A 57,255-nucleotide genomic window follows, 5' to 3' on the forward strand; every position below is an offset into this window, starting at 1 on the left:
ACCCGAAGTCGATGTCGAGTTCGTCGTGCAGGACGATCAGGTCCTCGGGGCCCACGGAGTAGAACTTGGCGAGCGGTCCGATCTGACGGCCGGACTCATTCATGTAGCAGCGCGGCTTGGCGACGAGGCCATCGGCGACCATCGCGCCGATGTTGTGCCTCGTCTTCTCGTACTTCGGACCCGGGTTACCCAGTCCGACAATCAATTTCACTGGTCGTGTGACCCGTGTTCACTCGGCCGATTCGTCGGTGGCTTCTTCTTCGGCGCCCGGGGTCTCGGCACCGGCCTCCTCGGCCTCTTCCTCGAGCTCGGAGGTGGTCGGGGCCTCGTTGATCGCGACGATCAGGGTGTCCGGATCGCTGATCAGGGTGACACCCTCGGGCAGGGCCAGATCCGAGGCGTGCACGGCGTTGCCGGCCTCCACGCCCTCGACGTCGACGGTGATCTGCTCCGGGATCGACAGCGCGTCGGCCTCGATCTCGACGGTGCTGGCGTCCTGGGTGACCAGGGTGCCGGGTGCGGCCTCGCCCTCGACGACGACGTAGACCTCGACGGTGACTTTCTCGCCGCGGCGGATGACGAGCAGGTCGGCGTGCTCGATGTAGTTGCGGATCGGGTGGACGTCGACCTGCTTGGTCAGCGCGAGCTGGCTGGAGCCGTCGATGTCGAGATCGATGACGGCGTTGACGCCGTTGGCGCGCAGGATGGCGGCGAACTCGAGGGCCGGCAGGTTGAGGTGCTGCGGGTCGGTGCCGTGGCCGTACAGGACGGCGGGAACCTTGCCCTCGCGACGGGCGCGGCGGGCAGCGCCCTTGCCCTTCTCGGTGCGGGTGGTGACAGACAGCTTCGCGGTCTGGTTGGCCATTGATCTTCTCCTCTTCGGGCGGTTCGAGCTGAACCGCGGTGGTTCTCATCGGTCACGTCGAAGGCGGCAACCGTGAACCACAGCGCAGGAGAACCCTGCGGAGGAGTCCGCGATGGTCGCGCCGATTACGGTGACTTCTCACCCTCGCCGTGACAACGATGGTCAGGATAGCCCACGGCCTGGGCCGATGTCACATCGCCGCTGGTCGGTGTTCGGGCGGTGGCAACGGCCGCGTTCTCTCGGGCCAATCCGTGAGCCACCGTCACGGCATACTGTCGGACATGACCTCACAGACACCCACAGGGATCGTCACCCGGCTGCTCGACGGGTTCGCGCGCGACGACGTGTCCGGTGCGCTCGAGTCCATCTCCGACGGCATCGAGTACACGAACGTGTCGATGCCGACCGTTCACGGGAAACGGGCGGTGGCCAAGATCTTTCGGCGTGTGGAGAAGGCCTCCTGGATGGGCTTCAACTACCGGATGATCAACGTCGCCGAGGAAGGTTCGGTGGTGCTGACCGAACGCATCGACGAACTACGCCTGGGCCCGATCGTGCTGCAGTTCTGGGTGTGCGGCCGGTTCGAGGTCCGCGACGCGCAGATCGTGGTATGGCGCGACTATTTCGACTACTTCGACATGGCAAAGGGCCTCGCCAAGGGCGTGGCGGCCCTCATCGTGCCGCGTCTGGTGACCCCGTTGCCGGGTCCTGCCGTCACGACCTAGACGGCGCGGGTCAGAGGATCTCGTCGAGTTTGTCCAGCGGGCGACCGAGACGTGTTCCCTTGGGCGTCACCACGAATGGACGTTCGACGAGAACGGGATTGGCGACCATCGCGTCGAGGATCTCCTCCTCGCCGGCCGAGGCGAGATCGAGCTCCTTGTAGAGGGCCTCTCGTTTGCGAGCCGCCTGTGCAGCGGTCAGGCCGGCGTCGGCGAACAGTCGGGTCAGTTGCTCGCGGGTGTAGGGCTGATCGAGGTATTTGACGACCGTCGGGTCGATTCCGGCATCGCGCAGCTTCTCCAGTGCTTTGCGCGAGGTCGAGCACCGGGGGTTGTGATAGATCGTCGCGTCCACGTCTGACACCCTACCGTCTCCGCGCAGGGCCGGGAGAGCGACTCATCCACGAAATGCTAAGCGCTGCCGTTGAACAGGCTCGTCACCGAGCCGTTCTCGAACACCTCACGGATCGTCTGTGCCAGCAGCGGCGCGATGGACAGGACGGTCAGATTCTCGAAGCGCTTCTCCATCGGGATGGGCAGGGTGTCGGTCGCGATGACCTCCTTGGCTCCGCAGCTCGCCAGCCGCTCGGCGGCCGGGTCGGAGAACACTCCGTGTGTGGTCGCGATGATGACGTCGCCGGCCCCCGCGTCCTTGAGGACCTTGACCGCTCCGGCGATGGTCCCGCCGGTGTCGATCATGTCGTCGATCAGCACACAGGTACGGCCCTCGACCTCACCGACCACACGATTGGACTTGACCTGATTCGGGACCAGCGGGTCGCGGGTCTTGTGGATGAACGCCAGCGGCGCACCGGCGAGCGCATCCGCCCACTTCTCCGCGACGCGCACACGACCGGAGTCGGGCGAGACCACGGTGACGTTGTCGGTGCCGTAGCTGTCGCGGACGTACTCGGCGAGCTGGCCGAGGGCATGCATGTGGTCGACCGGACCGTCGAAGAAGCCCTGGATCTGATCGGTGTGCAGGTCGACGGTGATGATCCGGTCGGCGCCCGCGGCCTTGAGCAGATCGGCGATCAGGCGCGCGGAGATGGGCTCACGGCCACGATGCTTCTTGTCCTGGCGCGCATAGGGATAGAAGGGAAGGATCACGCTGATCCGCTTGGCCGATCCACGCTTGAGCGTGTCGATCATGATCAGTGCCTCCATCACCCACTGGTTGAGCGGGAACGGGCAGCTCTGCAGGACGAACGCGTCGGAACCGCGAACCGACTCCTCGAAGCGGACGAAGATCTCGCCATTGGCGAAGTCCCGCGCGGTCTGCGGGGTCACCTTGATGCCGAGTTCATCGGCGACAGCCTGTGCCAGGTCGGGATGGGCGCGGCCTGAGAACAGCATCAAGTTCTTCTGGTTGTCCGTGGTCCAGGTCATGAAAACTCTTCTGCTAGAGGTGTGCTGCGGTCAGGCGCCGTGCTGCGGGCCTGCCGGGCGGTCGGTCTGTTGGGCATCGAGCGCGGCGCGGGCCGACTCGCTGTCCGGGCGCTTGCGCACCACCCAGTTCTCGATATTCCGTTGTTCTCCTGCCGACACCGCGAGCGCACCGGCCGGGACGTCGTCCCGCAAAACCGTACCCGCTCCGGTGTAGGCGCCGTCCCCGACCTGCACAGGTGCGACAAACATGTTGTCAGAACCGGTGCGGCAATGGGACCCGATCACAGTACGGTGTTTCGTCACGCCGTCATAATTGACGAAGACGCTCGATGCGCCGATGTTGGAGTGCTCGCCGATCGTGGCGTCGCCGACGTACGTGAGGTGCGGGATCTTCGAGCCCGCACCGATGTCGGCTTTCTTCGTCTCCACGAACGTGCCGATCTTGCCGCCCACGCCGAGATGGGTGCCGGGCCGCAGATAGGCGAATGGTCCGACGGTGGCGTTCGCGCCGATCTCGGACTCGCTTCCGTGGGTGCGGATCACCGAAGCGCCGGACCCGACGGTGACGTCACGAAGGGTTGTGTCGGGCCCGATGACCGCGTCGTCGCCGATGTCGGTGGCGCCCTGCAATTGCGTGCCCGGCTCGATCCGGACGTCGACACCCAGGGTCACGTCGACGTCGATCCACGTGCTGGTCGGATCGACGACGGTCACGCCCGCGAGTTGATGCCGGCGGATGATGCGCCGGTTGAGTTCGGCGGCGAGATCGGCGAGTTGGGCGCGGTCGTTACAGCCGGCGACGAGCATCGGGTCGTCGACGGTCAGCGCGTGGATCGAGAGGTCGGCGTCGCGGGCGATCTCGATCACGTCGGTCAGGTAGTACTCACCCTGCGCGTTGTCGGTGGACAGGTGCATGAGTGCCGCGCGGAGGAAGAGGGCGTCGAACGCGTACACCCCGGCGTTGACCTCGGTGATCGCGCGCTGCCGGTCGGTGGCGTCCTTGTGCTCGACGATGGCCTGCACCATTGAATCGTTGGTGCGGATGATCCGCCCGTACCCGGTGGGGTCGGGCGCGCGGAAACTGGTCAGAGTGACCGCGGCGCCGCCGTGGGAGTTGTGGGCGGTGACCAGTGCGTCGAGGGTGGCGCTGTCGAGAAGCGGCAGGTCGGCGGCCATCACCACGATGGTGCCGGCGAAATCGTCGGGCACAGCCGACAGGCCTGCGCGGGCCGCATGGCCGGTGCCGTGCGGCTGATCCTGGATGGCGATCGCGATCTCGCGGTCGAGGTCGTCGGCGATGTCGGCGATCGCGGCGCTCACGCGTTCCCGCTCGTGCCCGACCACGGCGATGAGGTCGGTCGGATCGATGCCCGCAGCACCGTGCAGGGCGTGGCCGACCAACGGTCGCCCGGCGATGCCGTGGAGGATCTTGGGGGTCTTCGACTTCATCCGGGTTCCCGCACCTGCGGCGAGGACGATCACTGCGGTGGGGGGCGTGGACGGCTCCGTCATGTGGCCCGATAGTACGCAGTCGATCCGCCGGCGAGGCCTGCGCCCGTCACGCGATACCGAGCAATTGTTCGGGCCTGATAGAAACAGAGACGACCAGACCTGTCCCAGACCAACGGAGGTACACACCCGATGAGCACTCAGAAAGTCGCGATCGTCACCGGAGCCGCACGCGGTATCGGCGCCGGAGTCGCCAAGCGTTTGGCGTCCGACGGCATGGCTGTCGCCGTTCTGGACCTGAACGAGGACTCCTGCGCCGACACCGTCAAGGCCATCACCGATGCCGGCGGCAAGGCGATCGCCATCGGAGCCGACGTGTCCAGCGAGGAGTCGGTGGCAGCCGCGGTCGCCAAGGTGGTCGACGAACTCGGCGCACCGACGGTGCTGGTGAACAACGCCGGCATCATCCGCGACAACATGCTCTTCAAGATGACCGTCGACGACTGGGACGCGGTCATGGGTGTGCATCTGCGTGGCGCCTTCAACATGAGCAAGGCCTGCCAGAAGCACATGGTCGACGCCGGCTGGGGCCGCATCGTCAACCTGTCGAGCACCTCGGCGCTGGGCAACCGCGGCCAGGCAAACTACTCGGCAGCCAAGGCCGGCATGCAGGGCTTCACCAAGACCCTCGCGATCGAGCTGGGCAAGTTCGGCGTCACCGCCAACGCCATCGCCCCCGGCTTCATCGCCACCGAGATGACCGCCGCGACCGCCGAGCGCATGAAGGTGTCGTTCGACGACTTCAAGGCCGCCGCCGCCAAGGAGATCCCGGTGAACCGTGTCGGCGAGCCGGAGGACATCGCGCATCTCGCGTCGTTCTTCGCCAGCGAGGGCGCCGGCTTCATCTCCGGCCAGGTGGTCTACGCTGCCGGCGGTCCGAAGGACTGATCTGGTTCCGGCCAGAACTGCGCAGCGACGCTGTGGCACAATCGTCTGCGCAGTATTCCCCCATGGTGTAATCGGCAACACTTCTGATTTTGGTTCAGGCATTCCAGGTTCGAGTCCTGGTGGGGGAGCAAACGTCCGGTGCGCTCGCGTCCCACCTGGTCCCTGTGACGCCCCTCGCAAGCTCGGGGCTCCTCAGGGTTCGGTGGTGGAGACTCAGACCTCGGCGACCGCATGCCTCCTCCGCTGCACCACCGGATCCGGATAGGGCACAGCCTCGACCAGCGCTCGCGTGTAGGCATCGGTCGGCGTGGTGAGAACCGTGCGGGCATCACCGGTCTCGACGACCCGGCCACCCCGCAGCACCACCACACGGTCGGCGACCCGTTCGACGACGGCGAGATCGTGACTGATGAAGATCGCCGCGAAGCCGAACTCCTCCTGCAGGTCGGCGAAGAGGTCGAGCACCCGCGCCTGCACCGACACGTCGAGGGCACTGGTCGGTTCGTCGGCGATCAGCAGTTCCGGGTCCGCCGAGAGCGCACGGGCAAGTGCCACCCGCTGGCGTTGACCGCCGGACAGTTCGTGCGGCAACCGGTCGGCGAACGGGCGGGGGAGGGCCACTGCGGACAGGAGATCGGCAACCCGCGCGTCGCGCTCGGTGCGCGTACCGATGTCCTGGATCTCGAGTGGTTCCCGAATGGACTCGGCGACGGTGAATCGCGGATCGAGGGACGCGCTCGGGTCCTGCGGGACGAAGGCGAGCTTGCGGCGGATCGCCCTCAGCTGCCCGCGCGGGAGCGTTGCGATAGTGTCGCCGTCGATCAGGATACGGCCGGCGCGGGCGGGAACGAGGCCGCCGATCGCGCGGCCGAGTGTGGTCTTGCCCGAACCGGATTCACCGACCACGCCCACCACCTCGCCGCGGCGGACGGTGAACGAGACGTCGTCGAGGGCGGTCCGTGGTGCGGCGCCGAACCGTCCGGGGTGAGTGACCGTGATGTTCTCGACGGCGAGGACAGGTCGGTCGTCGGTGCCTGCCGGCACGGAGCCGTCGGATACCGCACCGTCGAGACCGTCATGCAGCCGCGGTACCGCGGCGAGTAGCTGCCGGGTGTACGGCTGGGTCGGATGCGCGAAGATCTCGTGCACGTCACCGCTTTCCACGACCTCACCCAGCTGGACCACCACCACACGGTCGGCGATGTCGGCGACGACACCGAGATTGTGTGTGATCAGCAGGATTCCGGCGCTGGTGCGATCCCGCAACCGGCGGAGCAACCCCAGGATCTCCTGCTGCACCGACACGTCGAGCGCCGTGGTCGGCTCGTCGGCGAGCAGCAACACGGGATTGTTCGCCAATGCCAGCGCGATCACCACCCGTTGCTTCTGCCCGCCGGAGAGCTGATGGGGGTACTGATCGACTCGGACATCGGGTTCGTCGATCTCGACCAGGGTCAGCAACTCGACGGCGCGTCGGCGTGCTTGGGACCGCGACACCCGGCGGTGCGCGCGAAGGGCTTGGCGCAGCTGCCATCCCACGGTCTGCGACGGGTTCAGTGCGGTCTGCGGTTCCTGGAAGACCATCGCGACCCGGTCGCCTCGCAACGATCGCAGTTGGGCTTCGGAGGCGTCGAGCACCTCGACCCCGTCCACGCGCACCGATCCGGACGCGTGCGCGGCGGTCGGCAGCAGCCCGATGGCCGCCTGTGCGGTGATCGTCTTGCCGGAACCGGATTCGCCCACCAGTGCCAGGATCTCACCGCGATCGACGTGCAGACTGATGCCCGACACGGCCGGTCGGGGGTAGTCGAAACGGACACGCAGGTCATCGACGGCGAGTGCCGGCGGACGCGGGTGTGTGTTGTCGGTGGTCATCGGCGAAGCCTCCGGTCATGGGAAATGGATTGTGCGATGAGGTAGAAGCCCAGCACCAGGATCGACACGGCGATCAGCGGTCCGAGCGAGAACCACGGATTGGTCTCCAGGTAGCCGTTGCCCCCAGCCAGGATCGAACCCAACGAGGGGGCAGGTGCGACCACGCCGATACCGAGATAGCTGAGCGCGCCCTCGATGAAGACCGCCAGTGACAGCGACAGCGCGAATTGCACCGACAGCGCCTCCAGCGAGTGCGGAAGCACATGGCGCAGCAGGATGCGCGACGTCGTCGCGCCGCTCACCCGGGCGGCCTCGACGTAGGGGAGTTCCCGCACACGCAGCACCGAGGTGCGGGTGAGCCGGCCGAAGATCGGGATCTCGGCGAGGGCGATGACGACACCCACGGTCACCGCGCCCGGGCCGAGGATCGCGGTGAGCGTGATACCGAGGATGAGTGCGGGGAACGCGAGGATCACGTCGAACACGCGTTGAGCGATGACGTCGGAGGCGGGGTGGGTGACGGTGGCCAGGCCGGCGACCACGCCGAGCGCGGCGCCGATGGGGACCGCGAGGAAGATGATCAGCAGGTCGATACGGATACCGTAGAGGACCCGGGTCGCGATGTCCCGGTTGACGTCATCGGTGCCGAACCAGTGATCGAGGCTCGGCTGCAGGAGATAGGCGCCGTCGATCTGCTGATCGGGTGCATACGGGGTGAACAGGGGACCGATTGTCCCGCAGAGGATCACGGTGATCACGAGGATGCTGCCGACCAATCCGGTGCCGTGCAGCAGGCTGCGCCACAACGGTGTCCGGGGATGACGAGCCTCCCGGTCGCCGGGGCTCTCCGGCAGCAGGCCGGGAACGAGGTCCGGGTCCTCGGCGTTCGGCCCGGCCGCCACCGTGGTGGTTGTGCTGCTCTGATCTGTGGTCATCGGTCACCTGCCAGTCGGATTCGGGGGTCGAGCCAGGCGTGGACGATGTCGGCGAGGAGTTGAATGATGACGAACACCGCGACCGACAACAGGATCAGGACCTGGACAAGGGGATAGTCACGCGCGAAGATGCCTTCCTCGGTCAGTAGGCCCAGACCGGGCCAGCCGAAGATGGATTCCACCAGGACAGCGCCACCGAGCAGCGCGCCGACGGTGATGCCGAGGGCAGTCAGTGTGGGCGGGAGCGCATTTCGTAGCGCGTGCTTGAGGACGATGTCGGTGCGCGATGCACCGAGGGCTCGGGCGGTGAGCACATACGGCTGCTGCAACTCGGTCCGGAGCGACTCGGTGAGGAACCGCGCCAGCATGGCGCCGGCGGGTAGCCCCAGGGTGAGTGCAGGCAGGATGAGGTACTGCGTACTGATCTGCAATGACTCGGTGAATCCGTTCGGCGGTATCCCACCGGCGGGCAACAAGCGCAGCCGCACACCGAAGACGAGGATGAGCACGGTGCCGACCACAAAGGTGGGCAGCGCGATTGCGGCCGCGTTGACAACCGTGAGCAGGCCCGCGACGAAGCGGTTGTCGAACAGCACCGCGGTCAGTGCGAGTGCCAGGGCGAGCAGAATCGCGATGATCAACGCCGCCACGGTCAGGATCAGCGTGTTGATGAGGCCGAACCCGATGAGGTCGGCGATGCTGCCGCCGACCTGGTAACTCGTACCGAGGTCGAGTGCCAGGATGTCGCCGACCCATGCCAGGTACTGGGTGATGAACGCCTGGTCGAGTCCGAGGTCGTGGCGGATCGCCGCCAGTTCGGCGGCAGTCGCGTCTGGGCCTGCGAGGGCGGCTTCGGGTCCGCCGGGTATCAGCCGCAGGACGGCGAAGATGAGGATTGAGGCGACCGCGAGCACGACGATAGCCGTGGGGATGCGGCGCAGAAGGTATCCGGTCATCGCTATTGCTTTCCTTCCGAGGCGAGATAGGTTCCGGCGAAGTGCAATTGGTTGCGACGGTCCCAGTCGATGTTTCCGACCGACGGCGCGGTGGCCACCTGGCGCAGCACCACGCCGATCTCCACGAGAAATAGATCACGCAGCCACGCCTCGTCGAGTTCGCGGTAGGCGGCGAGCGCCTCCGGAGAGGAACTGTCGCGGACGGTCCACGCCGCCTCGGCCGCAGCGGAATACGCCGGATTCGAGTAGTTCGACGAGTTCTTGGCCGCGTTGAACGGGTAGGCGGACACGGCCAGGGTTGACGGGGTGAACTGCGCGAAGGCGTGTTGCAGGAGCCAGAGACCCTCGAACTTCCCGCCGATCAGCTTCGACGACTGTTGGGTCCGGTCGTTGGGCACCAGGCGAACCTCGATACCGACATCGCCGAGGTTCGACTGGACGATCTCGGCGATCACCCGGTCATTGCCTTGCGTCGAATAGTCCAGTGTCAGTGGGGGGATCGGACCGGTCTCGGTGATCAGCGCACGCGCCTTGTCGAGATCTCGGGTGTAGGTGGTGTTCGCCTCCGGGCGATACGCCGGGGACCACTCGGGCCACGGCAGGTTGACCGTGTAGCCGCTGCCGCGGAAGACGTCGTTGATGATGCGGGGCCGATCGATGGCATACGCGATCGCCCGTCGCACACGGACATCGGAGAGTGCCGGGTTGGTGACGTTGATCCCGACATACTCCTGTGACTCGGCGCCGGTCAGGGTGAGCCCGGTGAATCCGTAGCGTTGGGTCACCAGCTGCTGATCGTGGTAGCTGAGACCGTCGGCGACGTCGATCTGCCCGGTGCGGAGTCGGGTGAACAGCGACTGGTCGTCGCGGACCACCACAAACGTCACCGATTCGAGCGCAGGCGCGCCACCCCAATAGTGCTCGTTGCGGACCAGCCGGACCGTGGAATTGGGCTGCCACGAATCGAACCGGAACGGCCCGGTGCCGTTGAACGCGGTGCCGGCCTTCAGCTCCGGCAGAGTGTTCTGGTCGATGACGGGTGCCGAGTCGAGCAGGTCGAAGATGTTGCTCAGCGGGTGGGCGAAGTGCAGGATCACCCGGTGCGGATCGGATGTGTCGAATCGGGTGATCGCCGCGGCGGTGCGCTTGAACTGCGGTGTCCAGGGGCCGCTCAGGTACGCCTTGATGGAGTTCTCCACATCCGACGACACGAACGGTCGGCCGTCGTGGAAGGTGACGTCGGTGCGGAGATCGAGTGCGAGGGATCGGCCGTCGGGCGCGAGTTGCCACGCGGTCGCCAACGACGGTTCGACGGTCAGCGAGTCGCGGGCATATCGGATGAGTGTGTCAAAGGAGTTGGCCACCACCTGGCCGTTCATCGAACCGGTCCCGATCTGCAGGAACGCCTTCGGCGACAGGTCTCCGAGCACGCCGACCCGCAGGTCGCCGCCGCGGGGTGTGGGGCCTCCGGGTGCGGCGGGCGCGGTCGAGTTCTGCTGCTGCGAGACTGCGGACTCGCAGCCGACGGCGGCCAGCGCCAGCAGGATGGCGACGATGACCGCGGCGGCGCGGGCACCTCGATGTCGGGGCATGGTGATCACATCTCTGTCGGGTCGAGGTGATCGGCGACGAGGCCGACCACGCGTGAACCGTGCACCGATCCGAATCGAAAACGTGTGCACGGGCGAAGAATCGACGTCCAGTATGGCGATCGACGGCCTCCGTCGCGTCGTTGGATTTCGCTCGGATCGAACCCTTGACAGGTCGTGAACCTTCGCCGAACGTGCTCGATGCGCGGGCGTGAGACCCGACGAGATGCACAGGAGGCATTCGATGACGCAGACGGATACAACGCGGACGGATACAACGCAGACGGATACAAGGGACCTGCCGGCCGATGCGCGCGGATACGACGACTTCGGCGGAGTGGTCGGCCGCACGAGTTCGGTGTCGGAGCCATGGTGGCCCGACGAGCAGGCCGCGCCGGCGGGTGCACCGAACATCGTCGTCATCCTCGTCGACGACATGGGCTATTCCGACATCTCGCCGTTCGGTGCGGAGATCGACACACCGAACATCGACCGGTTGGCGCGCAACGGGTTCCGGCTGTCCAACTATCACACGACCCCGGTGTGCTCACCGGCACGCGCGGCGCTGCTGACCGGGCTCAACCCGCACCGCGCGGGCTACGGCAGCGTCGCGAACTCGGATCCGGGTTTTCCTGGACTGCGGCTCGAACTCGCCGACGACGTGCTGACGCTGCCGGAGATCCTGCGAGCCGGCGGCTACGCCACCTACGCTGTCGGTAAGTGGCATCTGGTGCGGGATGCGAACATGGGCCCGGGACGCGATCGGAGCTCGTGGCCGGTGCAGCGCGGCTTCGACAGCTACTACGGCTCCCTCGAGGGGCTCAACTCGTTCTTCTACCCGAATCAGCTGATCGCCGACAACACCGTCGTCGACGTCGCCGAGTACCCCGACGATTACTACGTCACCGACGACCTGACCGACCGTGCGATATCTCAGATCACCGCGCTGCGTGCGCAGGAGCCGACCAAACCGTTCTTCCTCTACTTCGCGCACATCGCGATGCACGGACCGCACCAGGTGAAGGAGTCCGATCTCGCGAAGTATCGCGGTCGCTACGGCCAGGGCTGGGATGAGGTCCGGCGGCAACGATTCCAGCGGCAGATCGAGGACGGGCTGTTCGACCCCGACACCCCGATGGCGGAACGCAACACCGAGCCCGGGTTCGACGCGCCGCTGTGGGATGACCTCGACCCGGCCGAGCAGGAGCGCTTCGCGCGCTACCAGGAGGTGTACGCAGCGATGGTGGTCAGCGTCGACCAGAGCGTCGGGCGGGTGATCGACACCCTCGAACAACTCGGCGAACTCGACAACACCATCATCGTGTTCACCTCGGACAACGGCGGTACCGCGGAAGGCGGTCCGGCGGGCACCCGTTCCTACTTCAGCCAGTTCGTGCACGGACCGGTGCCGCCCGACTGGGAACGCGACGTCCCGCATGACGAGAATCTGATCGGCTCGGCAGCGCTCGGCGTGCACTACCCGCGCGGCTGGGGACAGGCCTCCAACACCCCGTTCCGCTTCTACAAGGGCCAGACCTTTGCCGGGGGCGTGCGGGTGCCGTTCGTCGTCTCATGGCCGAAAGGGTTGCCCCGCACGGCCGACGACACCGGCGTGCGCCGACAGTTCTCCTACGTCACCGATCTCGTGCCCACCCTGCTGGAACTCGCCGGGGTGGACACGCCCGCGCAACGTCACGGCCGCCCGGCCCAGCAGCGCGACGGAGTGAGCATCGTCGACGTGTTGCGCGACCGCGACGCCCCGACGCTGCACACCGAGCAATACGCGGAGTTCGGCGGACACCGTGGGTTCTACCGGGACGGGTGGAAACTGGTCTCACTGCACCGGGATCCGGCAACCGTCGATGATCCGGTGTGGGAACTGTACAACGTGGTCACGGACCCGGCCGAGACCACCGATCTCGCCGCCCGACATCCCGACAAGGTTGCCGAGCTGGCCGCCGCGTGGGATGCCGCGGCCTGGCACAACACGGTCTTCCCGCTGTACGACCGTTCCGCCGATCAGATCCGTCGTCGGCCCGCGGAGGCGCGGTTGAGTGATGCCGTCCGCATCGTCGCGGGCACACCGACGCTGGAACGCTATCGCTCGAGCCGCTTGATCGCCTACCGCGACTTCGTGGTGGAGGCCGAGTTCGAGGACTGGACGTCCGCCGACGAAGGGGTGATCGTCGCGCACGGCGACCAGCAGGGCGGCTACCTGTGGTACGTGGAATCGGGTGTGGTTCACCTGGTGTACAACGCCTACGGACGTATTCGTCGGGAGTCCGGGCCGCTGCCGGACGGTACGACCGCGCTGCACCTGCGCGCCTCTGCGACACCGTCGGTGCGCTGGAACCTGACCGTCGAGGCGGTGAGTGACGGCGAGGCGTCGACGATCGTGAAGCTCGACGACCAGGTGCAGCTGGTCGGTATGGCGCCCTGGACGGGTATCTCGGTGGGACTCGACGCACGCGGTCCGGTCGATCCCGAACTGCGCAGCCGTCGTGGCGTTTTCCGATTCGGACCGGCGCTGCGGGCCGTCACGTATCGCCCGGGTCCAGTGCGGGTGGGTGCGGATGTGCGGCGGGGTCTCGACGAGGCGGCCGAACAGTCGGCGGACTGATGGGTGTTGCGATCAGCATGATTGTTACCTCGCACTGTCGGCGTGATCGGTGCTGAGATGAAAGACGTTGACACAAAACAATTCACGAGAGGTTTCTAGGAATGACGCTGGCTCAGATCGACGACCGCACGGAACGTGAGCGCGCGGCGCAGCAGGTGTACGCCGACGGGGGCATCACCGTCGAGAAGCTGGGAGAGCACATCGGTGCTCGGATCGGGCAGGTGAGGCTCGGTGGTGATCTCGCGACCGAGCAGGTCGAGGCGATTCGGCTCGCCCTGGCGGTCAACAAGGCCGTCGTGTTCGAGGGGCAACATCACCTCGACGACGCGGGGCAGTACGCGTTCGCGGGTCTGCTCGGCGAGCAGACCGCGCCCCATCCGACTGTCACGTCGCGGGGGACGCAGTTGCTGACCATCGAGGGTGCCGCCAACAGCTGGCATTCCGATGTCACCTTTGTCGACCGCATCCCCAAGGCGTCGATCCTGCGGGCGGTCACCCTGCCGTCCTACGGTGGTGCGACGACCTGGGCCTCGACGGTCGCCGCCTACGAGCAGCTGCCGAAGCCGCTGCGAGCGTTGGCCGAAGAGCTCTGGGCCACGCATACCAATCTGTACGACTACGTCAATCAGTCCGAGCCGTCGGGTGGCGTCGACATCAGTCGGAAGAGCGAACACTACAAGGAGTTCACCAGCGCCGAGTATCAGACGTTGCACCCGGTGGTGCGTGTGCATCCGGAGACCGGTGAACGCAGCCTGCTGCTCGGGCACTTCGCCAAGGAGTTCCGCGGCCTCAAGTCCGCCGAGTTCGGACAGCTGTACCAGCTGCTTCAGAATCGCATCACCAAGTTGGAGAACACCTTCCGGTGGAACTGGCAGCTGGGTGACGTGGTGATCTGGGACAACCGCGCCACTCAGCACTACGGCATCTCCGACTACGGCAATCAGAAGCGCGAACTCCACCGGATCACCCTCGCCGGTGACGTCCCGGTGGACATCCGAGGCCAGCGGAGCCAGGTGCTGCAGGGCGACGCCTCGCACTACTCCGGGATCGAACAGCCCGCGCGGCTGTCGGTGTTCGCGGCCTGACCGATATTTCGTGCGACGGTGGGCGTTCCGTTCGGGACGCCCACCTTTGCTATGTCTGTGGCCGGGTCGGGTGGGGGATACCTAATGCCTGGTCGCTGAGGAGGTTCGGAGTCTGGCGGGCTCGTGAGCCTGGTCCCTGAGGAGGTTTGGAGCGCTAGCGGAGGACCGTCACGAAGGGCCCCTTCGTGACGCCCCTCGCAGGCTCGGGGCTCCTCAGGGGTCGGGGGTCCTGACGCCCCTCGGGTACTTAATGATCCGTCCCGGTGTTTCCGGAGGTTCGTCTCAAAGGGAGAATGAAACCTATGGCAGCGGGATCGAAGAGGTACTCGGCTGAGCTGAAACGCGACGCGGTGGACATGGTCGGGCAGTTGGTGGCCCAGGGGTCTACCGAATGGGCGGCGATGGGCAAGACCGCGGATTTGCTCGGGGTGGGCTCGGCGGAGACGGTTCGCCAGTGGGTTCGCAAGGCGCCTGTTGCAGGTGATGGGGATGCTGTGGCGGCGAAGGCCGACAGCGAGGAGGTTCGCCGGCTTAAGCAGGAGGTGGCCGAGCTCAAACGGGCTAATGGGATCCTGAAAGCGGCATCGGCTTTCTTCGCGGCCGAAATCGACCGGCCACACCGGTAATCGTGGATTTCATCCGCACCCACCAGGGGCATCGGGTGGGTGCGGATGGTCTTGTCTGGGGTGTCGATTCGATGTGTACCGTGCTCTCTGAGCATGGGTGGCGCATCGCCCCGTCCACGTACTACGACCATGTCAACCGCGGCCCGAGCACCCGTATGCTGCGCGACGCGCATGTCATCGACGCGATCTATTCGCTGCGCAAGCAGCAACCGCTGACGCAGGTCCTGGGTTCACGTAAGACCTGGATAGTGTTGCGTGGCAGAGGTATAGACGTTGCTCGATGCACTGTAGAGCGGGTCATGCGGGAGATGGGATGGCGCGGCGCGACCAAGAAGAAGCGGGTACGCACCACCGTGCCCGACTCGGGTGCGCATCGGCCGGCGGACCTGGTCGACCGGCAGTTCTGTGCCGCGGCACCCAACCGGTTGTGGGTGGCTGATTTCACCTACTGTCGCACCGGATCAGGTTGGGCGTATACGGCATTCGTGATCGACGTGTTTGCCCGCAAGATTGTTGGCTGGAAGGTGGCCACGGAGATGACGGTGAACCTGGTGACAGATGCGATCAACAATGCCATCGATAACAGGAAGCGTTGCGGTGTAGTCGATTTGACGAAACTGGTGCACCACAGCGATGCGGGAGCGCAATATACCGCTATCGTGTTCGGGCAGCGGCTGGCCGAAGAAGGTATCGCGGCCTCGATTGGCAGCGTTGGGGATAGCTACGACAATGCCCTGGCCGAATCGGTGAACGCCGACTACAAGAACGAACTCGTCGACAACCAGCCGCGGTTCCACGGAGCCACCGAGCTGTCACTGGGCACCGCGCAATGGGTGGCGTTCTACAACCGGGAACGACCGCACAGCTACTGCGACGACCTCACCCCCGACCAGGCCGAGCAACTCCACTACCATCACCTCCGCACCCTCAATCCGGAGGAGGCACTCACAACCTGAGCTCTCCGGAAACGCCGGGATGGATCATAATGCCTGGTCGCTGAGGAGGTTCGGAGTCTGGCGGGCTCGTGAGCCTGGTCCCTGAGGAGGTTTGGAGCGCTAGCGGAGGACCGTCACGAAGGGCCCCTTCGTGACGCCCCTCGCAGGCTCGGGGCTCCTCAGGGGTCGGGGGTCCTGACGCCCCTCGGGTACTTAATGCCTGGTCGCTGAGGAGGTTCGGAGTCTGGCGGGCTCGTGAGCCTGGTCCCTGAGGAGGTTTGGAGCGCTAGCGGAGGACCGTCACGAAGGGCCCCTTCGTGACGCCCCTCGCAGGCTCGGGGCTCCTCAGGGGTCGGGGGTCCTGACGCCCCTCGGGTACTTAATGATCCGTCCCGGTGTTTCCGGAGGTTCGTCTCAAAGGGAGAATGAAACCTATGGCAGCGGGATCGAAGAGGTACTCGGCTGAGCTGAAACGCGACGCGGTGGACATGGTCGGGCAGTTGGTGGCCCAGGGGTCTACCGAATGGGCGGCGATGGGCAAGACCGCGGATTTGCTCGGGGTGGGCTCGGCGGAGACGGTTCGCCAGTGGGTTCGCAAGGCGCCTGTTGCAGGTGATGGGGATGCTGTGGCGGCGAAGGCCGACAGCGAGGAGGTTCGCCGGCTTAAGCAGGAGGTGGCCGAGCTCAAACGGGCTAATGGGATCCTGAAAGCGGCATCGGCTTTCTTCGCGGCCGAAATCGACCGGCCACACCGGTAATCGTGGATTTCATCCGCACCCACCAGGGGCATCGGGTGGGTGCGGATGGTCTTGTCTGGGGTGTCGATTCGATGTGTACCGTGCTCTCTGAGCATGGGTGGCGCATCGCCCCGTCCACGTACTACGACCATGTCAACCGCGGCCCGAGCACCCGTATGCTGCGCGACGCGCATGTCATCGACGCGATCTATTCGCTGCGCAAGCAGCAACCGCTGACGCAGGTCCTGGGTTCACGTAAGACCTGGATAGTGTTGCGTGGCAGAGGTATAGACGTTGCTCGATGCACTGTAGAGCGGGTCATGCGGGAGATGGGATGGCGCGGCGCGACCAAGAAGAAGCGGGTACGCACCACCGTGCCCGACTCGGGTGCGCATCGGCCGGCGGACCTGGTCGACCGGCAGTTCTGTGCCGCGGCACCCAACCGGTTGTGGGTGGCTGATTTCACCTACTGTCGCACCGGATCAGGTTGGGCGTATACGGCATTCGTGATCGACGTGTTTGCCCGCAAGATTGTTGGCTGGAAGGTGGCCACGGAGATGACGGTGAACCTGGTGACAGATGCGATCAACAATGCCATCGATAACAGGAAGCGTTGCGGTGTAGTCGATTTGACGAAACTGGTGCACCACAGCGATGCGGGAGCGCAATATACCGCTATCGTGTTCGGGCAGCGGCTGGCCGAAGAAGGTATCGCGGCCTCGATTGGCAGCGTTGGGGATAGCTACGACAATGCCCTGGCCGAATCGGTGAACGCCGACTACAAGAACGAACTCGTCGACAACCAGCCGCGGTTCCACGGAGCCACCGAGCTGTCACTGGGCACCGCGCAATGGGTGGCGTTCTACAACCGGGAACGACCGCACAGCTACTGCGACGACCTCACCCCCGACCAGGCCGAGCAACTCCACTACCATCACCTCCGCACCCTCAATCCGGAGGAGGCACTCACAACCTGAGCTCTCCGGAAACGCCGGGATGGATCATAATGCCTGGTCGCTGAGGAGGTTCGGAGTCTGGCGGGCTCGTGAGCCTGGTCCCTGAGGAGGTTCGGAGCGCTAGCGGAGGACCGTCACGAAGGGCCCCTTCGTGACGCCCCTCGCAGGCTCGGGGCTCCTCAGGGGTCGGGGGTCCTGACGCCCCTCGGGTACTTAATGCCTGGTCGCTGAGGAGGTTCGGAGTCTGGCGGGCTCGTGAGCCTGGTCCCTGAGGAGGTTCGGAGCGCTAGCGGAGAGCCGTCACGAAGGGCCCCTTCGTGACACCCCTCGCAGGCTCGGGGCTCCTCAGGGGTCGGGGGTCGTGACGCCCCTCGCAGGCTCGGGGCTCCTCAGGGGTCGGGGGTCGTGACGCCCCTCGCAGGCTCGGGGCTCCTCAGGGGTCGGGTGGTGACGTCAGTCGCAACCTCAGGTCACCAGGCCTTCACGGACGAGCCAGTCGTACGCGACATCCGAGGGGTCCTCGCCGTCGATGTCGACCAGACCATTGAGATCCTGCATCACCGAGTCATCAAGCCGTTCCGACACGGTCTCCATCAGCGGAGCGATCTCCGGATGTGCATCCAGGGTGTCCTTGCGCACCACGACGGTGCCGCTGTAGGGCAGGAAGAAGTTCCGATCGTCCTCGAGGACAGCGAGATTCAGGTTCTTGATGCGGCCGTCGGTGGTGTAGACCATCCCGAAGTTGCACGGCGAGCTGTTCGCGGTGGAGGTGTAGACCACCCCGGAGTCCATCTGGGTGACATTGCCGGTCGGGACGCCGTTCGGGGTGTTGTAGGGCATGTCGTAGGTCTCCAGCATCGGCAGGAATCCGTCTGGCCGGCTGAAGAACTCGTCGTTGATGCAGAACGTCCGATCCGCCACCGGAAGCCGCGTGATGTCGGACATGGTTCGCACGCCCAGCCGTTCGGCCGTCGGGGTCGACGCCGCGAACGCGTAGGTGTTGTTGAAGTCGGCAGGCGGTAGCCACACCAGGTCGTTCTCGGCGAGTTCGACGTCATACACCTGCTGCCACAACTGCTGTGGGTCCGCGATCACGTCGGTCCGGCCGAGATAGGTGACCCAGGCGGTACCGGTGTACTCCCACGCGAGATCGGCTTCTCCGTTGAGCATCGCCTGCCGCGACGATGCGGAACCCGGTGCATTGGTCATGTCGTCGATGTCGGCGCCGGCAGCCGCGAGGTAGGTCGCGGCGATCTTGCCCAGCAGAACGCTCTCGGTGAAGTTCTTCGATGTCACCGTGATCCGGGGGCCGTCGAGTGGGGTGTCGCCGTCGGGGAGGGACGCTTCACGGAACGTCCCGGACGAGCTCACCAGTCCGCACGCGGCCAGCGTCACGACGGCCAGCACGAGTACGACGAGACTGCGGGCGGTTCGGGTCATGTGTCGTCGGGCGGTCATGCGAGCCCCCTGGGGGTGGCGGCCAGTTCGACCAGTCGGCCCAGCCAGTCGATGGTCAGCGCGAGCAGTCCCACCAGGACGGCGCCGGAGATCAGCAGCTTCGGCAGGAACAGGGTGACGCCGGTGGTGATCAGGGTGCCGAGGCTGGTCGCGCCGATGAATGTGCTCAGGGTCGCGGTGCCGACGAGGATGACCAGCGCGGTACGCACACCGTTGAGGATCACCGGGACGGCCAGCGGCAGCTCCACCTGCACCAGCGTGCGCACACTCGACAATCCGATGCCGCGCGCGGCTTCGACGGTGCGTTGGTCGACCTGGCGCAGACCGACGATGGTGTTCTGCAGGATGGGCAGGACGGCGTACACGACCAGGCCGACGACGGCTGTGCGGAACCCGGTTCCCAGCCAGAACGTGAACAGGACGAGCAGACCGACGGCCGGTGCGGCCTGGCCGATGTTGGCGATGTTCACCGCGATCGGATTGAGCCACTTCATCGACGGCCGGGTCAGCACGATGCCGAGCGGAATGGCGATGGCCACGACGATGACGGTGGCCACCAGTGTCAGGGTGATGTGGTCGCCGATGGTGACCCGCAGGTTGTCCCAGGCGAGCGCTGCCTGCTCGACCTCGGTGAGGGTGGTGACCTGGTACCAGACGATGTAGCCGACCAGGAGTGCGACGATGATGAGTGGCTCGAACCACACATCCATCGGGAGTCGTCTCAGTCGTCTCATGCGTGCTCGCCGGGTTCGTCCTCGGCAGCGACGATGACCGGCATGTCGTCGGTGGCGCTGCCTTCGGGATGTTCGACGTAGCCGAGGTGCTCTTCGTCGGGTCGTGCCTCGGACAGCTGGGATCGGATGACCTCCATGACGGTCCCGATCGAGAGCGACCCGACGACGGCACCGCGGCCGTCGGTGACGAGCACACCGCCCTGGCTGGCCGCCAGCATCGAGTCGAGGGCGTCGTTGAGCGTCGAGGAGCGCGCCACCACCGGCAGCCGGCGATCGATGTAGTCGGAAACCTGTGGTTTGGCGGCCAACTCGTCCAGCGACGGCCAGGCGCGGGGATGGCCGTGTTCGTTCACCACCACCACCCAGGTGTGCCCGGCGGCGTGGGCCCGACCGAGGACTGTCTGGGTGTCCTCGCCGACCCGCGCGGTGGTCACGGGTTCGGCGTCCACGTCGCGCACCCGGGACAGCGTCAGATGCGCCAGGGTCGCACCGGATCCGATGAAATCCTCCACGAATGGCGACGCGGGATTGGCCAGGATGTCCTCGGGCGGCGCGTACTGTTCCACATGGCCGCCCTCGGACAGGATCAGGACCTTGTCGCCGAGTTTGGTGGCCTCTTCGAAGTCGTGGGTGACGACGACGATCGTCTTGCCGAGTTCGTGCTGGATGCCGATCAGACTGTCCTGGAGCCGGACCCGGGTGATCGGGTCGACCGCTCCGAACGGTTCATCCATCAACAGGATCGGCGGGTCGGCGGCCAATGCCCGGGCGACACCCACACGTTGTTGCTGTCCGCCGGACATGTCCTTCGGCAACCTGTCCGCGAACTCGGCGGCGTCGAGCCCGACGAGGTCGAGCAGATACTCGGTGCGTTCCGCGATGCGTTTGCGATCCCAGCCGAGTACGCGCGGGATGGCGCCGATGTTCCGGGACACCGACCAGTGCGGGAACAGGCCCCCGGACTGGATCACGTATCCGATGCCCTGACGCAGTTCGTCGCCGTTCTCGTGGGTCACGTCGCGGCCGTCGATGAGGATGCGACCCTCGGTGGGTTCGATCAGCCGGTTGATCATCTTCAGGGTGGTGGTCTTCCCGCAGCCCGACGGTCCGACGAAGGCGACAATGTCGCCGGCCTCGATCTCCAGATCCAGGCGGGCCACCGCCGGCCTGTCCTGCCCGCGGTAGCGCTTCATCACACCATCGAGGTGAATCGACGCCCCGGTGACCTTCCGGTCCGGATTGGTTGACGCGGTGGACGATTCGGTCATTGGAGTCCTTTGGAGATCGTGAGGCGGCCGAGCAGGACCAGCAGTCCGTCGAACACAAGGGCGATGATGACGATGAGAATCGTTCCGGTGAGCGCCATCTCGAGGGCGTTGGCGCCGCCGAGGCGGGAGAGTCCGCTGAAGATGAGTGATCCCAGTCCTGGACCGAGCACGTACGCGACGATCGCGGCGATGCCGATGATCATCTGCGTCGACACCCGTATGCCGGTGAGGATCACCGGCCAGGCGATCGGCAATTCGACCGAGAGCAGGATTCGCCAGCGAGGCAGCCCGATCCCCCGCGCCGATTCGATCACCGCGGGAGGTACCGAGCGCAATCCGACGATCGCGTTACCGATCACGGGCATCGTCGCGAAGAACGCGAGCATGATGAACGATGGCACCACGCCGAGTCCGAACGGCACGATGAGCAGCGCCAACAGGGCGAGTGAGGGAATGGTCAGGGCGACACGGCTGCTCGTCAGGGTCAACGAGGAGAAGAACGGCATCCGATACACCGCGGCCGCGACGACGACGGCGACGATGGTGCCGACCAGGACGGTCTGAAATGCCAGCGAGGCATGCTGATAGGTGAGGAATGTCAGGTTCGCCGCGTGGTCCTGCACGTAGTCCCACAATTGCACACCGAACCCCCTCGTCATCGGCCCCGACGCGACCGGCCGGTCGGACACCGTCTACTCGATCGGGGAACCGGACCGGTATTTCACCCTATCGCCGAAATCAAACGCTCAGGCGGTTTGTCGCGTTATGTGATCCGGAATCAGCGCGCCCGTTGTTCCGGCAAAGGCCGCCTGAACAGCGCTGATACCGACCAGGTAACGATTCGTCGAAAATGTCAACGATTGTGCCGGGAACGCTCAGATCTTCGCGTCGAAGCATTTCTCCAAGGTGCGCCGCGTTATTCGCCATCCGGCGTCGGTCAGCCGCCACTCGTCGGCGTACCAGAGTCCGAGCAGGAAGGTCGAGTCATCCGGGACCTGCATGGGATTGAGACACATGGTCCGGGTGGTCGCGGTGTCGCCGTCGACCCGGATGTCGTGATTACCGACGAGATGGCAGTACGCGGAGAAAGCCGGAAGCACCTGTGACAGCCAGTCCTTCACCGCGCCGACGTCGCCGGTGATCCCACCCATCGCGGTGTAGTCGATGACGGCGTCGGTGGCGAAGACCGAATCGAGGTCATCGAAGCGGGCGGAATCGACTGCGGTGCAGTAGTCGGTGATCACCTGCTCGATCTCGAGGCGGGCGGAGATCTCTTCGATGGTCAGCATGCCCATTGATTACCCCACCGGGGCGGTCCTCGTTAGGGTTATGGGTATGGCAGTGAGCCGCCCCACCGACAAATCCGAGGAGGTGCAACGAGCGCCCCGGGCCCGGATGACCGGCCCGCAGCGCCGTCTGCAGCTCATCGAGGTGGCCCGTGGCCTGTTCGCCGAGCGTGGGTTCGAGGGCACCTCCGTCGAGGAGATCGCTCAGCGCGCCGGGGTGTCCAAGCCCATCGTCTACGAGCATTTCGGTGGCAAGGAAGGCCTCTACGCAGTGGTCGTCGACCGCGAGATGGAGACCCTTCTCGAGATGGTCACGTCGTCGCTGTCCAAGAACCGGTCGCTCTACCGGATCCAGCAGGTCGCCCTCGCGTTGTTGACGTACATGGAGGAACGTACCGACGGCTTCCGCATCCTGGTCCGCGGCGACCGCACCGACAGCGCCGACACCACCACCTACTCGAGCCTGCTGAACGACGCGATCAGTCAGGTCGAACACATCCTGGCCGGCGACTTCGAGCGTCGGGGCTTCGACCCCGCGTTGGCGCCGCTCTACGCCCAGGCCCTGGTCGGGATGGTGTCGGTGACCGCGCAGTGGTGGCTCGACGTGCGAGAGCCATCCAAGGAGGTCGTCGCCGCGCACCTGGTGAACCTCTGCTGGAACGGTCTGACCCGTCTGGACCCCGCCCCCGAACTGGTCGGCCCCGAGTATGTGGAGGCACGCGACCGCACCACGGCGGACGAACAGGAGTGACGACGGGCCTCAGCCCATCACGACACTGCGCTTCGCGAGGCCCATCCAGAATCCGTCGATCGCCTGATCCGGGCGCTGCTCGACGTCGTCGCTGGCGCCGAGCGCGACGAACAGCGGTGCGAAGTGTTCGATCGTCGGATGCGCGTAGGGCATACCCGGTGCGCGGCTGCGGAAGTCGAGCAGTGCTTCGACGTCTCCCGCCGCGAACCGTTCGTGGGCCCAGGCATCGAACTCGGCCGACCATCCCGGTGGCGTGGCCTCGGGGCGTCGATCGGTGAGGTACGGAAGTCCATGGGTGGTGAAGCCGGAGCCGATGATCAGCACGCCTTCGTCGCGCAGGGGTGCGAGACGACGTCCGAGGTCCAGGAGCCGCTCGGGTTCCAGCGTGGGCAGCGAGATCTGCAGGACCGGGATGTCGGCCTCGGGATACATGACCGTCAGGGGCACGTAGGCGCCGTGATCGAGGCGTCGGTGGTGATCGACGGCAACCGGTTCGCCGTCGGGCATCATCGTCGCGATCCGCGCGGCGAGGTGGCCGGCGCCCGGCGACCAGTACGTCGTCCGATAAAAGCGGTCGGGGAATCCCCAGAAGTCGTAGGTGAGCGGGGTGCTCGGGTCGGTGGACCCGATGGTCAGCGGCGCCGCCTCCCAGTGCGCGGAGACCACGAGGATCGCGGTCGGACGGGTCAGGGCGCGCGACAACTCGGTCAGCTGGTCCACCCACCGGGCACTGTCGACCAGCGGCGGCGCGCCGTGGCTCAGGAACAGGGTCGGCGGACGCTGCGGATCCGCGGTGTCGGTCATGATCTGCTCAACCCGAGCCGTGGCGTGATTGATTCCCACATGTCCGACCGACCGGCTGGTCGCGCGGGTCCGGCATCATCGTCGTCATGGTCACCATTCGTCCTGCGCTCGCCGCAGACTGTGCGGCGATCGCCGACATCTATGGGTACTACGTCGACAACACGGTCGCGACATTCGACTACGAGGCTCCCTCCGTGGCGGCGTGGGAAGCCAAACTCTCGGCCATCGAGGCGGCCCGGCGGCCGTTCCTCGTCGCCGAGGAAACCGATGGCGCGCAGAGTTCCGGCGTGCTCGGGTTCGCGTACCTCGGGCCCTTCCGGGACAAGCGTGCCTATAAACGGACGGTCGAGGACACCATCTATCTCCGTCGTGACGCCGGTGGGCGCGGCATCGGCACGACGCTGCTCGCGGCCCTCGTCGACGCGGCAGATCCCCAGAACGTGCGGCAGATCATCGCGGTGATCGCGGCCACCGGCGGTGAGGCATCGATCGCGCTGCACCGCAAGAACGGATTCGCCGAGGTGGGTCGAACGCCGGCGGTGGGCTACAAGTTCGAGCAGTGGATCGATTGCGTGTACCTACAGCGGTCGGTCGGCTGATCAACAGCGCATTCGGTCGATGGCGGCGCCGTCGTTAGAATCGCAGGAGTGTCGACTACCCCCGCCCTGCACGGGCTCGCCGCGGTCACGTGTGCCGACAAGGCCATCGCGGACCTGCGCAGCCGTCGCGGTCAGGACCGGCTCGACATCACCGCCCCCGACGCCGCCCGACCGTTCGCCGTGGCCTGTCTCGCATCCGATCGGTCCGACGGGAACACCGCCCCGTTGCTCGTGGTCTCGGCGAACGGGCGCGAGGCCGACGACCTGACCGCAGAACTCGCCGAACTCCTCGACGATCCGGCCGCGGTCGCCCAGTTCCCCTCCTGGGAAACGTTGCCGCACGAGCGGCTCTCACCCAGCGCCGACACCGTCGGGCAACGACTGGCCGTGCTGCACCGGTTGGCCAACCCGGAGGACGGGCCGACGCTGCGGGTGGTGGTCACCACCGTGCGTTCTCTTGTCCAGCCGATGGCGCCGGGACTGGGTTCGGTGCGCACGATCCTGTTGCGCGAGGGTATCGAGCTGGATTTCGAGCAGCTGTTGGGCGACCTGGTCGAGATGGCGTACGAGCGGGTCGACATGGTCGGCCGGCGCGGCGAGTTCGCGGTGCGCGGCGGAATCCTGGATGTGTTCCCGACGACCGCGGATTTCCCTGTCCGAGTCGAGTTCTGGGGCGACGAGATCTCGGAGATGCGGGCCTTCTCGGTCGCCGACCAGCGCAGCCAACCCGAGGTCGACGTGTCGTCGGTCCGCATCCACCCCGGCCGTGAACTCATCCTGTCCGCCGCGGTCCGTGACCGCGCGGCCGAACTGGCCGACCGGCACAAGGGCGAGAAGGCACTCGCCGACATGCTCACCAAGCTCGCTGAGGGCATGCCGGTCGAGGGGATGGAAGCGCTCATCCCGATGCTGGTCGACGGGCAGATGCAACTGCTGACCGAGGTGATGCCGGACGGCACCGGCGTGTTGCTGCTGGACCCGGAGAAGATCCGGACCCGCGCAGCGGACCTGGCGCAGACCGGCGCGGAGTTCCTGGAGGCGTCATGGACGGCCGCCGCGATGGGTGCCGACGCACCGATCGATGGTCGCGAGCCGGGTGACACCGGAATCGACCTGCAGGCCAGTGCATACCGCTCGCTCGACGAGGTGGAGAAGGCGACGCTCGCGGCCGGCCGGGCCTGGTGGACGATCAGCCCGCTGGCGACCGGCGCCGACCAGGAACTGGCGCTCGACATCACCGCCGGGCCCGCGCCGCGCGGCAACGACGACGAGATCGCCCAGACCTTCACGAGCCTTCGCGCACATGTCACCACCGGCGGTTCCGCGGCAATCGTGGTGGCGGGCAAGGGAACTGCTCAGCGGGTGGGAGAGCGGCTCGCCGAGGCCGAGGTGCCGGCGGTCATCGCCGAGCCCGGCGCGCGACCGGAGACCGGACAGGTCACCGTGTTCCACGGGACCTTGCGGGCCGGGCTCGTATGTCCTGACGCGCGGCTCGTCGTCGTCACCGAGGCCGACCTGACCGGCAACCGGGTTGCCGGGGTCCGCGATGGGCGTCGACTCCCGGCCAAGCGCCGCAACCAGGTGGATCCGTTGGCGCTGTCCGCCGGCGACCTCGTGGTGCACGACCAGCACGGCATCGGCAAGTTCGTCGAGATGATCGAGCGGACCGTCTCCGGCGCTCGCCGGGAGTACCTCGTCCTGGAGTATGCGGCCGGCAAGCGTGGTCAACCCGGCGATCGTCTGTTCGTGCCGATGGATTCGCTGGACCAGTTGTCGCGCTACGTCGGCGGCGAGCAGCCGTCGCTGTCCAAGCTCGGCGGATCGGACTGGCAGAACACCAAACGCAAGGCGCGCAAGGCGGTTCGTGAGATCGCCGGCGAGCTCGTCCAGCTCTACGCCGCCCGCCACGCCGCTCCCGGCTACGGGTTCAGCCCGGACACACCCTGGCAGCGGGAGATGGAGGACGCCTTCGACTTCACCGAGACCGTCGATCAGCTGACCGTGATCGCCGAGGTGAAGTCCGACATGGAACGACCGGTTCCGATGGACCGGGTCATCGTGGGTGACGTCGGGTACGGCAAGACCGAGATCGCGGTCCGGGCCGCGTTCAAGGCCGTGCAGGACGGCAAGCAGGTTGCCGTCCTGGTGCCGACAACGATTCTGGCGCAACAGCATCTGCAGACGTTCACCGAGCGGATGACGGGCTTCCCGGTGCGGGTCCGAGGGCTGTCGCGGTTCACCGACCCGAAGGAGTCCAAAGAGATCGTCGACGCCATGGCGTCGGGCGAGGCCGATGTGGTCATCGGTACCCACCGCCTGTTGCAGACCGGGGTGACCTGGAAGGACCTCGGCCTCGTCATCGTCGACGAAGAGCAGCGCTTCGGCGTCGAACACAAAGAGCACATCAAATCACTGCGTACCCACGTCGACGTGCTGACGATGTCGGCGACCCCCATCCCGCGGACCCTGGAGATGTCGATGGCAGGCATCCGCGAGATGTCGACCATCCTGACACCGCCCGAGGAACGCCACCCCGTGCTCACCTATGTGGGCGGATATTCCGCCAAGCAGGTCGGCGCGGCCATCCGCCGCGAACTGTTGCGTGACGGCCAGGTGTTCTACGTCCACAACCGGGTGTCCACGATCGACAAGACCGCCCGCGACATCGCGCAGATGGTGCCCGAGGCGCGGGTCGTGGTCGCGCATGGACAGATGAACGAGGACCAACTCGAACGCACCGTCGCGGGGTTCTGGAACCGTGAGTACGACGTGCTGGTGTGCACGACGATCATCGAGACCGGGCTCGACATCTCCAACGCCAACACCCTGATCGTCGACCGCGCCGAGAACTTCGGGCTCTCGCAGCTGCACCAGCTCCGTGGACGCGTGGGACGCAGCCGGGAGCGCGGCTACGCGTATCTGCTCTACAGCCCGGAGCGACCGTTGACCGAGACCGCGTACGACCGGCTCGCCACCATCGCACAGAACAACGAACTCGGCGCCGGAATGGCGGTCGCGCTGAAGGATCTCGAATTGCGAGGCGCCGGAAACGTTTTGGGCGCCGAGCAGTCCGGTCACGTCGCCGGTGTGGGGTTCGACCTCTATGTTCGTCTGGTCGGCGAGGCGGTGGAGGCCTACCGGGCGGCCGCCGACGGCAAACCCGTCTCGACCGGCGAATCGACCGAGGTCCGCATCGACCTGCCGGTGGACGCGCACATCCCGGTCGAGTACGTCGACTCCGACCGGCTGCGCCTGGAGGCCTACCGCAAACTGGCCGCCGCCTCCGACGACGACGCGGTGGACGCGGTGCTCGCCGAACTCACCGACCGCTACGGGGAGCCGCCGGAGGAGACACGCCGGCTCGCCGCGATCGCGCGGTTCCGGCTGCGGTGTCGGGAGCGAGGGGTCGCCGAGGTCGGTCTCGCCGGCACCGGTGTCAAGATCTCCCCGATGACCTTGCTCGACAGCGAGCAGGTGCGGCTCAAGCGGCTGTACCCCTCGGCCGGTTACCGCGCCACGACCTCGGTCATCACGCTGCCGATCCCGCGCACCGGGGGTGTCGGGTCGGCTCGCCTACGCGACGAGGAACTCATCGACTACCTCACGAAGTTCCTGCTGGCCTTGCGGGCAGATCCCGCCTGACCCTTCCGCCGCCCACTCCCTCGAGGTGGCTGACGTTGCCGCGTGTGTCAGCGCAGCCGTTGCCATCCGCCTGGGATACGTTCGTGACACCTGCGCCCGAAGGGAGTGCGATCGCCGATGACCGTGATCCTGCTCGATCCGCTGCGGCCCGACGTCATACCGACGCGCGCACTCCCGTTGCTCTCCGGACCGCTCACGGTCACCGAGGATGTCCACCCGTCCACCCTGTGGGATCTGGGCCTGACCGGAGCGACCTGGGCAGAACGCGACGACCTCGACGCCACCCTGCTCACGAGCGACGCGACCCACCGGTTTGTCCGGGCACGCATCGAGCGCGGGGAAGACGTCATCAGAGCCCGCCCGGTTCCTGGTGACGCCCTGCTCGAGTCGGCCGCCCTGATGGACACCCTGCGACGAACCGGCCCGTGGGAGAGCACCCAGACCCACGTCTCGCTGCGCCGCTATCTGCTCGAGGAGTGCTACGAACTGCTCGACGCGATCGACGACGGCGACCACATCCTCCTGCGTGAGGAACTCGGCGACCTGCTGTTGCAGGTCCTGTTCCATGCACGGATCGCCGCCGACCACCCTGACGAGCCCTTCGACATCGACGACGTGGCGCAGAGTTTCCTCACCAAGGTCCGCGGCCGCACTCCCGGCGTCCTGTCGGGCGCGCACGCGGATCTAGAGACGCAGATCAGGGAATGGGAAGAGCGCAAGGCCGCGGAGAAGGCCCGCGGATCGGTGCTCGACGGTGTGGCCACCACCGCGCCCGCGCTGGCCCTCACCCAGAAGGTCCTCGAGCGACTGTCGGCGGCCGGGTTCCCCATGGACACCATCGACCCGGACATTCTGTCGGTCACTGTTGCGCCGGGCGGCGACAGCGTCGAGGAAGTGGCGCGGCAACGGGTGCGTCAGCTGATGTCGCAGGTCCGGGACGCGGAGAAGCGCGCCGAAGCCGATGGTCTGACGTTGGACCATCGCGAGGCGTGGGAGTCGATGCTGAACCCGGTCGGCGACAACCTGGGCACGGTCGGCGAGGAGCAGGAGCCCACGACGGGCCCGTGACGGCAGGCGACACGCCCACGATCCCAGGCACCAGGGTCCCAGGAATCAAAACCCAGGAACCAAAATTGCTGTCGCAAAGTTGTCATGGAGAATGCTGTGAGCCGCGCGCGGAACCCCGCGGTGTAACTGGGTGTGGAGGAATGAGGATGGGACGGCGCCGAGCCGGGCGACGACTGGTGTTCGCGCCGATGATCATCGGGGCGACGGCGCTGGTCGCGTCGGCGTGTATCGACCTGCCGTCGCTGAATCGGCCGGACATCCCCGAGGGCATCCCGCCCGGTGCGGGTGCCCCGACCCCGTACATCGACATCAATGCGCCCGGACGCACCGCCGAGTTGATGCGGGATTGGGCCCGGCCGATCGCGGAGTCCACCGGCATCCCGCTGATCGCGATGGAGGCCTACGGCAACGCTGCCGAGATCCAGCGGCAGCAGCATCCCGAGTGCGGCCTGGCCTGGACGACGCTTGCCGGTATCGCCGCGGTCGAGAGCAAGCACGGCACGCATCGAGCGACCACCATCGCGCCCAACGGCGACACCGCACCGCCGATCCGCGGGGTCGCGCTCGACGGCACCCGCGGCAACATGGAGATCCGCGACTCCGACGGCGGCACGCTGGACGGCGATTCCGTCCACGACCGCGCGATGGGTCCGTTCCAGTTCATTCCGCAGACCTGGGAACGCTACGGCGTCGACGCGAACGGCGACTGGCGCGCCGATCCCGACAACATCGACGACGCAGCGCTGTCGGCTGCGAGGTATCTGTGTGTGTCCGCCGACGGGGACATGACCACTCCCGAGGGCTGGGAGCGGGCGGTGAAGACCTACAACAACTCGACGCCGTACGTCCTCGACGTGCGTGATCGAGCGAACGCGTACTCGATCAACGTCCGATACTGAACGTTCGGAGAACTAGTCCTCGGCTTGCTGCGTGCGTACTTCGGGCAGCGATTAGGCTTTGTCGCGTACCTGTCGGCGCCGATCGGCGTCGTTCCGTCGAGGGATAGGGGCTAGAACTGTGGCAATGATCGAACAGGTCGGCGCACGCGAGATTCTCGATTCGCGCGGCAATCCGACCGTCGAGGTCGAAGTCGTGCTCGATGACGGCACCTTCACCCGCGCAGCGGTTCCCTCCGGTGCGTCGACCGGTGAGCACGAGGCGGTCGAACTCCGTGACGGCGGGGAGCGCTACGCCGGCAAGGGCGTGACGAAGGCGGTCGAGGGTGTCCTGGGCGAGCTCGCGCCCGCCGTGATCGGTCTCGAGGCCGAGGAGCAGCGACTCGTCGACCAGGCGCTCCTGGACTGCGACGGCACCCCGGACAAGGGCCGCATCGGCGCCAACGCGATCCTGGGTGTGTCGCTCGCGGTGGCCAAGGGCGCCGCGGAATCGGCCGGTCTGCCGCTGTTCCGCTACATCGGCGGACCCAACGCGCACATCTTGCCGGTGCCGTGCATGAACATCATCAACGGCGGCGAGCACGCGGACAACGGCATCGACTTCCAGGAATTCATGATCTGCCCGGTGGGTGCGCCGACCTTCAAGGAGGCGCTGCGCTGTGGCGCAGAGGTGTACCACGCACTCAAGTCGGTGCTGTCCAAGCAGGGCCTGGCGACCGCCCTCGGCGACGAGGGAGGCTTCGCCCCCGATCTGCCGAACACCGATGCCGCGATCACCGTGATCGGTGAGGCGGTCGGCAAGGCCGGTTACAACTTCGGCAAGGACGTGGTGATCGCGCTCGACGCCGCGGCCACCGAGTTCTACCGCGACGGTGTGTACAAGCTCGAGGGCAGGGACTACTCGACCGACGAGATGGTGCCGTTCTACGAGAAGCTGATCGCCGACTTCCCGATCGTCTCCATCGAGGACGGGCTCGCCGAGGACGATTGGGCGGGCTGGGCCAAGCTGACCGAGGCCGTCGGCGACAAGGTGCAACTGGTCGGTGACGACCTGTTCGTGACCAATCCCGAACGCCTTGAGCGCGGCATCTCCGAGGGCGTCGCGAATGCCCTGCTGGTCAAGGTGAACCAGATCGGCTCGCTGACCGAGACCCTCGACGCCGTCGCGCTGTCGCACAACAACGGCTACAAGACGATGATGAGTCACCGGTCGGGTGAGACCGAGGACACCACCATCGCCGACCTCGCCGTCGCATGCGCATCCGGCCAGATCAAGACCGGTGCGCCGGCCCGCAGCGAGCGTGTCGCGAAGTACAACCAGCTGCTGCGGATCGAGGAAGGTCTCGGCGATGCGGCACGGTACGCGGGGGACCTCGCCTTCCCACGATTCTCGTTTGGTTCGTGATTAGCTGGACCCCATGACATCAGGCGGGCGCCGGGAACGGAGTGAGCGGGCCCAACCCGCGGAGCGCCGGGAACGGAGTGAGCGGGCCCAAGTGTCTCGTGGGGTCGAGGGCAGGCGTCGTCGGACGCGGGCGGACCGTCGTGGGAGCACCACGCGCGGTCACGCTCGGCCCGGCACGCCGGGGGCCCGTGCCGGGGGACACCGGAGGGAACGGATCTCGGTCACCGAAACCGGTGAGCAGGAAGTGCACGACGACCTCGTTCCCGAGGTCGAGGACGGCGTCGATGACGCGGCCGCCGGTGCCGAGCGGCGTCGTACCGCGCGCGTGTCGGGCCGTTCTCGGAAGGTCCGACCTCGCTTCGATCGGGCGGCGTTGCTGGCCCGCGCCGAGGGGCTCGACGCGAAACGCGCGATCGTCCTGGCACTGGTCATCAGTGTCGTGGCGCTCACGCTCGCGATGCCGGTGCGCACCTATTTCTCGCAGCGTGCGGAGTTCGACCAGCTGCGAGCCAGCAATGATCAGCTGCGGACCGAGGTCAGCGACTATCAGCAAAAGGTCAACGAACAAGGTGACCCGGCCTACATCGAGGCGATGGCGCGTGAACGCCTGCAGTTCGTGCGGCCGGGTGAGAAAGCGCTGGTGATGATGTTCCCGGGTGACGACGCTCGCGTTGCAGCCGAGAAGAAGGCCGCCGAGCGTGCGCGTAATCCCTGGTATGGCAACCTGTGGGAGTCGGTCGCGACCCCGCCCGCCATCAAGTGAGCGCCTCCGAATCCGACCTCGCGACCATCGCCGCGCAGCTGGGCCGGGAACCGCGTGGGGTGATCGAGGTCAGCTACTACACTCCCGACGGCCAGCCGGCGGTCATCAAGACGTCGCCCCGATTGCCCGATGGGACGCCGTTTCCGACGCTGTACTACCTCACCGATCCGCGGCTGACGGCGGAGGCCAGTAGGCAGGAATCGGCGGGCGTCATGAAGGCGATGACCGCCCGCCTGGTGACCGACGCCGACCTGGCCATCGCCTATCGCCACGCGCACGAGTCGTATCTCGCCGAGCGTGATGCGATCGAGTCGCTGGGCACCGACTTCACCGGCGGCGGAATGCCGGATCGGGTGAAGTGCCTGCATGTGTTGATCGCGCATTCGTTGGCGAAGGGTCCTGGGATCAACCCGCTCGGCGACGAGGCCGTCGCGCTGGCCGCCGATCGTGGCCTGCGTGGGACTGCGATCCCGGAGGATTGGCCGAGAATCGCTCCCGACACCGCGTCGGAATTCGAGGGAGGGGAGCGGTGACCGTCGTCGGCGCCGTCGACTGCGGCACCAACTCGATCCGTCTGCTCGTCGCGCGGGCTGCCGATAACCGGGACGAATCGGTGCCCGGTCTCATCGACGTGCACCGCGAGATGCGTGTGGTGCGCCTCGGCGAAGGGGTGGACGCCACCGGCGAGTTCGCTCCGCAGGCCATCGAACGCACCCGCAATGCCCTGGCCGATTACGCCGACATCATGGCGTCCGCCGGCGTCGATCGGCTCCGGATGGTCGCGACGTCGGCGACGCGGGATGCCGCGAACCGCGAGGAGTTCTTCGCGATGACCGCCGAGCTGCTCGGCGCTGTGGTTCCCGGGGTGTCGGCGGAGGTGATCACCGGGGACGAGGAGGCCCGACTGTCCTTTCGGGGTGCGGTCGGCGAACCGACTTCTGCAGGTGGTCCTTTCGTCGTCACCGATCTCGGGGGTGGTTCCACCGAGGTGGTGGTGGGTGATGCGGGTGGCGTCACCGCGGCGTATTCCGCGGACATCGGATGTGTTCGGCTGACGGAGCGGTGCCTGCCGTCGGACCCGCCGTCGGAGTCCGAGATCGCGGCTGCGCGTGAATTCGCGCGGTCTCGGCTCGCTCCGGCCTTCGAAGCCGTTCGGGTCGACGGCGTGCACACCTGGGTGGGGGTTGCGGGGACGATGACGACCCTCGCCGCGCTCGGGGCGGGGCTGACCGAGTACGACCCGGAGGTCATTCACCTGTCCAGGATCTCGTTCGACGACCTGGCGGATGTATGCGACCGGGTTGTCCACATGACCCGGGCCGATCGTGCCGCTCTGGGGCCGATGCATCCCGGCCGCGTCGATGTGATCGGCGGCGGTGCGCTGGTCGCCCTGGAACTCGCACGGGTCTTGGGGGAGCGGTCCGACGTCGACGAACTGGTGGTCAGCGAGCACGACATCCTCGACGGCATAGCCATGGGATTGCTGGACTGACAGAAGACCCTGACGCCCAACAATTTTGTTGGGTATGGTGGCGGTATGACATCGGCTCGCGTTCGTGACATGCCCCGCTCCCGGAGGCCCCGATCGGAGGAGCCCGCCGATCCGTTGGCGCCGGCACGGGTGAGCTACCTCGCCGACAGTTTCGGTAAAGCGCGCCTCGCGGAACTCATCGGTGTCAGCCGTTCACAACCGACCCGATGGATCTCCGGCGCGGAGTATCCGGGTCCGGTCGCGGGCCCCCTGCTCATCGACCTCGAACACATCTTTGCGCGGGCACGACTCATCTGGGGCGAGCGCGCTGCCCAGACATGGCTGATCAGTCAGAACGTGCACCTCGGGGGAGCCCGGCCGATCGATGCCTTGCGGTTGTCCGGGGCTGCCACCGTGTTGACGGCGCTCGATGCCGAGGCCTGGGGAGGGGCGGCCTGAGTGCTCGCCTACCGGGTTTTTCCGTACCTCGAGTCTGCCCCTGCCCGTCGTCCCGGGCACCCGTTGTACGAGCACCGGCCGCAGCTCGGCGGCCGGATCGACCATCCGGACCGCCACGTGTGGTACCTGTCCCGGCACGCCGAGGCCGCATGTGGGGAGACGTTCGGCAACCTTCGGGCGTGGGTGGACGACATGTTCGACTTCCCGCAGGTGCCCGGGGCCCGGCGGGCACTCGGGACGTTCCGGTTGCCGGACGACCTCCGCATCCTCGACCTGGACGACCCGGCGCAACTGGTGCGGCTCGGGGTGCGTCCCTCGCAGGTGGTGATCCGGAATCTGACGGTGACGCAGCGGTGGGGGCAGCAGATCTACGACGAGACCGATGTCCGCGGGGATCGCGCATGGGATGCGGTGTCCTGGTGGTCGTTTCATCGGCCGCAATGGAGTGTGCTCGCATCGTGGGTGCGGCCGGAGGTGGTGGCGGTCGACGAACTCGACCTCGACCATCCCGCGATCATCGACGCCGCCGAGGCGCTCCTGCGGCCGCTGGAGCGGTAGGACGCCGCCGGACCCCCTTTGATCGAGAACGGGTTGCCACCCGTTGATCGAGTAGCCGGCGAGCCCCACTCGTTGATCGAGTAGTCGGCGAAACCCTACCCGTTGATCGAGTAGCCGGCGAGCGGCAGCGAGTCGGCGTATCGAGATCTGGTGAGATGCTCTCGGGCGCGGGGGGTCTCGATACGCACGCTCACTTCGTTCGCGGGCTACTCGACCAGCGGTGGGGGTGGTCGGGTTGTTCGCTCGTTGATCGAGTGGCCGCGACTTACCCGTTGATCGAGTAGCCGGCGAGCGGCAGCGAGTCGGCGTATCGAGATCTGGTGAGATTCGCTCAGGTGCAAGAGGTCTCGATACGCTCGCTCACTTCGTTCGCGGGCTACTCGACCAGCGGTTGGGGGACTCGGTGATCGAGTAGTCGGCGAGCGGCAGCGAGTCGGCGTATCGAGATCTGGTGAGATGCCCTCGGGTGCGGGGGGTCTCGATACGCTCGCTCACTTCGTTCGCGGGCTACTCGACCAGCGGATGGGTGTTCGCGGGCTACTCGACCAACGAAGGGTGGGTGTGCCGGGCTACGCAGCCACGCGCAGCGAGAGATCGTTGCACGCCTCGCACACCGTCTCGGGGATGATCCCGTGACGCTGGAGGAAGCCGAAGGCGACGCATCCGAGGCAGAGGCCGAACACGAACTCCAGGGTCGCCGCCACGATGAGCACGCCGGTCGCGATCTGGGCCGCGAGCCCGAGACCGAGCAGGGAGAGGACGAGGGCGCTGCCGCTGACGACGAGGCCGATGGTCTGGGCGAACCGCTTCGGCGGGCCGGGCACGAGTTTCGTCTTGCGCCAGACCTTGGGTGCGATGACCCGCACCGACAGCTGGCCGAACGGCGAGAACCGCGGACCGGCCATCACCCGAAGCAGGAAGCCGAGCGCGAGCAGCGCGTACACCACCGGATGGTCGACCACGATCGCCACCACGGCGAGCGCGATCACCAGACCCGCGGTCGAACGGGCCGCGTAGTCGTTGACCGGGTTGGGAAACGTCAGCGCCGACGGCAACGTTGGGGACACCGAATACCTCCTGGAGAACAGCTCTGCCGAAGGTAGACAACGTCGCGACCCCGGGCAATGATTCCGCTCACGCCGGTTCGGACTCCGCATCGAACCCGGAGATCGCGGCGAGCACGTCGTCGCCGTACTGCTCGAGTTTGGCATCGCCGATGCCGGACACCGACCGCAACTGCGTGGTCGACGTCGGTCGCAGCGCGGCGAGTTCACGCAGCGTCGCGTCGTTGAACACCACATACGGCGGGACACCGCGCCGCGATGCCTCGGCCTTGCGCCACGCCCGCAGATGTTCGAACAGCCCGCGGTCGGCGTCGGCGATGTCGGGCGCCGAGCGCGAACCGCGGGTACTGCGGCCGGCAGGCCGAGCCGGATCGGTCCGCAACATCACGGTGGTCTCGCCGCGCAGCACGGGCCCGCTCTTGTCGGTGAGGGTCAGCACCCCGTAGTCGCCCTGGGGTGCGATGATCCCCGAGGCCACCAGCTGACGGATCACGCTGCGCCAGCCGGCGGCGTCGAGGTCGGTGCCGATGCCGTAGGTGGTCAGCCGGGTGTGTCCGCGCTCGCGGATGCGGGCGGTGTCGGCGCCGCGCAGGATGTCGATGAGGTGGCCGGCGCCGTAGGGCGGGTCACCGAGGTCCCGCTGCAATCGCACCATCGTCGAGAGCAGTTTCTGCGCCGGCACGGTGCCGTCGAAGGTCTTAGGTGGGGTCAGACACGTGTCGCAGTTGCCGCAGGATTGCGCGTCCTGGCCGAAGTACCGCAGCAGTTGAGCGCGTCGGCAGTCCACTGTCTCGCACAGCGCGAGCATCGCGTCGAGGTGCTGCTGTTGGACCCGCCGGTGATTCGCGTCGCCGTCGGACTGGTCGATGAGTCGACGCTGCTGCATGACGTCGGCCAATCCGTAGGTCATCCACGCCACCGACGGCAGACCGTCGCGCCCGGCCCGACCGGTCTCCTGGTAGTAGCCCTCCACGCTCTTGGGCAGATCGATGTGGGCGACGAACCGCACGTCGGGTTTGTCGATACCCATGCCGAAGGCGATGGTCGCGACCACCACGACGCCGTCGGCGCGCAGGAATCGTTCCAGGGTGTCGTGGCGGACGGTGCGATCGAGGCCGGCGTGGTACGGCATCGCGTCGACGCCGTTGGCCGCCAGGAACGCCGCCGTCTTCTCCACGGAGGCGCGGCTCAGGGCGTAGACGATGCCGGTGGCGGGTTGCCCGTCGACGTGCCCGTCGGTGCGGATGAAGTCGAGCAGTTGTTTGCGGGGTTCGGATTTGGTGACGATGCGGTAGGTGATGTTGGGACGGTCGAAATCCGCGACGAAATGCCGGGCGTCGGCGAGGTGGAGGCGTTCGGTGATCTCGGCGTGCGTGCGGCGGGTGGCGGTCGCGGTCAAGGCGATGCGCGGGACATCCGGCCACAGTTCGGCGAGCTCGCCGAGTGCGAGGTAGTCCGGCCGGAAATCGTGTCCCCACTGTGAGACACAGTGGGCCTCGTCGATCGCGAACAGCGAGATTCGACCCTGCTGCAGCAGGGCCCGGCAGCCGGCGGTGTTGAGGCGTTCCGGCGCAACATAGAGCATGTCTAGTTCGCCGCTGCGGAATGCCGATTCGACTTCGGCGCGTTGCTCGGAGGTCTGTGTGGAGTTCAGGTACGCCGCGCGCACCCCGAGTTCACGCAGCGCCGCGACCTGATCGGACATCAGCGCGATCAGCGGCGACACGACGACCCCGCAGCCCTCACGGACCAGTGCGGGCACCTGGTAGCAGAGGCTCTTGCCGCCGCCGGTCGGCATGAGCACTACCGCGTCGCCGCCGGCAACCACGTGCCCGACGATCTGCTCCTGATCTCCCCGGAACGACTCGTAACCGAAGGTCGAGGAGAGGACCTGCCACATGTCCGCCATAGGGCACAACGTTACTGGCGGGCTCTGTCGGCGACGGGCCGCCCGGGGGCGGGAGGCCTCAGGACCTGTCGCCCGGGATCTCGCCCAGATCGACGGGTTGCTCGGGTACGTCGTCCGAACTGGGGAGGGCCGCCTGCTCCGACGCCGGCAACTCGCCGAGATCGACGGGGTCACCGAAGTCGTCGTCGATGTCGTCATCCAGGTCGTCGGGGTCTTGCAGGTCGTCGGGATCCAGATCGTCCATCTCGACGTGTTCGGCGTCGAGGATGCCGCGATCCTCATCGAGACGGGCCCTGCGGGCGGCGTCACGCATCTCGAAGCCGTCGGTGACCAGGTCACCGACCTCACGTGCGACGTCGGCTACCGCGCCCGTGATGATCGTCGCGATCCGCCCGACGTGGGTGGCCGTGGATTCCACCAGTTCTTGGACCAGGTCCTTGTTGCGCTCGAAACGGTCGACCATGGTTCCGTATTCTGCCATCGGTTTCGGTGTGCCGGGGAGTCACGCAGCGGCCGTGCGGGACCGCTCGACGGTCACGACCAGGTCATTGTCGTCGCGCGTCATGAAATTCGGCAGCGAGAGTTTGGCAATCTTCTTCCACGTCGACAACAGCTGGTGGCTCAGCGATCCCGTGTTGTACGGCAGGCCGTAACGTTCGCAGATCTCGCGCACCTCGCCGGAGATCTCCGGATACCGGCTGGCGGGGATGTCGGGGAAGAGGTGGTGTTCGATCTGGTGCGACAGGTTGCCGCTCATGATGTGGAACAGCGGCGAGCCGGTGATGTTGGCCGATCCCAGCATCTGCCGCAGATACCACTGGCCGCGGGTCTCGTCCGCGCACTCCTCGGAGGTGAAGGTCTGCGCACCGGACGGGAAGTGGCCGCAGAAGATGATCGAGAAGGTCCACAGGTTGCGGACGAGGTTCGCCGAGGCGTTCCCGAGGAATGTGGTGACGAACAGCGGGCCGGTGAGGGCCGGGAACACCACGTAGTCCTTGAGGACCTGGCGACCCGCCTTGCGCCACATACCTTTCACGAGTCCCTTGACGTCGTACCACTTGCGCTTGCCCGCGAGGATGTTCTCCACCTCGAGGTCGTGCAGCATCACGCCCCACTCGAACAGCACCATGAGTGCGGTGGCGTATCCCAGGTTTCCGAGGTAGTAGGGATTCCACTTCTGGTCGCGGTCCATCCGGAGGATGCCGTAGCCGATGTCGCGGTCCTCGCCGACGATGTTGGTGAACGTGTGGTGCAGGTAGTTGTGGCTGTGACGCCACTGGTCGGCCGGGCAGACGGTGTCCCACTCGAACTCGCGCGAGTTGTAGGTGTCCTCACGCATCCAGTCGTACTGGCCGTGCATCACGTTGTGGCCGATCTCCATGTTGTCGAGGATCTTCGACACCGACAGGGCGCCGACGGCGGCCAGCCACGCCGGTGGGAAGAATCCCAGGTACATCAGTCCGCGGCTGGCGATTTCGAATCCGCGTTGCGCTCGGATGATCGAGTACAGGTAGTCGCGGTCCTTTTGTCCCAGGTCGGCGACCACCCGGGCCCGGAGCTCATCGAGGTCGCGACCGAGGGCCTCGACCTGGTCGTAGGTCAACACGATGTGCTTCGGGTCCGGCGTCGGCGCCGCGGTAGCCGTGTCCGGGACGTCGACGGGGACGAGTTCGGTGCTGGTGGTGGGGTTGTCGGTGATGGTCATGGCTATACCTCGATTTCCACGTCGCCGACCGGCGCATTGATACAGAGCTGTATCTGCGTGTCGGTCTCGGTGTCGGTTTCTCCGGTCAGCACGTTGCGGGTGCAGCCGGATCGCTTGATGGCGGTGCAGGAGAAGCAGATCCCCATCCGGCAGCCGGATTCCGGAGTCAGTCCGGCCGATTCCGCCTGGTCGAGGATGGTGCGACCGTCGTTGGTCGCCGATCTGCCCGAGCGAAGGAACGTCAGGGCGCCGTCCACGGGCGCATCGGGGTCGACGCCGAGCGGGGCGGCCAGGGTGAACGCCTCCTGATGGAGTCGGCCGCGCAGCCCGCGGGAACCGTGATGGTTCGCGACGGCGTCCATCAGTGCGGCGGGTCCACACACGAACAGGTCGGCGTCGTCGATGTCGGCGACATCCGCCAGGTGGTCGGCGGTGAAGTGGTCGCCGGACGGGCCCCGGGTGTAGTGCAGTCGCACGTCGACGTTGCCGGCGCGCGCGAGTTCGGCGAGTTCGCTGCGGTACGCGACGTCGTCCGGGGTGCGCGCATAGTGGACGAACACGATCCGTCCGCGGTGGCCTTCGGCTACGAGCGTTCGCGCCATTGAGAGCACAGGTGTGATCCCACTGCCGCCACTGATGAAGACTGCTGTTCGGGGGCGGTCATCCGGGAGGACGAAGTCGCCCGCGGCCTGCTCGAGACCGACGACCATCCCGACATGTGCGTGCTCCCGCAGGTGGGTGGACACGAGGCCGCCGTCGTGTGCGGTGACGGTCAGCTCGATGTCGTTGCCCGGGGCGTTCGCCGGGGAGAAACATCGCGTGTGCCGTACGCCGTCAATGACCGTGCTGAGCTGCACGTACTGTCCCGGCGTGTGGCCTTTCCACTGGCGGGTCGGGCGGAGGGTGAGACGCACGGTTCGCGAGGTCGGGCGGTCGACGGCGACCACCTGACCACGCAGATCGCGCCAGGTCGTCATCGGGTCCACCAACTCCAGGTACCGGTCGACCGGGTGGGGTGAGAGTGCGGACTCGATGATGGTGCCGACGAGGGCGGGAATGCGGATGCTCATGGGCTGGCTCCGTTCGGGGTCGTCCACATTGAGTGAACATCTGTACACAAATCAGTGTGGCATGTCGGCGCGGGGTCGAGTCAAGGGCAATCTCTGTGAGGGCCGTCACGGGATCCGGCATCCCCCGGGGAGGCGACGCCGAGCGATCGCTCCGGTCGACCTAGACTCGGACCGTGACCAGGTCCCGACATGGCAGCCGCCCGCGCACGCGCGGCGACGGTGAGTCGGAGAGTCGCGCGGAACGGAAGAACCGGACCCGCCAGGCCCTCCTGGACGCGACGATGGGGCTGGTCGCCGACCGCAGCTTCGGCAGCATCAGCCTGCGTGAGGTGGCCCGTGGGGCGGGCATCGTGCCCACCGCGTTCTATCGGCACTTCGCGTCGATGGAGGATCTCGGCGTCACCCTGGTAGAGGACTCGATGCGGGTGCTGCGGCGCACGTTGCGCGAGGGGCGCCGCGATCTCGCCGCACGTCAGGCCCTTCCGACCGCGCAGAATTCGCTGGACATCCTCCTGCGGCACGTCCGCGACAACGAGGCGCAATTCCGCTTCCTGGTGCGCGAGCAGCACGGCGGTATCGCCGAGATCAGGCGTGCCATCGACACCGAGTTGCGACTGTTCTCGAAAGAGCTGGCGATCGATCTGTCGCGGCTGCCGGACCTCGTTCAGTGGTCGCCGGAGGATCTCGAGATCGCGGCGGAGTTGATCGTGACCATCATGTTGACCGCGGTCGCCGACCTGCTCGATGGCGAGTACCGCGGTAGCGGCGTCGAGCGGGAGATCGTCGAACGCACCGAGAAGCAGCTGGTCATGGTGTTTCTCGGCATGGGTCGGTGGAGTCCGCCGGAGAGATAGGCCGTCGCGTCGCGATTGCTACAACTTCGTATCGCCGGTGGTGATCGGCTGCCGGCGGTCTTAGTCTCTCTGTTACTGATGTGACCAGGGAGACGCAAGTGACTCGTGTGAAATGGATCGTCGGGCTCGTCGCGGCGATGACCGCCTGCTCGATGATGCTCGGAGCCTCGGCGACGGCCCACGCATCGCCGTCCTGGTGGCCTCGGCAACTCCCGCCGCTACCTCCACAGATCGCCGACCTCCTGGAGCCTCCGGTGCCGGTGGAGAAGAAGCTGATCTCGAGCTTCGCCAAGCTGCAGAAGTCCATGCGCAAGTCCCTGACGGGCAAGGTCGGACTGGCCATCGTCCCGGTCGGGTCGGACCGGGTCATCACGATGGGAGACCTCACCACCGGACGTGCCTGGTCGACTCTCAAGGTGCCGGTCTCGCTGGCCGCCGAACGCAGATTCGGCGCGGCGGTGGCCACCGAGGAGGACAAGGCGATCACCTTTTCCGACAACGACGCCGCGGGCGAACTGTGGGGGTCGCTGGGCGGCGGGCAGAGTTCGGTGGACGCGGTGACCGATGTCCTGCGCGAAGGGCATGATCTGCGGACCCAGGTGAGCTCGGAGGCCGACGACCCTCCGTCGTACCCGGGATACACGCCGTGGGCGCTCGCCGATCAGGCGCGGTTCGGTGCGCATCTACCGTGCCTGCCCGGCAGCGAACACGTCATCCGCCTGATGAGCAATGTGGCGAGCAATCAGCAGTGGGGCGTGGCCACGATGGGCCGCAATCAGGGTGCGGTCACCGCGGTCAAGGGTGGGTGGGGTCCCGCCCGGTCAGGGTCGGCGGGCTATCTCGTTCGGCAACTCGCGGTGATCACCACACTCCGCGGTGATGTCGCGGTGTCGATGGCCGCCATACCGAGCAGTGGCTCGTTCTCCACGGGCACCCGAATGCTCGACAAGGTGGGGGACTGGCTCGAGCGCCACCTCGCCGCATTGCCGGTCGGTCGCTGCTGACCCTCCGAAGGTCAATCCGTCCGAGCGTGCCGTCCGCCGGAACCCTCGACGGGAGTCGCCTTCGAAGCGGCGGCGGGGGGAGTGGTCAACGCGGCCGCGATCAGGGTGGTCAGTGGTACCGAGAGTGCGATGGCGATGCCACCGACGAACGACCGCGCGAGTTCCACGGCGAGGGCATCGGTGGTGACCAGCGACCCGAACGGTTGTTGGGCGACGGAGAACAGCAGCAGCAGCGGCAGGGCGCTGCCTGCGTAGGCGAACACCAGGGTGTACACCGTGCTGGCGATGTGGTCGCGGCCCACCCGCATGGCGGCCCGGAAGGTCGCGAGCCGGGTCGGCTCACCCGCTGCGGCCAGTTCGAAGGCGGCCGACGCCTGCGTGATGGTGACGTCGTTGAGCACGCCCAGGGTGCCGATGATGAAGCCCGCGAGCAGCAGTCCGCTCACCGAGATACTGCCTTGGTACACCTGCAGATTGGTGGTCTGGTCGCCGGACAAACCGGTCAGATGCATCGTCTCGATGGCCAACCAACTCAGCACCCCGGCCAGGACCAGCGACGTCAGTGTGCCCAACAGCGCCGAACTGGTGCGCAGGCTGACCCCGTGGGCGAGATAGAGGACCACGAACAGGATGGCCGCCGACGACACCACGGCCACCGCGACCGGTGACTTCCCGTCCAGGATCGCGGGCAGGGTGAACACCGCGAGCACCCCGAATGCGAAGGCGAGCCCGATGATCGAGCGGAACCCGCGCCATGCGGCCACCAGCACCACCGCACCGACGAACAGCAGCCCCCAGATGATCGTCGGCACCGTCCGGTGGAAGTCGAAGAACGTGTAGCGGGTCGTCCCATCGGGGCCGGGAACGACGGCGAGCCGGATACGGTCGTCCACCTGCAGCGACGGCTGACCGGCCTGGGGTTGGTCCAGCGCGCCCGGTGACGGCTCGACCGCCCCGGGCTCGGCCAACCCGGATTGGGCGCGGTTGGTGGGCACCTCGAGCAGGGTGTGGCGGCCCTCGTCGTCGCCGCTGTCGAGGCGCACAGTGCTCACGATGCACGGGCCTTCGGAGGAGACACCCTCGATCTGGAACACGGGATCGTCCTGGACGGTGCCCGCCAACGGATTCAGACAATCGGCGCGGACCTGTGCGACGACGTGACCGTCGACGGTGCGGATCGACCCACCGTCGGCCGACCGGTACTGCATGGGGATCGGGTGCTCACCGTCCGACGGCCACAGCAGCACCGCGCCGATCGCCACGACGACACCGATGAGGGTCAGACTGCCGATGACGATCCACCGCGCGAACGGCGACAGTACTGCCGGGATCTCCGAGACACCGTGGCCGTGTCCGTGCCCATGCCCGCGTGGTCCGGATTCGCGGCCGTCTCCTGGATGAGTCACCACGACAGGTTATGCGGTTGGGCACCCATCGCATCGGGGTACTACTGGAGGCATGCGATCCACAGACGTTTTGATCGACGGTTTCGAACGGGTCTCGGAGAACGTGCATGCGGTGCTCGACGGCATCACGGCCGACCAACTGACCTACCGGCCCGGAGCCGAAGCCAACACCATTGCGTGGCTGATCTGGCATCTGACGCGCGCGCAAGATGTACAGATCGCCGACGTCGCCGACCGCGACGAGGTCTGGACATCGGCGGGCTTCTACGACCGCTTCGATCTGCCGTTCGAGCCCAGTGCGTCGGGTTACGGTCAGAGCCCCGACGAGGTCGCCCGGGTGTCGGTCGGCGATCCCGCGCTACTCGCCGACTACTACGACGCGACACATGCCGTCACCGTCGACTACCTCGGCGGCCTGACCGACGACGACCTCGATCGGGTCATCGACGAGAACTGGAATCCTCCGGTGACGCTGGGCGTCCGGTTGGTCAGCATCGTCGACGACGACGCGCAGCACGTCGGTCAGGCGGCCTACGTCCGGGGACTGCTCGACTAGTGCCCGGGGCGGGGGTGGCTCACTGGGAGACGCAGCCCTGCAAGGTCTGGAAGTCGCCGGCGAAGGCGAGGCCGCCGCTGCAGGTGGGGCCGTTGCGTCCGTCCACGACGACGGTGGCGCCCGGTCCGGCGATGCCGATGGCCAGTCCGGGCCTCACGCCGGTCATCGTCACCGATGCGTCCGGGCCGACCGCGATCGCCGCCGGGCCGGAGTAATTGTCGCCGGTCGCCGCCGCGGTGCCCCCGTTGTCGGTGATGGCGAGGGTGAGCCCGGTGGGGCCCGACGACGCCGAGCAGTCGGCCATCGTCGACGTCTGACCAGGCAGCGCCGGACAGATCTGCGGCGCGGCCTGCGCGCTCGGTGCGGACAAGGTCATACCGACGGCGCCCGCGGCGGCGGTGATCGATGCCAGGACAGCGGTCTTCGTGATCGTGCGCATGGTGGTGCTCCTCAGGTCGTCGGGTTCGTACATCAGCCATTCGGAACCATCCGATCGGCGGATGGGCGGACGCCCGAGAATCGGTCGCGGCCACCGTGAGACGATCGGGGACATGACCGAGCGTCCGACCGGGGGACCCCCCTCGACGACACAGGACCGAGGTCCGACAGCCGACGGCTCCGGCGAGTCGATGCTCACGGTCGTCCTCGCGTTCGTCATGAACCTGCTCGTCGCCGTGGCCAAGTCGATCGCCGCCGCGATCACCGGTTCGGCGGCGATGCTCGCCGAGGCCGCCCACTCCTGGGCCGACGCCGGCAACGAGGTGTTCCTGCTCATCGCGGAACGACGGGGTGCGAAGGGCCGCGATGCCCGCCATCCCTTCGGTTACGGCCGTGCCACCTACATCTGGTCGATGTTCGCGGCCTTCGGGTTGTTCGCCGTGGGTGCGGCGGTGTCGGTGATGCACGGCATCACGTCACTGACCGAACCGGAGGCCGACGCGAACTATCTCGTCGGCTACGCGGTCCTCGCGATAGCGGCAGTGCTGGAGTCGGTTTCGTTCGCGCAGGCCATCCGTCAGGTCCGTGCGGCCGGCGACCGGTTCGCGATCCATCCCCTGCGTTTCGTCAACCGGACGTCGAACACCACACTGCGGGCAGTGTTCTTCGAGGACGCCGCAGCGCTCGTCGGTCTCGCGATCGCAGCACTCGGCATGGCGTTGCACGAGATCACCGGCTCGGCTGTGTGGGACGCGATCGCTTCGATCCTGGTCGGCATCCTGCTCGGGTTCATCGCGATCCTGCTGATCAAGCGCAACAGTGAGTTCCTGCTGGGGCAGAGCGCATCCCCGACGACACGCTCGGCGATCTTGCGGGAGATGTTGGCACACCCCGAGATCGAACGGGTGACCTATCTGCACGTCGAGTACGTCGGTCCGATGCAGTATTACCTGGTCGCCGCCGTCGACATGGCCGGTGACCGGGCCGAGCACGATGTGGCCGAACGGCTACGCCGGGTCGAGCGCGAGATCGAACAGCACGAACCGATCGTCGAGGCGGTGCTGACACTGTCCACCGCCGATGAGCCGTCGCTGAATCCCTGATCGACGTCGCGGGTAGGTTGTCGGTGTGGATCTCCGTGTCTTCACCGAACCCCAGCAAGGCGCCACCTACGACGACCTCCGTCGGGTCGCACAGGCCACCGAACAACTCGGATTCGACGGCTTCTTCCGGTCGGACCACTACCTGGCGATGAACTCCGACGGCCGTCCCGGTCCCACCGACGCCTGGCTCACCCTGGCCGGACTCGCCCGGGAGACGACGAGTGTTCGGCTGGGCACGCTCGTCACGTCGGCGACCTTCCGGTTGCCCGGCCCGCTGGCGATATCTGTCGCACAGGTCGACCAGATGTCCGGTGGGCGAGTCGAATTGGGTTTGGGTGCGGGATGGTTCGACGCCGAACACGCCGCCTACGGCATCCCGTTCCCGCCGCTCGGTGAGCGATTCGACCGACTCGAGGAGTCGTTGGAGATCATCACCGGGCTGTGGGAGACGCCGGAGGGACGTCACTTCGACCATCAAGGCGCACATTTCCGGTTGTCGGATTCGCCGGCTCTCCCCAAACCCGTGCAGTCGCCGCGGCCGCCGATCATCGTCGGCGGTGCGGGAAAGAAGCGCACCCCGGCGCTCGCCGCGCGTTTTGCCGACGAGTTCAACGTGGCCTTCGCGCCGGTGTCGACGACGTCGCAGCAGATCGGCCGGGTTCGCGCCGCGTGCGCGACGGCCCGACGGCGCCCCGAGACGATGACCTACTCCGCGGCGTTGGTGCTGTGCTGTGGGGCCACCGAGGCGGACCTGGCCCGTCGAGCCGAGGCGATCGGCCGGGAGGTCGACGAACTGCGGGAGAACGGCGCCGCCGGGACGCCCGACGAGGTCGTGGAGAAGATCGAACAGTACCGGCAGGTCGGTGTCAGCCGGATCTATCTGCAGACACTTGATCTCACCGATCTCAATCACCTCGACCTGGTCGCCTCACGGGTGATGCCGCAGTTGTCGCGTTGACCGCTCCCGATCCGGAAGCCGAACACTTGTCCGGCGTGGAGCCGGAATTGGTCGATGGTGCCGATTCGGTCGACCTGCGCCGCTCCCGCGGCGATAATCCACTCATGGCGGACAAAGGAATTCCGAACCGGGGCCCCGGCGAGGCCCGGCCCGGTGAACGACAACGCTTCAAGAAGCTCGCCCAGGCGGCGCTCAACGCCGACATGACCGTCGATCAGGTGGAGTCGATCCTCGTCGACCTCGGCGACGTGCTGGTTGACATGAACAAGACGATGACCGGACTCGACGGGGCAGTCGACACCCTCGACGGGACCTTGTCACGGCTGTCGGGAACGCTCGACAAGGTCGATTCGATGGTCGGTGCCATGGGCGACGTCGTCGACCGGCTGGAAGGCGTGGTCAGTCGGGTGGAGGCTCTCGTGTCCCTCGGCGAGGCCGCGCTGCGCCCGCTCGGCGCCATCGAGTCCGCGGGCCGAAGCGTCGCCTCTCGACTGAAGATCCTCGGGTGACCGGCGAGACATCGGACCCGGTCGCCGAGGAACGCTCGTTCCGCGGGCGGCACGGTGAGACCATCCGCTACGACGTGTTCCGCCCGGCCGGCGACGCCCGCGCATCGGTGGTGATCGCGCACGGCGCAGGCGAGCACGGCCGCCGCTACGGCCATGTGGTCGAGCGGCTGGTGCTATCCGGTTTCCGGGTTGCCGTGCCCGACCACCTGGGCCACGGCCGTTCGGGCGGCAAACGTCTTCGCGTGCACAGTGTCTCGGACTACACCCGCGATCTGGACCGCGTCGTGGACGAGATGGCCGACGCCGACCTGCCGACATTTCTGATCGGACACAGCATGGGTGGTTGCATTGCGCTGGACTACGCGCTGAACCACCAGGACCGTCTCGACGGACTGGTCCTGTCGGCTGCCGCGGTGGTGCCCGGCGACGACCTGCCGGCCGTCGCGATCAAGCTGGCCCCGTTGTTGGCGCGCGTCGCGCCCGGGTTGCCGACCGCAGCGCTCGACTCGAACCTCATCTCCCGCGACCCGCAGGTGGTCGCCGACTACGCCGCCGATCCGCTGGTCGTGCGAGCCAAACTTCCCGCCGACATGGCCGGCGCGATGCTGACCACGATGCGGTCGTTTCCGCACCGCCTACCGGCACTGCGCCTTCCGGTGCTGGTGATGCACGGCGGCGACGATGCGTTGACGAGTCCGGCCGGAAGCGAGTTGGTCGACCGCCTCGCGGGCTCGTCCGACAAGACCCTGACGATCTACCCCGGCCTGTATCACGAGATCTTCAACGAGCCCGAGCGTGAGCGCGTCCTCGACGACGTCATCGACTGGCTGGAGGGCCACCTGCCCCCGTGACTCAACTCAACCGGCGGGGGTGGTCGTCGTCGTGGTGGACGGTACGGCCACCGGAACCTCGGGTACCGACGGCACGGCCGGCTCCGACGTCGTCGGTGCGGCAGGGGAGGTGTCGATGCCGGTGTCGGGGGCGTCGGACTCACCGGTCGGGGCGGCGGAGGTCTGGTCCGCCGAGGTCTGCGGCGCCGATAATTCCGGTGCCGACGATTCGTGTGCCGACTCGGAAGAGGCGGCCGACTCGGACGCTGCCGACGACGAACCCGACGGCGTTCCGGCCAGATCGACGACGTCGAGCACCGGGGTCGACTTCGCCGCGGCGAGCGCGGCCTGCGTCGCCTTGGTGGTGCCGTCGGGATCCGGGCTGCCGGCGGCGTCGACCACCTGCACCTTCGCGGTCACCGGCGGGTTGTTGCGCAGCGCCGCCAGCACGTGGTCCTTGCCGTCCTCGAGTCCGCGGTCCCAGTTCTCCCAGGTGTGCCCGCCATAGTTGGGCAGGGAGATCACCGACGCCCCGGACTGTGCGGCCTGCAGCTGCATGAGGACCGTCGACACGGCGGAGAGCATCTCGAGCGCCATCGAGATGATCTGATCCTCCTGGGACAGCATCGCCATCTCGTTCGTGGTGAGGAATCCGTTGCCCGACGAGATGATCAGAACCTGTCCGTTCTCGGCGAGCTTGCCGACGTTCTTGGACGGGTCGTTGTCGGTCCACCGCTGACTGCCCGGTTGGCCCCACATGTTGACGATGCCGTTGGTGTAGTTGGACACGATCGTCTGGCTGGCGAAGACGCCGAGTGCGCCGATCGGGTTGTCGATCTGGTAGTAACCCGACATCGCCTGCACGACCTTGAACTGGTCGGGATGCCGCTCGGCCAGCGTCACGGCCGGCCCGCCGGACATCGACAGCCCGATGATCGCGTTGTTGTTCTTGCTGACCCCGAAGTTCTCGGCGAGATAGTCGGGCAACTCCTCGGTCAGGAAGGTCTCCTGCTTGATGACGGTGTTCTGGCCACCCGCGCCGCCGTCCCAGTCGGTGTAGAACGACGACGCGCCACCGACCGGCATCACCAGGGTGGTGTCGGTGCTGCCGTCATAGACCTTGGCGGCCTGCACGTCCTTGGTCCACGCGGAACGATCCTCCTGAGCCCGCATGCCGTCGAGCAGATAGACACCCTGATCGCTGCCGTTGGAGGCACGGATCTGCACCGTCACGAACTTGCCCTGGGACTCCGACCACACCTTGCAGTTCTGGACGTAGTTGCCCGATGAATCCCAGGTGCAGCCCTCGCGCAGTACATCCGGATGCCCGGCCATCGCCGACGCCTGGTTGCCGCCGGACACGACCGACGCGAGTCCGAACAGCGCCAGGCTCAGCACGGTGACCAGGGCGATGCCGGTCAACCGGCGGCGAGTGCCACGCCGTGCCTTCGCGGCGGGCTCGTCGGTGTCGGGCACGACCTGCCATCCGTCGGCGATCATGGACGAATCCGGCTGTTCCGGGTGGGTGGGCATGAGACTCCTGACATGGCGCGATACTTCCCCCGACGCGCGCACCCGCCGATGGGCGGGCCGCGGTGCTGCACGGACTGTCGTGGCCGGTACGCCGCGCGTTACAGAGTTCTGCAGATGGCGGGCGGGGCCGATCTCGGCGGAGGACACTGAGAGGCGATGGTTCGATCCGCAACCGCCACGCGGCCCGGCGGTGTCTCGAAGGGTGTCCGTGATGACGACCGATCAGACTTCACCCGCTCGTCCTGCTCCCGTCGACATGACCCATCACGCGCACCTGTCGGGCGTCTTCGCACCACAGCGCCAAGAGGTCGATTTCGATCACCTCGAGGTCGTCGGCGATCTGCCCGACGACCTGCACGGTAGCTACCTGCGCAACGGACCCAACCCACGGTTCGACCCGATCGGGTTCTACGTGTACCCGATCGACGGTGACGCGATGGTGCACCGGCTCGACATCGGCGGTGGCGCGGCGCACTACCGCAACCGCTTCGTGCGCACGCCGATGGTGGTGGCCGAAGAGGAAGCCGGCCATGCCATCTGGTCGGGGATCACCGACGGCTACACGCCGCCCGCCGACGAGGTCGGACCCGACCTGGCCGGCACATTCCGGCAACTACCGGACATCAACATCGTGAAGCATGCCGGTCGGCTGCTGGCCATGGCGGAGTCCGACCAGCCCTACCGGTTGAACCCCGCCGATCTGGCCACGATCGGCCGCGACGACTGCGACGGCGCCATGGCCGTCGGCAGCACGGCCCACCCCAAACTCGATCCGGACACCGGGGAACTCGTCCTCTTCAACTACGTGCTCGAGGCGCCCTACCTGACGTGGGCGGTGCTCGGCCCCGACGGACACACGCGCCGCGCGCCGACCCCCGTGACCGGCGTCGACCGCCCCCTGATGATCCACGACATGGCCCTGACATCGCGGTACATCGTGCTGTTCCTGTGCCCGCTGGAGTTCGACATCGAGGCCATGCTGACCGGCGGTGGCCTACTGCAGTGGCACCCCGAGATCGGCACCCGCATCGCACTGATCCCGCGGGACGGCTCCGCGATCAGATGGGTCGACTCCGAGCCGATGTGGGTGTGGCACTTCGCCAACGCATTCGACACCCCGAAGAGCGACACCCCGAACGCCGACACCGTCACAGTGGACTACGTCGAGTGGACCTATCCCGGCGGTTTCGCCGACATCCCGACGCCTCCGACATCGACGCTCGTGCGCGCGGTCATCGACCCCGAGCGGGGGAGCATCGCCCGCACCGTGCTCGGGGAGAGTGTCGACGTGGAGTTCCCGCGCGTCGATGATCGTGCGCTCACCCGGTCGCACGGTCAGATCGCAGTCGTCGGCAAGAGCGAGGGCGACACCGGCGACCAGGACAGTTTGTGGTTCCACGACCTGGACACCGGGCGCGAAACCTGTTGGCGCCCTGGTGTCGCCATCGGCGAACCCATATACATGCCGGGCTCGGTCAACGACTACTGGGGTGCGTTCGGGACCGATCCTACCGACATGACGTCCTACTTCTACGTGCTCTCGGCGACGGACCCAGCTGCCGGTCCGGTGGCCACGGTGACCATGCCGATCCGGGTGCCTGCCGGGCTGCACGGGGCGTGGCTGCCCGGCGACCCACGGTGATTCATCGCCCTGTTTGGTAGCCCGCAGACGACAACCGCCCTCCGGCGTGGGCCGGAGGGCGGTGTCGGGCGGATCATCTCGGGTCGTGAGAGGGAGGAACCCGAGGGTGATTCGTCAGGCGTCGTAGCCGAGCAGTGACTTCACCTCGAGGAACTCGTCGAAGGCGTAGTCGCCCCACTCGCGGCCGTTGCCGCTCTGCTTGTAGCCACCGAACGGCGCGACCGGGTCGAGCTGGGCGCCGTTGAGCGAGATCGAACCGGCGCGGATGCGCGAACCGACCTTGCGCACTTCATCGACATCCTTGCCGGACACGTAGCCGGCGAGGCCGTACTCGGTGTCGTTGGCGATCTCGATGGCATTGTCGAGCGAGTCGTACCCGATCATCACGAGAACCGGTCCGAAGATCTCGGTGCGCGCGATCTCCATGTCGTTGGTGACGTCGGAGAACACAGTCGGCCGGACGTAGTAGCCGGTCGGCAGCTCGTCCGGGCGACCGGGGCCGCCGAACACGACCTTCGCGCCCTCGCTGACACCGCGCTCGATCAGGCCCTGGATCTTGTCGAACTGAGCCTCCGACACCACGGGGCCCAGCCGCACGTCGCCGGCCGGATCGCCCACCGTCAGCGTCGATTCCACGGACTTGGCGGCTTCCTCGGCCTCGGCCAGACGGGCCTTCGGGACGATCATGCGGGTGGGCGCGTTGCAGGACTGGCCCGAGTTCATCATCATCGCGGCGACACCGCCGGCGACATTGGCTGCGAAATCCTCGTCGTCGAGAATGACGTTCGGGCTCTTGCCACCCAGTTCCTGGGCCACGCGCTTGACCGTCGGCGCAGCATTCTTGGCCACCTCGATGCCGGCGCGGGTGCTGCCGGTGAACGACACCATGTCGATGCCGGGATGAGCCGCGAGGGCGGTGCCGACACCCGGTCCGTCGCCGTTGACCAAGTTGAAGACGCCGGCCGGAACACCTGCGGTGTCGAAGATCTCGGCGACGATCGCGGCGCTGAAGGGAGCCACCTCGGACGGCTTGAGCACCATGGTGCAGCCGGTCGCGAGCGCCGGTGCCACCTTGCACATGACCTGGTTGAGCGGCCAGTTCCACGGGGTGATGAAACCGCAGACGCCGATGGGCTCCTTGACGATCCGCGAGGTGCCGCGGTCTTCGGAGAACGTGAAGGCGGGCAGTTGGGCCGCCGCGGTCATCAGGTGCGCAAGGCCGATCGGCACCTGCACGTTGTTGGCGAGTCCGCTCGGGGCGCCCATCTCCTCGGTCACCGCGGCGGCCAGGTCCGGCATCCGGTTCTGGTACTCGGCCACCACCGCGTTCAGGACGTCGACCCGCTCGTCGACCGATGTCTGGCTCCAGGTCGTGAAGGCCTTGCGCGCGGCCTCCACGGCCTTGTCGACGTCGGCGGCCGATCCGATGGCCACCTGGCCCGCGGCCTTCTCGGTGGCCGGGTTGATGACGTCGATGAGGTTGAGTTCGGCGGGCTCCGTCCACGAGCCGTCGATGTAGAACTTGGTGATCTCGCGCATGCTTGTCCTTCGTCTCGACACGTGTTGTCGACACCACACTATGCCTGTCGGCAGAGTGCATGTCTCCTCTTTGAGGAAACCTTTGTTGTCACATATAGGACTTTTTCGGACAGTTCGGCCTGCGGTCGACCGGAAGGCCCATCGCTAGGGTTGGGGGCATGATCCTCATCGTCGCAAAGTGGCCCGTCAAGCCCGAATTCGCCGACCAATGGCCTGAGCTCGTCCGGGAGTTCACCGACGCCACCCGCGCCGAGCCGGGCAACAAGTTCTTCGAGTGGTCGCGCAGTCTCGACGACCCGCACACCTACGTCCTGGTCGAGGCGTTCGACGACGACGCGGCCGAGGCGCACGTCACGAGCTCGCACTTCCAGGTGGCGACCACCGAGCTGCCGAAGTATCTCGAGCGGACGCCGGACATCGTCAATGTGACCGTCGATCAGGACGACTGGTCGAAGCTCGGCGAGATGTCCGTCGACTGAGCGAGCACAACCCGATTGCGTGGGTGCTCACAAGTGTCGCTTGTGGGTGCACAAGGTCGGGCCATCTGCCGTGACCGGCCCGGGTGTCCCAGGGTGGGTACATGTCCATCACGCTCGACGTCCGCCGCGCGGCCAACCGTCGTCTACTCACTGATCTCGACCATCCGCGGCAGGTCTTCGAGCACCTGACCCCGAACTGGTTCGCGGCGGTGATGGGTACGGGCATCGTCGCCAACGCGGCGGTCGCGCTGCCGATGCGGTCGGCCGCGCTGGACGCTTTCGCCACGGCGATCTGGGCGGCGGCCGCGATCCTGCTGGCGACCATCGCGACCGCATTCGTCGTGCACTGGGTGCGTCATCGCGAGAACGCCCGGGGTTATGCCGCCGATCCGGTGATGTCCCATTTCTACGGCGCACCGCCGATGGCACTGCTCACCGTCGGCGCCGGGACGTTGTCGCTGGGCGGACCGATTCTCGGGGATTCGGTGGCGCTGTGGACGAGCGTGGTCTTGTGGTCGTCGGGCACCGCCCTCGGCGTGCTGACCGCGGTGTGGGTGCCGTTCACCATGATGACCGCGCCGCGACGCAGTGAGAACGTGGCGCTGCCGGCCTGGCTGATGCCGGTGGTTCCGCCGATGGTGTCCGCGGCGACGGGCGCGGCGCTCATCGCGCACGTGCCGACCGGTCAACCGCGGCTGGCGATGCTGACCGGATGCTATGCGTTGTTCGGTGTCAGCCTCGTTCTCGGACTGATGACGATGACGATGATCTATGCGCGGCTCACCCACGGCGGCGTGCCCGAGTCCCGATCGGCGCCCACCATCTGGATCACGCTCGGAATGATCGGTCAGTCGGTCACGGCCGCGAATCTGCTGGCCGCCGAGGCCGACCACGTCTTCACCGGGGCGCAGGCGCCGATCGCCACGGGGCTCGCCGTGTTCGGCATCGTGGTCGGTCTCGCGATGGGCGGTTTCGGCGTGGCGATGTTCGCACTGGCCACCGCGGTCACCGTGCGAGCGGTCCGTCGTAGTCTGCCGTTCGCGTTGACATGGTGGAGTTTCACGTTCCCGGTCGGCACCTGCGTGACCGGGCTCCTCGCGCTGGGTGCCGCGCTCGACGCCGCGCCGATCCGTGCGCTGGGGGAGATGCTGTTCGTGGTCCTGGTCGCCGCGTGGGCGACGGTCGCGGTTCGCACCGCGCGAGCGGCGGTGCGGGGCAGCGTGTTCCGGCCGGTCTGACGTATCGGGCGGCCGGTCAACCGGGCCGGCGGACGCGCACCGCCCGCGCGGTCGCCGCGACCACTGCGGCCGCCGCCAGTATCGCCAACGGGGCCACGACGCCGACCGACCCACGGATGCTGGTGAGCAGCACGGGCAGCCCGAAGCCCAGGTAGGAGGCGACGTAGAAGATTCCGGTCACGCGGCCCCGGCTCGCTGCGGGCGTCATCGTCTCGACGTCGACGAGGCCGTCTCGCAGGCACAGCCCGTACGCGAGCCCGAGGACGATAGCGGTGAGCGCGAACACGGCCAGACTCGGCTCGGAACCCGCAGCCGCGGCCATCACGAAGCCGATCGCGGCCAGCGCAGCGCCGACGACGCCGGTCATCGGACCGGTGTGCAGTCGACGCACGACGAACTGCACGACCACGCCGGAGCCCAGACACAGCGCCGCGGCAAGACCGGGCACCCATGCCCCGTCGTATCGGTCGCCGATCCGCGCGGCCATCACGACCACCGCGACGGTCACCGACGAGAAGACCCACAACGCCATGGGAATCGACCACGACAGCGCGGCTCGCACCGACCGCGTGGTCGTCTCGTGAGCGTCGGCGGAGTCGTGGACCGGCGAGTGTGCCGGTGGGGTCAGCACGATCGCCGCGACGGCAACCGCCAACGAGGCGACTCCGGTGACCGCGAACGGCACCTCGAGTCGATGCGGGACGAACTCCGCGAGCACCCCGGTGATGACGGGTCCGAGGGCGAACCCGGTGGTGAGCACCGCTCCGGCCAGCGTCGCGCCGGACCGTCCACGCAGGTCCGCCGCCCACGCGGTGCCCGCCCCGATGGTCAGACCCGCGCCGAGCCCGACGACGAGACGGCCGACGAGCACGCCGGCCTGGTCGTGCCACACGATCATCATCAGATTGCCCAGGCCGGCGAGCATCGCGCCCGACAGAACCACCGGCCTGCGGCCGACCCGGTCCGACAGCGTGCCGCCCCCGAACAACCCCGGCAGCAACCCGAGCGCATAGATGCCGAACGCGCCGTCGACGACGGTCGCCGACAGACCTTCGTCGGCCCGCAGCACCGGGATCATCGACGCGAAATGATTGGCGCCCCAACCGGTCGTGAACAAGACCAGCAGGACCGCCGGCAGCGCGTAGCGCTTCGTGCTCTTTTCGTCGATGTCCATCGATCGTGATTGTGCCGGGGTATGAGTAGAACCAACGAATCGCATCGGGAGGTACGAGTCGACGATGAACGCAGTGCAGCAAGAATTCCATCCGGACCTGGCCCGGCCGGCCCGGGTCCTGCCGCGCGGTCTGGTGGGGCCGCGAAGCCTCCGGGTCGTCAGGTTCGTGCAGAACACCATGGCCCGCCTGCAACGCGGCGGCGATGTCGAGGTGCGTTCGCTGCCGTCGGGTGGCGGCGTCCGGATCTTTCGTCCCGACGGTTCGGCCGGAAACGCACCTGTCCTGGTGTGGGTGCACGGCGGGGGCTACGTGATCGGGCGAGCGCAACAGGATGATGCACGGTGCCGGCATTTCAGCCGCGAGCTGGGCGCGGTGGTGGTCTCGGTGGATTACCGCCTCGCGCCCGAGGATCCGTTCCCGGCCGCCCTCGATGACTGCCACGAGGCGCTCTCCCTCGCGCGCGAACTGGACGGGGTGGATTCGTCGCGGATCGTGATCGGCGGGGCGAGCGCGGGGGGTGGCCTCGCCGCGCAGCTGGCTCTGCGGATCAGGGATCTCGGTGAGCCGACACCTCTTCTCCAACTGCTGGTCTACCCGATGCTCGACGACCGCACCGGTGCCGACGGCCCGTCGGCGATGGAAACCAGCCTGCGGATCTGGAACAGCAGATCGAATCGGTTCGGATGGCAGTCGTATCTCGGGGATGCGACGCCCGAAGTGGTGGCACCGGCGCGCCGAGACGATCTCGACGACCTCGCGCCCGCGTGGATCGGCGTCGGCAGCCTCGACCTCTTCCACGACGAGGATCTCGCCTACGCCGAGCGGCTACGCGACGTGGGCGTCGACTGCGATGTCGAGGTGATCCCTGGTGCGTACCACGCTTTCGACCTGCTCCTGACGTCGGCGCCGGTGTCCAAGGAGTTCGTCCGGATGCAGGTGGACGCGGTGCGAAAGGCGTTCGAGGCGAACTGATTGTCGCCCGTCGGAGCCGACGTCTGTCGGTGCGGTGACGGTTCGGCCGGCGCCGTTCGAGAGCCGCGCCGGCGCCCGGTCATCGTGTGGAGTCGAAACCGGAGAGCGCGACCACGAGCGTGTCTCGCGCCCGATCGGTACCTGCTGCCGCCGAGATGAGGGCCGCCCGCCACAGCGCCGCGATGATGGTGGGATCGGCAGTGATGGCCAGGTGCCCGAGCAATTCGTCGACGAACTGCGCCACCGGGTCCTCGCCGGATTTGGGCGGCGGCTGGCCGAGTAGATAGGCGAACCGCTGGGCCACCGCGTAGTCGAATCCCACCAGCAGGACCTCGCTCGCGCTGCGCGATGTGGCGGCGGCACCCGACATCCGATCCAGCAGGCGCTGCTCGACGTCGGCGCGGACGAACTGATAGAGCCCC

Annotated in this window: 53 protein-coding genes, 1 tRNA gene and 1 pseudogene (1 of these 55 only partly in view); 29 read left to right on the plus strand and 26 right to left on the minus strand. The window is 67.0% G+C overall.

The genetic code is table 11. The features are described 5' to 3' along the window. Both V1Y59_RS04100 and V1Y59_RS04105 read right to left on the minus strand, forming a co-directional pair. Positions 1-211, minus strand: a pseudogene (locus tag V1Y59_RS04100) (aminoacyl-tRNA hydrolase); the annotation flags it as partial. An 18-nt stretch (positions 212-229) separates the two neighbouring features. Beyond that, the gene (locus tag V1Y59_RS04105) at positions 230-865 is read right to left on the minus strand and encodes a 50S ribosomal protein L25/general stress protein Ctc (RefSeq protein ID WP_330503583.1); all 636 of its coding nucleotides are present in this window, start codon (positions 863-865) and stop codon (positions 230-232) included. Positions 866-1,146: 281 nt separating this feature from the next. On the opposite strand from V1Y59_RS04105, the gene V1Y59_RS04110 reads away from it, so the two are divergent. Beyond that, positions 1,147-1,590, plus strand: coding sequence for a limonene-1,2-epoxide hydrolase family protein (locus V1Y59_RS04110; protein WP_330503584.1), 444 nt, complete (start codon positions 1,147-1,149; stop codon positions 1,588-1,590). A gap of 10 nt (positions 1,591-1,600) precedes the next feature. On the opposite strand, the gene arsC is transcribed toward V1Y59_RS04110, so the two are convergent. The 3 genes from arsC to glmU are packed head-to-tail and all read right to left on the minus strand — an operon-like array spanning position 1,601 to position 4,488. After that, positions 1,601-1,942 (minus strand): arsenate reductase (glutaredoxin), encoded by a 342-nt coding sequence (gene arsC, locus V1Y59_RS04115; protein ID WP_330503585.1) that lies wholly within the window; start codon positions 1,940-1,942, stop codon positions 1,601-1,603. A 56-nt stretch (positions 1,943-1,998) separates the two neighbouring features. After that, complete coding sequence (locus V1Y59_RS04120; protein WP_330430691.1) at positions 1,999-2,976, minus strand: ribose-phosphate diphosphokinase; 978 nt, start codon at positions 2,974-2,976, stop codon at positions 1,999-2,001. A gap of 30 nt (positions 2,977-3,006) precedes the next feature. Next, complete coding sequence (glmU, locus tag V1Y59_RS04125) at positions 3,007-4,488, minus strand: bifunctional UDP-N-acetylglucosamine diphosphorylase/glucosamine-1-phosphate N-acetyltransferase GlmU (RefSeq protein WP_330503586.1); 1,482 nt, start codon at positions 4,486-4,488, stop codon at positions 3,007-3,009. A 129-nt stretch (positions 4,489-4,617) separates the two neighbouring features. Here glmU and fabG point away from each other — a divergent pair, with 129 nt between their 5' ends. After that, a complete protein-coding gene (gene fabG, locus V1Y59_RS04130) occupies positions 4,618-5,373 on the plus strand; it encodes a 3-oxoacyl-ACP reductase FabG (protein ID WP_330503587.1) in 756 nt (251 codons plus the stop codon). A 56-nt stretch (positions 5,374-5,429) separates the two neighbouring features. After that, positions 5,430-5,501 (plus strand) — tRNA-Gln (locus V1Y59_RS04135). 85 nt (positions 5,502-5,586) lie between these two features. On the opposite strand, the gene V1Y59_RS04140 is transcribed toward V1Y59_RS04135, so the two are convergent. From V1Y59_RS04140 to V1Y59_RS04155, 4 genes are read right to left on the minus strand one after another with little or no spacing between them, the layout of a single operon-like run. Next, a complete protein-coding gene (locus V1Y59_RS04140; RefSeq protein ID WP_330503588.1) occupies positions 5,587-7,248 on the minus strand; it encodes an ABC transporter ATP-binding protein in 1,662 nt (553 codons plus the stop codon). Then, positions 7,245-8,183, minus strand: a complete 939-nt coding sequence (locus V1Y59_RS04145; RefSeq protein WP_330503589.1) for an ABC transporter permease — start codon at positions 8,181-8,183, stop codon at positions 7,245-7,247. The genes V1Y59_RS04140 and V1Y59_RS04145 overlap by 4 nt, the downstream gene beginning before the upstream one ends. Next, positions 8,180-9,139, minus strand: a complete 960-nt coding sequence (locus V1Y59_RS04150) for an ABC transporter permease (protein WP_330503590.1) — start codon at positions 9,137-9,139, stop codon at positions 8,180-8,182. Before V1Y59_RS04150 ends, V1Y59_RS04145 begins: the two co-directional genes overlap by 4 nt. A 2-nt stretch (positions 9,140-9,141) precedes the next feature. After that, complete coding sequence (locus tag V1Y59_RS04155; RefSeq protein ID WP_330503591.1) at positions 9,142-10,731, minus strand: ABC transporter substrate-binding protein; 1,590 nt, start codon at positions 10,729-10,731, stop codon at positions 9,142-9,144. A 241-nt stretch (positions 10,732-10,972) separates the two neighbouring features. Between V1Y59_RS04155 and V1Y59_RS04160 the strand changes: the two genes are divergently transcribed. The 4 genes from V1Y59_RS04160 to V1Y59_RS04175 all read left to right on the plus strand — a co-directional run bounded on the left by V1Y59_RS04160 (position 10,973) and on the right by V1Y59_RS04175 (position 17,708). Continuing rightward, positions 10,973-13,348 (plus strand): arylsulfatase, encoded by a 2,376-nt coding sequence (locus tag V1Y59_RS04160; protein WP_330503592.1) that lies wholly within the window; start codon positions 10,973-10,975, stop codon positions 13,346-13,348. A gap of 101 nt (positions 13,349-13,449) precedes the next feature. Next, the gene (locus tag V1Y59_RS04165; protein ID WP_330503593.1) at positions 13,450-14,433 is read left to right on the plus strand and encodes a TauD/TfdA dioxygenase family protein; all 984 of its coding nucleotides are present in this window, start codon (positions 13,450-13,452) and stop codon (positions 14,431-14,433) included. 302 nt (positions 14,434-14,735) lie between these two features. Continuing rightward, positions 14,736-16,015 (plus strand): IS3 family transposase gene (locus V1Y59_RS04170; RefSeq protein WP_330503594.1). Its coding sequence is split into 2 segments (ribosomal slippage): positions 14,736-15,021 and positions 15,021-16,015, totalling 1,281 coding nucleotides; the frame shifts between segments, so codons are not numbered across the junction. Between the two features lie 413 nt (positions 16,016-16,428). Further along, positions 16,429-17,708 (plus strand): IS3 family transposase gene (locus tag V1Y59_RS04175; protein WP_330503594.1). Its coding sequence is split into 2 segments (ribosomal slippage): positions 16,429-16,714 and positions 16,714-17,708, totalling 1,281 coding nucleotides; the frame shifts between segments, so codons are not numbered across the junction. A gap of 444 nt (positions 17,709-18,152) precedes the next feature. Here V1Y59_RS04175 and V1Y59_RS04180 read toward each other — a convergent pair. The 5 genes from V1Y59_RS04180 to V1Y59_RS04200 form a co-directional block, all read right to left on the minus strand. After that, positions 18,153-19,127: a glycine betaine ABC transporter substrate-binding protein gene (locus V1Y59_RS04180; protein WP_330503595.1), complete on the minus strand. Its 975-nt coding sequence runs from the start codon at positions 19,125-19,127 to the stop codon at positions 18,153-18,155. Positions 19,128-19,141: 14 nt separating this feature from the next. Further along, positions 19,142-19,879 (minus strand): ABC transporter permease, encoded by a 738-nt coding sequence (locus V1Y59_RS04185; RefSeq protein ID WP_330503596.1) that lies wholly within the window; start codon positions 19,877-19,879, stop codon positions 19,142-19,144. Continuing rightward, the gene (locus V1Y59_RS04190; protein WP_330503597.1) at positions 19,876-21,147 is read right to left on the minus strand and encodes an ATP-binding cassette domain-containing protein; all 1,272 of its coding nucleotides are present in this window, start codon (positions 21,145-21,147) and stop codon (positions 19,876-19,878) included. Before V1Y59_RS04190 ends, V1Y59_RS04185 begins: the two co-directional genes overlap by 4 nt. Next, positions 21,144-21,788: an ABC transporter permease gene (locus V1Y59_RS04195; RefSeq protein ID WP_330503853.1), complete on the minus strand. Its 645-nt coding sequence runs from the start codon at positions 21,786-21,788 to the stop codon at positions 21,144-21,146. Before V1Y59_RS04195 ends, V1Y59_RS04190 begins: the two co-directional genes overlap by 4 nt. 234 nt (positions 21,789-22,022) lie before the next feature. Beyond that, positions 22,023-22,436, minus strand: a complete 414-nt coding sequence (locus V1Y59_RS04200; RefSeq protein WP_330503598.1) for a nuclear transport factor 2 family protein — start codon at positions 22,434-22,436, stop codon at positions 22,023-22,025. Between the two features lie 46 nt (positions 22,437-22,482). On the opposite strand from V1Y59_RS04200, the gene V1Y59_RS04205 reads away from it, so the two are divergent. Then, a complete protein-coding gene (locus V1Y59_RS04205; protein ID WP_330430676.1) occupies positions 22,483-23,184 on the plus strand; it encodes a TetR/AcrR family transcriptional regulator in 702 nt (233 codons plus the stop codon). A gap of 9 nt (positions 23,185-23,193) precedes the next feature. Here V1Y59_RS04205 and V1Y59_RS04210 read toward each other — a convergent pair whose 3' ends face one another. Further along, positions 23,194-23,988 carry a dioxygenase family protein gene (locus V1Y59_RS04210; protein ID WP_330503599.1) on the minus strand — a complete coding sequence of 265 codons (795 nt, stop codon included), beginning with the start codon at positions 23,986-23,988 and terminating at the stop codon, positions 23,194-23,196. Between the two features lie 86 nt (positions 23,989-24,074). On the opposite strand from V1Y59_RS04210, the gene V1Y59_RS04215 reads away from it, so the two are divergent. The 10 genes from V1Y59_RS04215 to V1Y59_RS04260 all read left to right on the plus strand — a co-directional run bounded on the left by V1Y59_RS04215 (position 24,075) and on the right by V1Y59_RS04260 (position 34,849). Continuing rightward, positions 24,075-24,587: a GNAT family N-acetyltransferase gene (locus V1Y59_RS04215; RefSeq protein WP_330503600.1), complete on the plus strand. Its 513-nt coding sequence runs from the start codon at positions 24,075-24,077 to the stop codon at positions 24,585-24,587. 48 nt (positions 24,588-24,635) lie between these two features. Further along, entirely contained in the window at positions 24,636-28,229 is a 3,594-nt protein-coding gene (mfd, locus tag V1Y59_RS04220; protein ID WP_330503601.1) for a transcription-repair coupling factor, read from the plus strand. Between the two features lie 117 nt (positions 28,230-28,346). Then, entirely contained in the window at positions 28,347-29,297 is a 951-nt protein-coding gene (locus V1Y59_RS04225) for a nucleoside triphosphate pyrophosphohydrolase (RefSeq protein ID WP_330503602.1), read from the plus strand. Between the two features lie 140 nt (positions 29,298-29,437). Continuing rightward, entirely contained in the window at positions 29,438-30,196 is a 759-nt protein-coding gene (locus tag V1Y59_RS04230; RefSeq protein ID WP_330503603.1) for a lytic transglycosylase domain-containing protein, read from the plus strand. A gap of 118 nt (positions 30,197-30,314) precedes the next feature. Next, entirely contained in the window at positions 30,315-31,598 is a 1,284-nt protein-coding gene (gene eno / locus V1Y59_RS04235; RefSeq protein WP_330503604.1) for a phosphopyruvate hydratase, read from the plus strand. Positions 31,599-31,842: 244 nt separating this feature from the next. Continuing rightward, the gene (locus tag V1Y59_RS04240; protein WP_330503605.1) at positions 31,843-32,361 is read left to right on the plus strand and encodes an FtsB family cell division protein; all 519 of its coding nucleotides are present in this window, start codon (positions 31,843-31,845) and stop codon (positions 32,359-32,361) included. Further along, entirely contained in the window at positions 32,358-32,894 is a 537-nt protein-coding gene (locus V1Y59_RS04245; RefSeq protein WP_330503607.1) for a DUF501 domain-containing protein, read from the plus strand. Before V1Y59_RS04240 ends, V1Y59_RS04245 begins: the two co-directional genes overlap by 4 nt. Then, a complete protein-coding gene (locus tag V1Y59_RS04250) occupies positions 32,891-33,853 on the plus strand; it encodes a Ppx/GppA phosphatase family protein (protein ID WP_330503608.1) in 963 nt (320 codons plus the stop codon). Before V1Y59_RS04245 ends, V1Y59_RS04250 begins: the two co-directional genes overlap by 4 nt. A gap of 45 nt (positions 33,854-33,898) precedes the next feature. Next, a complete protein-coding gene (locus V1Y59_RS04255; protein ID WP_330503609.1) occupies positions 33,899-34,291 on the plus strand; it encodes an MbcA/ParS/Xre antitoxin family protein in 393 nt (130 codons plus the stop codon). After that, entirely contained in the window at positions 34,292-34,849 is a 558-nt protein-coding gene (locus V1Y59_RS04260) for an RES domain-containing protein (protein WP_330503610.1), read from the plus strand. A 569-nt stretch (positions 34,850-35,418) separates the two neighbouring features. Here V1Y59_RS04260 and V1Y59_RS04265 read toward each other — a convergent pair. From V1Y59_RS04265 to V1Y59_RS04285, 5 genes are all read right to left on the minus strand, one after another. Further along, complete coding sequence (locus V1Y59_RS04265) at positions 35,419-35,916, minus strand: DUF4395 domain-containing protein (protein WP_330503611.1); 498 nt, start codon at positions 35,914-35,916, stop codon at positions 35,419-35,421. 67 nt (positions 35,917-35,983) lie between these two features. Further along, positions 35,984-37,822: a DNA helicase RecQ gene (recQ, locus tag V1Y59_RS04270; RefSeq protein ID WP_330503612.1), complete on the minus strand. Its 1,839-nt coding sequence runs from the start codon at positions 37,820-37,822 to the stop codon at positions 35,984-35,986. 58 nt (positions 37,823-37,880) lie between these two features. Further along, on the minus strand, positions 37,881-38,303 hold the full coding sequence (locus V1Y59_RS04275) for a hypothetical protein (RefSeq protein ID WP_431309097.1): 423 nt from the start codon (positions 38,301-38,303) through the stop codon (positions 37,881-37,883). 21 nt (positions 38,304-38,324) lie between these two features. Then, entirely contained in the window at positions 38,325-39,527 is a 1,203-nt protein-coding gene (locus V1Y59_RS04280; RefSeq protein WP_330503613.1) for a fatty acid desaturase family protein, read from the minus strand. A gap of 2 nt (positions 39,528-39,529) precedes the next feature. Beyond that, on the minus strand, positions 39,530-40,597 hold the full coding sequence (locus tag V1Y59_RS04285; RefSeq protein ID WP_330503614.1) for a ferredoxin reductase: 1,068 nt from the start codon (positions 40,595-40,597) through the stop codon (positions 39,530-39,532). 173 nt (positions 40,598-40,770) lie between these two features. On the opposite strand from V1Y59_RS04285, the gene V1Y59_RS04290 reads away from it, so the two are divergent. Then, positions 40,771-41,451 carry a TetR family transcriptional regulator gene (locus tag V1Y59_RS04290; RefSeq protein ID WP_330503615.1) on the plus strand — a complete coding sequence of 227 codons (681 nt, stop codon included), beginning with the start codon at positions 40,771-40,773 and terminating at the stop codon, positions 41,449-41,451. Positions 41,452-41,606: 155 nt separating this feature from the next. Continuing rightward, positions 41,607-42,455, plus strand: a complete 849-nt coding sequence (locus V1Y59_RS04295; protein ID WP_431309105.1) for a serine hydrolase — start codon at positions 41,607-41,609, stop codon at positions 42,453-42,455. Between the two features lie 11 nt (positions 42,456-42,466). Here V1Y59_RS04295 and V1Y59_RS04300 read toward each other — a convergent pair whose 3' ends face one another. After that, positions 42,467-43,861 carry a YibE/F family protein gene (locus V1Y59_RS04300; RefSeq protein ID WP_330503616.1) on the minus strand — a complete coding sequence of 465 codons (1,395 nt, stop codon included), beginning with the start codon at positions 43,859-43,861 and terminating at the stop codon, positions 42,467-42,469. 52 nt (positions 43,862-43,913) lie between these two features. On the opposite strand from V1Y59_RS04300, the gene V1Y59_RS04305 reads away from it, so the two are divergent. Beyond that, entirely contained in the window at positions 43,914-44,417 is a 504-nt protein-coding gene (locus V1Y59_RS04305) for a mycothiol transferase (protein ID WP_330503617.1), read from the plus strand. 19 nt (positions 44,418-44,436) lie between these two features. On the opposite strand, the gene V1Y59_RS04310 is transcribed toward V1Y59_RS04305, so the two are convergent. Next, positions 44,437-44,856 (minus strand): DUF6764 family protein, encoded by a 420-nt coding sequence (locus tag V1Y59_RS04310; RefSeq protein ID WP_330503618.1) that lies wholly within the window; start codon positions 44,854-44,856, stop codon positions 44,437-44,439. Between the two features lie 190 nt (positions 44,857-45,046). Between V1Y59_RS04310 and V1Y59_RS04315 the strand changes: the two genes are divergently transcribed. The 4 genes from V1Y59_RS04315 (at position 45,047) to V1Y59_RS04330 (ending at position 48,276) form a co-directional block, all read left to right on the plus strand. Then, the gene (locus tag V1Y59_RS04315; RefSeq protein ID WP_330503856.1) at positions 45,047-45,958 is read left to right on the plus strand and encodes a cation diffusion facilitator family transporter; all 912 of its coding nucleotides are present in this window, start codon (positions 45,047-45,049) and stop codon (positions 45,956-45,958) included. A gap of 25 nt (positions 45,959-45,983) precedes the next feature. After that, entirely contained in the window at positions 45,984-46,916 is a 933-nt protein-coding gene (locus tag V1Y59_RS04320; RefSeq protein WP_330503619.1) for an LLM class F420-dependent oxidoreductase, read from the plus strand. A gap of 104 nt (positions 46,917-47,020) precedes the next feature. Continuing rightward, on the plus strand, positions 47,021-47,425 hold the full coding sequence (locus V1Y59_RS04325; RefSeq protein ID WP_330503620.1) for a hypothetical protein: 405 nt from the start codon (positions 47,021-47,023) through the stop codon (positions 47,423-47,425). Then, a complete protein-coding gene (locus tag V1Y59_RS04330; protein ID WP_330503621.1) occupies positions 47,422-48,276 on the plus strand; it encodes an alpha/beta hydrolase in 855 nt (284 codons plus the stop codon). The genes V1Y59_RS04325 and V1Y59_RS04330 overlap by 4 nt, the downstream gene beginning before the upstream one ends. A gap of 6 nt (positions 48,277-48,282) precedes the next feature. Here V1Y59_RS04330 and V1Y59_RS04335 read toward each other — a convergent pair whose 3' ends face one another. Then, on the minus strand, positions 48,283-49,788 hold the full coding sequence (locus tag V1Y59_RS04335; protein WP_431309098.1) for an alpha/beta hydrolase: 1,506 nt from the start codon (positions 49,786-49,788) through the stop codon (positions 48,283-48,285). 211 nt (positions 49,789-49,999) lie between these two features. On the opposite strand from V1Y59_RS04335, the gene V1Y59_RS04340 reads away from it, so the two are divergent. Further along, complete coding sequence (locus tag V1Y59_RS04340) at positions 50,000-51,430, plus strand: carotenoid oxygenase family protein (protein WP_330503622.1); 1,431 nt, start codon at positions 50,000-50,002, stop codon at positions 51,428-51,430. Positions 51,431-51,544: 114 nt separating this feature from the next. Here the strand turns inward: V1Y59_RS04340 and V1Y59_RS04345 are convergent, their stop codons facing one another. After that, positions 51,545-52,969: an aldehyde dehydrogenase family protein gene (locus V1Y59_RS04345; RefSeq protein ID WP_330503623.1), complete on the minus strand. Its 1,425-nt coding sequence runs from the start codon at positions 52,967-52,969 to the stop codon at positions 51,545-51,547. Positions 52,970-53,127: 158 nt separating this feature from the next. Between V1Y59_RS04345 and V1Y59_RS04350 the strand changes: the two genes are divergently transcribed. Further along, positions 53,128-53,448, plus strand: a complete 321-nt coding sequence (locus tag V1Y59_RS04350; protein WP_330503624.1) for a putative quinol monooxygenase — start codon at positions 53,128-53,130, stop codon at positions 53,446-53,448. Positions 53,449-53,549: 101 nt separating this feature from the next. Continuing rightward, the gene (locus V1Y59_RS04355; RefSeq protein ID WP_330503625.1) at positions 53,550-54,686 is read left to right on the plus strand and encodes a TDT family transporter; all 1,137 of its coding nucleotides are present in this window, start codon (positions 53,550-53,552) and stop codon (positions 54,684-54,686) included. 16 nt (positions 54,687-54,702) lie between these two features. Here V1Y59_RS04355 and V1Y59_RS04360 read toward each other — a convergent pair whose 3' ends face one another. Beyond that, positions 54,703-55,860, minus strand: a complete 1,158-nt coding sequence (locus V1Y59_RS04360; protein WP_330503626.1) for an MFS transporter — start codon at positions 55,858-55,860, stop codon at positions 54,703-54,705. Positions 55,861-55,924: 64 nt separating this feature from the next. On the opposite strand from V1Y59_RS04360, the gene V1Y59_RS04365 reads away from it, so the two are divergent. Next, positions 55,925-56,833 (plus strand): alpha/beta hydrolase, encoded by a 909-nt coding sequence (locus V1Y59_RS04365; RefSeq protein WP_330503627.1) that lies wholly within the window; start codon positions 55,925-55,927, stop codon positions 56,831-56,833. 79 nt (positions 56,834-56,912) lie between these two features. On the opposite strand, the gene V1Y59_RS04370 is transcribed toward V1Y59_RS04365, so the two are convergent. After that, on the minus strand, positions 56,913-57,255 hold the 3' portion of the coding sequence (locus V1Y59_RS04370; RefSeq protein WP_330503628.1) for a helix-turn-helix domain-containing protein. Its footprint extends 164 nt past the window's final position; only the last 343 of its 507 coding nucleotides appear in the window; its start codon lies off the right edge, out of view — the gene reads right to left on this strand; it ends in the stop codon at positions 56,913-56,915.

Source organism: Gordonia prachuapensis, from assembly GCF_036350515.1.
Lineage (GTDB): Bacteria > Actinomycetota > Actinomycetes > Mycobacteriales > Mycobacteriaceae > Gordonia > Gordonia prachuapensis.

Coding starts and splice junctions, on each gene's coding strand:
- V1Y59_RS04225 (WP_330503602.1), top strand. CDS start 28,347: ATGACCGTGATCCTGCTCGATCCGCTGCGGCCCGACGTCATACCGACG.
- recQ (WP_330503612.1), bottom strand. CDS start 37,822: ATGGCGGACATGTGGCAGGTCCTCTCCTCGACCTTCGGTTACGAGTCG.
- V1Y59_RS04340 (WP_330503622.1), top strand. CDS start 50,000: ATGACGACCGATCAGACTTCACCCGCTCGTCCTGCTCCCGTCGACATG.
- V1Y59_RS04355 (WP_330503625.1), top strand. CDS start 53,550: ATGTCCATCACGCTCGACGTCCGCCGCGCGGCCAACCGTCGTCTACTC.
- V1Y59_RS04180 (WP_330503595.1), bottom strand. CDS start 19,127: ATGACCCGAACCGCCCGCAGTCTCGTCGTACTCGTGCTGGCCGTCGTG.
- V1Y59_RS04155 (WP_330503591.1), bottom strand. CDS start 10,731: ATGCCCCGACATCGAGGTGCCCGCGCCGCCGCGGTCATCGTCGCCATC.
- V1Y59_RS04105 (WP_330503583.1), bottom strand. CDS start 865: ATGGCCAACCAGACCGCGAAGCTGTCTGTCACCACCCGCACCGAGAAG.
- V1Y59_RS04230 (WP_330503603.1), top strand. CDS start 29,438: ATGAGGATGGGACGGCGCCGAGCCGGGCGACGACTGGTGTTCGCGCCG.
- V1Y59_RS04345 (WP_330503623.1), bottom strand. CDS start 52,969: ATGCGCGAGATCACCAAGTTCTACATCGACGGCTCGTGGACGGAGCCC.
- V1Y59_RS04275 (WP_431309097.1), bottom strand. CDS start 38,303: ATGGCAGAATACGGAACCATGGTCGACCGTTTCGAGCGCAACAAGGAC.
- V1Y59_RS04255 (WP_330503609.1), top strand. CDS start 33,899: ATGACATCGGCTCGCGTTCGTGACATGCCCCGCTCCCGGAGGCCCCGA.
- V1Y59_RS04360 (WP_330503626.1), bottom strand. CDS start 55,860: ATGGACATCGACGAAAAGAGCACGAAGCGCTACGCGCTGCCGGCGGTC.
- V1Y59_RS04110 (WP_330503584.1), top strand. CDS start 1,147: ATGACCTCACAGACACCCACAGGGATCGTCACCCGGCTGCTCGACGGG.
- V1Y59_RS04165 (WP_330503593.1), top strand. CDS start 13,450: ATGACGCTGGCTCAGATCGACGACCGCACGGAACGTGAGCGCGCGGCG.
- V1Y59_RS04285 (WP_330503614.1), bottom strand. CDS start 40,597: ATGAGCATCCGCATTCCCGCCCTCGTCGGCACCATCATCGAGTCCGCA.
- V1Y59_RS04365 (WP_330503627.1), top strand. CDS start 55,925: ATGAACGCAGTGCAGCAAGAATTCCATCCGGACCTGGCCCGGCCGGCC.
- V1Y59_RS04145 (WP_330503589.1), bottom strand. CDS start 8,183: ATGACCACAGATCAGAGCAGCACAACCACCACGGTGGCGGCCGGGCCG.
- V1Y59_RS04205 (WP_330430676.1), top strand. CDS start 22,483: ATGGCAGTGAGCCGCCCCACCGACAAATCCGAGGAGGTGCAACGAGCG.
- V1Y59_RS04215 (WP_330503600.1), top strand. CDS start 24,075: ATGGTCACCATTCGTCCTGCGCTCGCCGCAGACTGTGCGGCGATCGCC.
- V1Y59_RS04120 (WP_330430691.1), bottom strand. CDS start 2,976: ATGACCTGGACCACGGACAACCAGAAGAACTTGATGCTGTTCTCAGGC.
- glmU (WP_330503586.1), bottom strand. CDS start 4,488: ATGACGGAGCCGTCCACGCCCCCCACCGCAGTGATCGTCCTCGCCGCA.
- V1Y59_RS04140 (WP_330503588.1), bottom strand. CDS start 7,248: ATGACCACCGACAACACACACCCGCGTCCGCCGGCACTCGCCGTCGAT.
- V1Y59_RS04335 (WP_431309098.1), bottom strand. CDS start 49,788: ATGCCCACCCACCCGGAACAGCCGGATTCGTCCATGATCGCCGACGGA.
- V1Y59_RS04210 (WP_330503599.1), bottom strand. CDS start 23,988: ATGACCGACACCGCGGATCCGCAGCGTCCGCCGACCCTGTTCCTGAGC.
- V1Y59_RS04310 (WP_330503618.1), bottom strand. CDS start 44,856: ATGCGCACGATCACGAAGACCGCTGTCCTGGCATCGATCACCGCCGCC.
- V1Y59_RS04315 (WP_330503856.1), top strand. CDS start 45,047: ATGCTCACGGTCGTCCTCGCGTTCGTCATGAACCTGCTCGTCGCCGTG.
- V1Y59_RS04200 (WP_330503598.1), bottom strand. CDS start 22,436: ATGCTGACCATCGAAGAGATCTCCGCCCGCCTCGAGATCGAGCAGGTG.
- V1Y59_RS04150 (WP_330503590.1), bottom strand. CDS start 9,139: ATGACCGGATACCTTCTGCGCCGCATCCCCACGGCTATCGTCGTGCTC.
- V1Y59_RS04280 (WP_330503613.1), bottom strand. CDS start 39,527: ATGACCATCACCGACAACCCCACCACCAGCACCGAACTCGTCCCCGTC.
- V1Y59_RS04190 (WP_330503597.1), bottom strand. CDS start 21,147: ATGACCGAATCGTCCACCGCGTCAACCAATCCGGACCGGAAGGTCACC.
- V1Y59_RS04160 (WP_330503592.1), top strand. CDS start 10,973: ATGACGCAGACGGATACAACGCGGACGGATACAACGCAGACGGATACA.
- fabG (WP_330503587.1), top strand. CDS start 4,618: ATGAGCACTCAGAAAGTCGCGATCGTCACCGGAGCCGCACGCGGTATC.
- V1Y59_RS04350 (WP_330503624.1), top strand. CDS start 53,128: ATGATCCTCATCGTCGCAAAGTGGCCCGTCAAGCCCGAATTCGCCGAC.
- V1Y59_RS04185 (WP_330503596.1), bottom strand. CDS start 19,879: ATGAGACGACTGAGACGACTCCCGATGGATGTGTGGTTCGAGCCACTC.
- V1Y59_RS04295 (WP_431309105.1), top strand. CDS start 41,607: ATGCTCGGAGCCTCGGCGACGGCCCACGCATCGCCGTCCTGGTGGCCT.
- V1Y59_RS04305 (WP_330503617.1), top strand. CDS start 43,914: ATGCGATCCACAGACGTTTTGATCGACGGTTTCGAACGGGTCTCGGAG.
- V1Y59_RS04325 (WP_330503620.1), top strand. CDS start 47,021: ATGGCGGACAAAGGAATTCCGAACCGGGGCCCCGGCGAGGCCCGGCCC.